This is a genomic window from Bradyrhizobium erythrophlei (assembly GCF_900129505.1).
GTDB lineage: Bacteria > Pseudomonadota > Alphaproteobacteria > Rhizobiales > Xanthobacteraceae > Bradyrhizobium > Bradyrhizobium erythrophlei_D.
In genome coordinates, this window is the sequence record NZ_LT670818.1 from 8496228 (window position 1) to 8553369 (window position 57142).

A 57142-nucleotide genomic window follows, 5' to 3' on the forward strand; every position below is an offset into this window, starting at 1 on the left:
CCGGTGACCAGCAGAGCCACGGCCGCCGGCACGAACGTCAACGACAGGATGCTGGCCCCGGTGAGCACCATCAGTACTGTCAGCGCCATCGGCGTGAACATCTTTCCTTCAACCCCGGTGAGGGTCAGGATCGGCAGGTACACGACGGCAATGATCAAGGTTCCAAACAGGCTGGGGCGGATAACCTCGCGGGATCCGGCCAGAATTGTTTCGAAGCGTTCGCGGCGGTCGAGCGCTCGGCCGAGCCTGTGCTGCTCTGCCGCCAGCAAGCGCAAGCAATTCTCGACGATGATGACCGCGCCGTCGATGATGATGCCGAAATCGATGGCGCCAAGGCTCATGAGATTGGCGCTGACCCTGTTCTCAACCATGCCGGTGATGGCGAACAGCATGGACAGCGGAATAACGCAGGCGGTTGCAATCGCCGCCCGGAAGTTCCCGAGTGTCAGGAACAGGACAACGATCACCAAGAGAGCGCCTTCGAAGAGATTCTTCTCGACGGTCGCAATCGTCGCCTCGACCAGGCGCGTCCGGTCGTAGACGGTATGCGCGACCACGCCCTCCGGCAGTGAACGACCGATCTCCTTGAGTTTGGCAGAAACACGTTGCGCCACGGTGCGGCTATTTTCGCCAATCAATAGCATCGCGGTGCCCAGCACGACTTCCTTCCCGTCCAACGTCGCCGCGCCGGTACGCAAATCCGTGCCTTCCCTGACGTCGGCGATATCGGACACCCGCACCGGGACGCCGTTTCGCGATCCGATCACGATTTCCCTGATTTCGTCGATGTTTCCGACCTGCCCCGGCGTACGGACGAGGTACTGTTCGCCGTTGTGCTCGACGTAGCCAGCGCCGACGTTCGCGTTATTCGCTGCCAGCGCCGTCATGACGTCGCGGAAGCTGAGTTTGTAGGCCATCAGTTGCGCGGGATCGGGTAGCACATGAAACTGCTTCTCGAATCCGCCGACGGTGTTGACCTCGCTAAGGCCGGGAACAGTCCTCAACTGCGGCCTGATGATCCAGTCCTGAATGGTACGCAAGTCACTCGGGGTGTAGCGATCCCCGCTCGTCTTGCGCGCTTCAGGTCTGGCTTCGACCGTAAACATATAGATTTCGCCCAGTCCGGTGGAGACCGGCCCCATCGCGGTTTCGATCCCGGCCGGTAATTGATCCCTGACCTGCTGAATCCGCTCGTTGACCAATTGTCTGGCGAAATAGATGTCCGTGCCGTCCTTGAAGATGGCCGTGACCTGGCTGAGGCCGTAACGCGATTGCGACCGCGTGTTCTCCAGGTGCGGCAGCCCTCCCATGACGGTCTCGATCGGAAACGTGATGCGCTGCTCGACTTCCAGCGGCGAATATCCTGGTGCACGGCTGTTGATCTGGACCTGGACGTTGGTGATGTCGGGTACGGCGTCGATCGGCAGGCGCGCGAAATTCCATGCGCCGAAAGCGGCCATGGCGAGAATGCCGATCATCACCAGCCATCGCTGGCGGATGGCAAAGGAAAGGATGCCGTCAATCATCGCACTCCTCCGGACGTCCGTTTATGAAAGATGGTGACCAGCGTTGGGGCGACATCAATCATTATCCGGCGCGCCCTTCGCCAGTTCCGCCTTTACGACGAAGCTGTTCCTTGCCGCGTAAAGGTCGCCCTCCAACACACCAAATGTGATTTCCACAAGCTCCGGATCGCGCTCGCCGACCTCGACGTCGCGGGCTTCGAACTTCTCGCCGTTACGGACGAAGACGACGGTACGGTTCTCGACGGTCTGCAACGCCGAGGACTTCACCGCGACTGCCACCTGTTTCGCCGACAGGATCAGCCGGCCGGTGATGAACAGGCCGGGCCGAAGCCGCTGCTCGGAGTTCGGCACGACCGCTCTGGCAAGCGCGCTCTGGGTGTCGCTGCTGCCGACCGGCGACAGATACGAGACCTTGGCCTCGATCGTCGACCCGCCGTCGGCGGGGTCGATGAGAACTTGATCGCCGATGTTGACCCGCGTCAGATCGCGCCGGTAGACGGAGAAATCGACCCAAACCGTCGATAGATCCGCGATGACGAATGCCGGTTTCTGCTCGGAGACGAATTCGCCCAGCGTCGTCTGACGGTCGATGACCGTGCCTGCGAGCGCGGCCTTCAGCTCATATGGTGTCAGGCTCTGATTGCTTTCGACGATGGCGAGGACGTCGCCTTTTTGGACGCGGTCGCCGATCCGTTTGCGCACATCGCGCACGATGCCCGGAAAGCGCGGCGTGACCTGAACCAGCGATTCCTGGTTCGGCTGGACCACTCCATTCAGCAACAGGCTATCGCGCAGCACGCCGGGTGACGCCTTCGCAAGTTCGATTCCAGCAGCCGCCACCTTGGCATCGCTCAGCACGACGCTGTCCGAACGTTCCTCCTTTTCGGCCTTCTCCTTTGCCGTCGTTTTGGTGGTCACCGGCATTAACATCCGGTAGCCGCCATAGACCAGCGCCGCGGCAACCAGAACGAAGACAAAATATCGGATCAATCCTTGGATCATCTCGAACTCTCGCGGGTGAGCGAAAACGGGCTACCGACGAGGCCTTCGATCGTCGCGACGGCGATGTGGAAATTCCGCAAGGCTTCCTGCTCGCGCAGCAGCGCCTGCAAGACCGAACCTCGAACGTCAAGCAGGTCGAGTAGCGTGAACCGGCCCTGCAGGTAGCCGCTCTGGATGGTCTCCAAGGCGCTGCGCGCGCTGGGGATGACGGACGTCCGCAGCAGCTTAAGTTCGGCCAGCGATCCATTCACGGCATCGTAGGCGCGGCCCGCAACGCTAATCAGAACAAGCTTGTTGATCGCACGCTCGGCGCCGGTCTTCGCCAAGGCGTCCTCAGCGGCAATAATGTTGCCGGTGTTTTGATCGAAGATCGGTAGCGGCACCGAGACGCCCAACCGAACCGCGTTGTCATTGGTAAACTGGCGGGGCTGCCCTCCTGAAAACTCGACAGTTTCCTGAAAATGCCGCCATCCCGCGGAGATTTGAACATCGGGAATCCGCTTGAGACGCGCCAGAATGAGGTCGGCGTTGCGCTGCGCGGTGACGGCCGTCCAGCGCATGAGTTGCGGGTTGGCCTCGATAGCCTGAACCACGGACCAGAAGGGCGGCGGCTGGCCAATGCCGGTGAGACGCCCCACCGCGGCGCCAAAACGCGGCGTGCTGTCGCCCATCAGGATCGCAAGATCGCGCCGCGCCGTCGCCAGTTCTGTCTTCGCGCGTTCGCGATCGACGCGGAACAAGTCGGCCGCCACCTGCGCCCGCAATGTCTCCGCCGGAGAGGAAGCGCCCTCCTGAACGCGCTTCTGCAGCAGCGGAATGAGCTGTTCGAGACTAGAAATCTGCTCGTCGAAGATCTCGATACGCCTCTGGACGCTCACCACCGTGATGAACGCGACTGCCGTCTCCGACATTACCTCGAGGCGGGTCGCGCGCCGCTGCCAAACCGCCGCTCCGACACCTGCCTCTCCGGCCGCCAGACGCGCTTCTCGCTTGCCGCCGAGTTCGACCAGTTGACTGAGCTGGAGGGTGGTCTCAGCCGCCTGCAGGCCTTTGAAGGGACCGGACCCGAGGGCGTTGTCGAGTTCAAAGGCAAGATCGGGATTCGGAAGGGCTCCGGCCTGGACCTTAAGACCGGTCGCAATGCCGATATCGCGCTCCGCCGCCGTGAGGCGTGGATTCGCGGCCAAGGCGCGCTGCAGGGCCTGAGGCAACGAAATCGATCGTGGCACCCCCTCGGCGGCTTCGACTGGAATTGTGACGACAAGCCATGCGCATGTCAGGCGCAAAGCCACTCCAAGCAAATTCATCAGCTCAACCAGAAAAGCGGAAAGACAGCGACGCGGCCCGGCCGCTCGCAGCTACGAATCTCAGGTCAGATGTTTGGGGGGTGGGGTATCAAGCCCGGGATGATCTTCTAGCAGGAACGTCGGGGCCTCGAATGATAGTTTAACCGATTCGGCTTTAGGCTCGGCGACGAGTACGGGCGCAGGCATTACAAGTGGGATGCAGGTGTAACAATGCTCGACTAACCCAGGCTTTTCTTTCGAGCCCTCGTCGGATTTCTTCGTCACCGCACTTCCTTCAAGCGAACTCGCTTCAAGTGAACTCGCCCCCGCCAACGTTTCTTCCGCGCAGGAAATTTCTCCGCCAAAGCCAACAATCGCATATGCCGCGACAAGCAAAACCGTCAGCATCCGGCGAAAAGCCGATGCACGGGAAGCCCCTCCGAGACTGGCTGTTTTCCTCACCAGACTAGGACTATCAAATTTCCGGACGCAACACTATTGCGATTCAGGCTGTGGGACGTTGGGACGAGCCTCCTCTCCGATGCACGGCAACGCCCGTCGAACTGTACCCTTCGGCGATCAGCATCGTCGGTCGATCTGACCCGACGGGCAAATCACCTGGACTGTTTATCGACCCCTCTGTCCAGCCCTCTTTGCAAAAATATTCTGATTTTCCGAAGACCCAAATCACCTGTATAACCCTCCCCGTCCTGTCCCACAGAGGGGCGGCTCGAGATCGTCACGGACGCGGGACAGGATGCGGTGGACGCGGACGGTGCTTGAGACGAGGGCGCCCGAGGCGGACGGCGAAGTCGTGTGGTTCTGACGTCTCGACGCTGGCGTCAAGCTCGTGAGAAGCAAGCTTCTCAGGGGTGACGGTGACAAAAAAGCCCGATCGCCGGGAAGAGCACGAAGTAAGCCGTAAAACCATTGCGCGGGGAATGCCGGGTGTTTGCCGGTGTGACCTGACTAACGCGTGTGCGCTCTACCCCACTCATTGCACACGCGGCTATCGGGCGCATCGGACGCCCGGCATTCCCTGCGCCCTCTGCTGAGGAGGGCGGAACGAACATAGCAAGGCTCGCGCGAAACACGCGGCGAGATCGCGGAGGTGTGCCCTTGGACAGAGCTGCTGTTCGAAATTTGATTCAGTGCCAAAACCCACGATGTCGTCATCCGCGAAAGCGGATGATCCAGTATTCCAGAGATGCCAGCGATGGATTCGATAAGCCGCGGCGTACTGGGTACCCCGCTTTCGCGGGGTACGACGACCGTGAGTGATCTCGCCCCCCAATCAGCGAACGCAAATTCCCGGGCGTCCCCGAGCACCTTACGGCCGCTTCCTGTCGTTCGCCGCCGCCGCCGCGGGAGTCGGGCCCGGCCTTGGCGGCGGTGGCGGCACTGCCGCCTGCGAGTTGCCGCTGTTTCCGGCGCCGAACAACAGACGCGTCGGGTTGCGGTCGAGATTGTTCACCGCGCGGCTGATGTCGGCGAGCGTGCGGCGGCCGTCGGTCATCAGGACGCCTGAGCGCTTGTCGAAATCCTCCGCCAGTTCGCGGATCGATTTCACGGTCAGCAGCAATTCGCCGCCGTCCTTGCCGCCCGCCAGCGTGTTGAGGCCGAGCATCAGATTGTCGGCCTTGCCCATCACGCCGTCGACCTTGGCCATGACGTCGTCGATCTTCTGGGAATTGCGCGCCAGTGAGTTGGTGAAGGTCTCGAGATTCTTGAGGGAGTTTTTCACCGATTCCTGGTTGTCGGCGACCACCCGGTTGATGTTCTGCAGAGTGCCGCGGATCGCCTCGGTGACGTCCTGCAGCGCATTGGGGTCGGCCGTCAGCGTGGGTACCCCGTCCTCGTCCAGCGGCACCGGGGGTGCCGCCTCCGCGCCGCCCTTCAGCGAGATCGCGGCGACGCCGGTAAGTCCCTGGAATTCGAGCCCGACCAGGGTGTCCCTGCGGATCGGGGCGCTGTTCTCGACCATGGCGAGTGCGACGACACGACGCGGGTTGTCCAGTTTCACGGACGTCACCTCGCCTACCCGAATACCATTGAAATTGACGCTGCCGCCGTTGCGCAGACCCGCGGCCGGCCCCTCGAATACGATCCGCAGCGGGCTGCGGGCCTTGGTGGTGTGCAGCGACTGGAACCAGAGCACAAAGCCGAACGCCGCGGCAATCACTGCCAGCGTGAACGATCCGATCAGGACGAAGTTCGCCCGCGTTTCCATTTGCTCTGTTAACTCCGGTGCTAACCCATGACCGCGCGGGCGCGCTTGCCGTGGAAATAGGCCCTCAACCAGGGATGCTGCGAGGCCTGCATGTCGGCCATCGATCCTGCGGCAATGACCTTACCGTTCCCTAAAACGGCAATACGGTCACATGCGGTATAAAGGCTGTCGAGATCGTGGGTTACCATGAAAACGGTCAGCCCCAAAGTACGCTGCAGGGTGCGGACCAGTTCGTCGAAGTCGCCGGCGCCGATCGGATCGAGCCCCGAGGTCGGCTCATCGAGGAAGACCAGTTCGGGATCGAGCGCCAGCGCGCGCGCCAGCGCCACACGCTTGATCATGCCGCCGGACAGTTCCGAGGGAAAACGGTCGACCACTTCAGGCCGCAATCCGACCATGCCGAGTTTTGCGATCGTGATCTCGTCGAGCAATTGCTGCGAGACCTTGAGATATTCGCGCACCGGGAACTGGATGTTCTGCCGCACCGTCAGCGAGGAAAACAGCGCCCCCTGCTGGAACAGGATGCCCCAGCGCCGCTCGACGCCCCGCCGCTCCGTGGCGCTGGCGGCATCGAGATCAATCCCGAACACCTCGATACGCCCGGAGATCTTCGGCACGAGGCCGATGATGGTGCGCGTCAGCACCGACTTGCCGGCGCCGGAGGGTCCGACGAATCCCAAAATCTCGCCGCGCTTCACGTCGAGATTGAGCCCGTCGAGAACCTTGGTGGAGCCGAACTGCACCGAGATATCGCGGACCCGGATGATGGCGTCTTGCATTTCAGGCGCCATGCTCACATTCCGATCGAGGCAAAGAAGATCGCGAACACGCCGTCCATCACGATGACGAAGAAAATCCCCTTCACCACCGAGGAGGTGGTGTGCTGACCGAGCGACTCGGCGCTGCCCTCGACCGCGAGCCCCTCGACGCAGGCCACGATCCCGATCACCGCCGCCATCACCGGCGCCTTGATGATGCCGACGGTGAAGTGGTCGATCGAGATGGCGTCGCGCAGCCGGAGCAGGAACGCCTCGGGATCGACACCGCCGTAGAGCCACGCCACCAGCCCGCCACCATAGAGTGCTGCGATGGCGCCGAGAAAGGCCAGGATCGGCAGCGCGATCACCAGCGCCAGCATCCGCGGCAGGATCAGCACTTCGATCGGGTCGAACCCCATGGTGCGCAGCGCGTCGATTTCCTCGCGCATCTTCATCGAGCCGAGTTCGGCGGTGTAGGCGCTCCCGGAACGGCCCGCCACCATGATCGCCACCAGCAGCACGCCGATCTCGCGCAGCACCAGGACGCCCAGCATGTCGACCACGAAGATGTCGGCGCCGAATTTGCGGAAATGGAAGATGCCCTGCTGGGAGATGATGCAGCCGATCAGGAAGGTGATCAGCACCACGATCGGCACCGCGCGCCAGCACACCTGCTCCAGATGGTGCACGGTCGAGGTCAGGCGGAAGGAGCGCGGGTGAATCAGGACCCTGCCGGTCGCGGCCAGCACCGCGCCCAGCATGTCGATCAGGCCGGTGATGGTGCTGCCGATGCCGACCATGGTGCGGCCGACCTGGTCCAGCATCCCCGTGATCGTCACCGAGGTGGTATCGATCGCCGGGCCAGCCTTCACCCGGCGCACCTCGTCGACCAGGCTGGAATAATTGGCCGAAAGGCCGGCGATCTGCGCCTCCACGCCGCCATGGGCCAGACTTCGGCGCAGCCGCTCGATCAGCCAAGCGCCGAAGGTGTCGAGCTTCGCGACCTGCGAGACGTCGATGAAGATATTGGGCCGGGTTCCCCCGAGCTTTTCGGCGTCGGCGACGATCTGCTCCAGATCGGGAGCAAAGTGGGCAGTCCAGGAGCCTGCGGCACACAGCGCAAGCCCGTTGCCCCGCGTAATCCGCTCCAATGTCGGCCCGCCGTTCAAATGGCCGCCTCCCGCGCCGATTTTCCGCACTTCATGGAGAATGGAAATGACCAATACCCCGTCGCCGCCTTGTAGAGCACGCCCCTTACCAGCCATACTTGATTGCGCCGGGCTAGCATACGGTTCAGAAATTGCCAGATATTAAAATGACTTCCAGCCAACCCTCAATACTTTCGGCGAGAATCGAACGCTGGCCGATCGCGGGTTCCTTTACGATCAGCCGCGGCGCCAAGACGGAGGCCGTGACGGTCGTGGCGGAGGTCAGCCGTGGCGGCCACGCCGGGCGCGGCGAATGCGTGCCCTATCCGCGCTATGGCGAGACGGCGGAAGCGACGCTGGCCGCGCTCCAGGCGATGCGGGAACCGGTTTCACGCGGGCTCGACCGCCAGGCCCTGCAGGCGGCAATGCCTCCGGGTGCGGCCCGGAATGCGCTGGATTGCGCGCTTGCGGATTTCGAGGCCAAGTCGAACGGCAAGCGCGTCTGGGACCTGCTGGCGCGCCCCGCGCCCACGGCCTGCATCACCGCCTACACGATTTCGCTCGGAACCGCCGAGGTCATGGCTGCCGCAACTGCCAAGGCAGCGCACCGGCCGTTACTCAAGATCAAACTCGGCGGCGACGGGGATGGGGCGCGGATCGCCGCGGTGCGCAAGGCTGCACCCCAATCCGAACTCATCGTCGACGCCAACGAGGCCTGGACGGCGGACAATCTCGAGCAAAACTTACGGGATTGCGCGCAAGCCGGCGTCACTCTGGTGGAACAGCCGCTGCCGGCCGGCCAGGATGAGGCCCTGGCGCGCATCAGCCGGCCGATTGCGGTCTGCGCGGACGAAAGCGTGCATGACCGCGCCTCGCTCTGCGGACTGCGGGATCGCTACGACGCCGTCAACATCAAGCTCGACAAGACCGGCGGGCTGACGGAGGCCTTGGCCATGGCGGACACGGCGCAGGGGATGGGATTTCAGATCATGATCGGCTGCATGGTCGCGACGTCGCTTTCGATGGCGCCGGCGATGCTGCTGACGCCGCAGGCCCGCTTCGTCGATCTCGACGGCCCGCTATTGCTGGCACACGACCGTGACGGCGGGCTGCGCTACGACGGCAGTCTGGTCTATCCGCCGGAAGCAGCACTGTGGGGATGATGATCCGCAAGTCTCCGGCGCGCCAGCCACATCACCAGCGTCCCCGACAGCGCCATCGCCGCCATGACGTAGTACACGCCCTGCCCGTGCCGGGCATAGACCGCGCCGGACAGGATGGAGGCGCTCGACGTGACGATGCCGCCGCAGGCGGCGTAATAGCCCTGCCCGCGCGCCATAACGTGGACCGGGACATGGCGCACCATCAGTCCCATGGTGCCGACCTGGGTGATCCCATAGGTCAGCCCATGCGCGAGCTGAACCACGGCCAGCACCGCGACCGAAGGCTCCTGGGCCGTGATCAGCCAGCGCACCACCCCGCTGAGCCCGCCGATCACCACCAGGACCGCCGGGGAGAGCGTAAACCGTGGCGACAGCGCGAACACCACGATCTCGGCAAGCACCCCCAGCGCCCACAGCGCGGAAATGGTTAGGCCGCTCAAGCCTGCCGCCTGCCAAGTGATCGAGGAAAAAGTGTAATAGGCGGCGTGGCTGCCCTGGATCAACGCCGCCGCGAGGATGATGGCGAGAAAGCCGCGATCGCGTAGCAATGCGCCGGCGCGATGTGGCGTAGCAAGTGCAGTCCGCGGGTTGTCGAGCCGCTGCAATCCGAGGCTGACCAGCGCGCCAAGCGCGGCCATGGCGGCGATAACCCAGATCAATTGCCGCGGCGCGATCAAATCGACCAGCAGCCCACAGATCAGCGCCCCGACCACGAAGGCGGCCGAGCCCCACAGCCGCAGTGGTCCGTAATTGAGGCCGTAGCGCGCCACTCCGCGCAGCGCGTAGGCGTCGGTCAGCGGAACCATCGGCGTCCACAGGCAGGCGGTGGCCGCGTAGACCAGGAATATCAACACGGGCTGCTGCTGGGTACCGACGGCGGAAAGCCCGATGGCGGTCGCAAACGCGGTGACGATCAACGCAGCCCGCAGCGAATAGCGCCTTTCGGCGAGGCCGGTGACGAACGGCAGGGCGGTAAATCGCGTCAACGACGGCACTGCGGTAATGACACCGATCCAAGACGCGTCGACCCCGACGGCCTTCAGCCACACCGGGAAAAACGGCAGTTGGGTGCCCCCCAATCCAAACAACGCGCCGTAAAATAACGCGAGCCTCACCGCGAATCGCTTTGAAGTACCGTGGGATACGGTGGGGATTTGTGATTCGAGTTGCATCAAACCAATTGCGATTCGGTCGATATCATGATGATCGTTAGCCTAACGCGCGGCGGTTTGCGCGATGAGTCTCACATGGCCGACGAAGCATTCGCCCTATCGCCGATTTCCGCCCGCGCAAGCCTGCCGGGCGAGGAAGACTATGAGGCGATCAGCCACGCATTCATGGAGACCTCGCGCGGCCGCTGGTTTCTCGGCGAATACGCCAAGCGCAACCGCAACGCCGACACCCGGATGGTGCTCGACGCGGTGGCCCGGATCGAGCAAACCGTCACCGCGCAGAAGCAGGCGGCCGAGCAGGCGGCCGCCGAAACCCGGCTGACCGAGGCGCTGGCCGCCATCCGCCGTGCGGTCTATGAGGCCCAGGCCGCCGCCGCAGCGGCCGTCCAGAACCTCGGGCTCGATGACAATCTGGCACCGGTGCGCAAGGGCTCCCGGATCATCAAGGAGATCAGCTGGCGCTGGCGGGAAATCGGCGCCGATAGCCGGATCTGCGATCTCCTGGATTCGCAGGTCGCGGCCATCGACGAGGCCTGCGAAAAAATCGGGTCCGCCAGCCCTGCCGCCGCCTTGATCGCCGCGTTCGACCTGATCAAGGCGCGGATCGCTGGCTTGGACGACGGCGACCGGGGCGCGCCGCCGGCTCCCGAGGGGGCTGCGCCGTCCTCCGCCGCCGCACCGGATGCGATCGATTTCAAGGCCGTCGAGGCGGTGCAGGAGACATCGGCGGCAGACGACGTCGCAGCCGCGTCGCACATGCCGGCGGAAGCCGTGGTCGAAGCGGCTGAAACCGTGGCTCCGGCCGCGGTTATCGAGACGCGCGAACAAGCTGCCGATGCGACCGCTGAGGTTGCTGATATCACGGCTGAGATTGCTGATGTGGCGCCTGAAGCGGCACACGAAAGTCCAGAAGCGGCCGATGCTTACGACGAAGCCTTGCTGGATATGGTCGCGCTCGAAATGGCCGCGCCGGAGCCTGACGATTTCGACGATGCCCCTAGTGCCATCGGCGGTGAGATCGAGGAGATGGTGTCGCCGCCGCCCGCGCCGATCCTCGCCGTCGCGAAGCCGGAGCCAGTGGCCGCGCCCAAGCCCTTGGCCGCACTGGAGCCGCCAGCGGCTCAAGCGTTACTTCAGCCTTCGCCCGAGCCCGCTCCTAAACCTGTTGTTGAACCTTCACTGGGCTCGTCCCTTCTCGCCAGCGGCATCCTGCACAAGCCGAAGCACGCGGTTTCCGATCCGCTGGCGCCGATCCGGCGCATGAGCCAGGCCGAGAAGGTCGCGTTGTTCTCCTGATCCAATTCCGAAGATCAGTTGATCAATCGTGCATAAAGGTCCGCATCGACATTGCCGCCGGACAGGACGATGACGACGATCTTGCCGCGCGCATCGAAGTGGCCGGCCAGCAGCGCCGCAAGGCCGACCGCCCCGCCCGGCTCGACCACGAGTTTCAGCTCCCGGAACGCAAATCCGACCGCGGTGCCGACTTCCTCATCGGACGCCGTGACGCCTTTCGCGAGCAGCCGGCTGTTGATCGAAAAAGTGAGCTCGCCGGGGATCGAGGCCATCAGCGCGTCGCAGATGGTGCGGCCCTTGGAGGCGTGGGCTTCGCGCTTTCCTGATCGCAATGAGCGCGCATGATCGTCGAACGCTTCCGGTTCGGCCGACATCAGCAGGGCCTGCGGATAGCGCGCCTTGACCGCGGTAGCGACGCCCGCGACCAGGCCGCCGCCCGACGCCGGCGCCACCACGATGTCGGGTGCGAGCCCCAGCGCCGCCATATCCTCGCAGATCTCCCGCCCCACCGTGCCCTGGCCGGCGATCACGAAGGGATCGTCATAGGGCCGCACCAAGGTGGCGCCGCGCCTGCCGGCGATGTCGCGGGCAATGGCTTCGCGATCCTCGCGGTCGCGGTCGTACAGCACCACTTCGGCGCCATAGGCCTTGGTGCGCTCGCGCTTGGATAGCGGCGCATCGGCCGGCATCACGATGGTCGCGGGCATGTTGAGGATTTTCGCCGCCGCGGCCACGCCCTGGGCGTGATTGCCGGATGAAAACGCGACCACGCCGCCGCCCCGCGCGCTTTGCGGGATCGACGACATCTTGTTGAAGGCGCCGCGGAACTTGAACGATCCGGTCCGCTGCAGCATTTCCGGTTTCAGGAACACCCTGGTTCCCACGCGCTCATCGAGCGCGGGTGAGGACAATAGCGGGGTCCGCATCGCGAACGGGGCGAGCACCCGCGCGGCGGCATCAACGTCGGCCGGCGCGACCGGTAGATCCAAAGCTGTCTCTGTCATCGGTGGGTTGTATCGCGGACCGCGGCGGGCGGGCAAGCCGCCGGACCGTCAACATCAGGTGACGAGGCCCGGCTGTTCCACCGCGAACGGCATGGTGTCGGTTTCCGCATCGGCGGTGCGCAGGCCAGCCATGTTCTCGATGAAGGAACGGGCCGAAGCTTCCCAGGTATGACCGGCGGCAAATTCAAGGCAGGCCGGCGGCGAGACCCGCAACGCGGCCAGGCATGCCAGCCTCAGATCCTCGTTCAAGGCGCCGACCGGCGCGGTGCCGATCACGTCGCGGGGCCCGGTGACGGGAAACGCGGCCACCGGCACGCCGCTGGCCAATGCCTCCAGCAGCACCAGGCCGAAGGTGTCGGTCTTGCTCGGGAACACGAACACGTCGGCCCCCGCATAGGCCTGCGCCAGCGCCTCGCCCTGGCGAGCGCCCAGAAAGACGGCTTGCGGGTATTTCCGGACCAGGGAGGCGCGGGCCGGCCCGTCGCCGACGATCACCTTGCTGCCGGGCAGATCGAGCTCCAGAAACGCCTCCAGGTTCTTTTCCACCGCGACACGGCCGACGCACAGGAACACCGGGCGCGGCAACCCGAGGTCGACGGCGCGCGGATGGAACAGGCCGGCGTCGACGCCGCGCGGCCAAAGCACCACGTTGCGAAAGCCGCGGTTGCGCAATTCGGTCGCCAGCGCCGGTGTCGCCGCCATCACCGCCTGGCTGGGGGCGTGGAACCAGCGCAGCACCGCCCAGATCCAGGATTCGGGGATCGGCAGGCGGGCCGAGATATATTCGGGAAAGCGGGTGTGAAAGCTCGTGGTGAACGTCAATCCGTGCTTGCGGCAGTAACGCCGCACCAACAATCCGATCGGCCCTTCGGTGGCGATATGGATGCTGTCCGGCCGCGCCTCGGCGATCAGCCGGGATATCTTCGCGCTATAGGGCAGCGCCAGACGCAGATCCCGGTAGCTCGGCAAGGCAAAGGTGCGGAACGATTCCGGGGTGAGGAAGCTGATCTCGGCGCCAAGCGTGCTCGCGGCTTCCGCCATCATGGCCAGCGTGCGGACCACCCCGTTGACCTGGGGATGCCACGCATCGGTCGCGACCAGGATGCGCATCAGGCGGCACGCGCCGCGACCGGCGCGACGGGAACGGTTCGGCGCAGCGGGTCGGTCCAGGTGATGATCTCGAAGCGCCCGTCTTCGTGCTCGACCAGCGCGGTGCAGCTTTCCACCCAGTCGCCGCAATTCATGTAGCGGACGCCGTGTTCGTCGCGAATGGTAGCGTAGTGGATATGGCCGCAGATCACGCCGTCGGCGCCGTGACGCCGCGCTTCGGCGGCGAGCGTCTGCTCGAAGGCGCCGATGTAGTTCACGGCGTTCTTGACCTTCAGCTTGGCCCATTGCGACAGCGACCAATAGGGCACGCCGAACATGCGGCGGAAGAAGTTCACCAGCCGGTTCATCTGGATCGCGAAATCATAGGCCTTGTCGCCGAGATGGGCGAGCCAGCGCGCGTTCTGCACCACGAGATCAAAGATATCGCCGTGGATCACCAGATAGCGCCGGCCGTCGACGCCTGTATGAACGGTGTTTTCGACGACGTCGATGCCGCCGAAATGGGTGCCGTAATAGTTCCGCAGGAACTCGTCGTGATTGCCGGGAACGTAGATGACCTTGGCGCCCTTGCGCGCCTTGCGCAGCATCTTCTGCACGAAATCGTTGTGCGATTGCGGCCAGTACCAGCCGGATCGCAGCGCCCAGCCATCGACGATATCGCCGACCAGATAGATCGTGTCGGCATCGTGGGTCCGGAGAAAATCCAGCAACCGATCGGCTTGCGAGCCGCGGGCTCCGAGATGGACATCGGAGATAAACAAAGTGCGAAAGCGCCGTTCCGGCAACTCGTCACTCATAGCGTCATTCCCATGCGCGAGCAGCTATCCGATTCCCGTGACAGCCTGATGACCGGACTCTTTGTTAAGCATGATCTTCGTTAAGCATGATCTTCATGCATCATTCCGCCGGCAGATGCGCGCGAATCAAGAATTGGCCATTGCTGAATTGCGAAATAGCAGCGCTGTACGACAACAGAGCGACAGGGGAGCGGGCGATCACTCTCGGCGTCGTCCCTGCGAAAGCAGGAACCCATAACCATCGCCGGCTATTGTTGCAGAAATTATCTGACACCAACGTCTCGTCGATAAGCCGCGGCCGATGGGTCTCCTTTCGCCTGCTTTCGCAGGGACGACGCAAGCGGTTTTCGAACTGCAAACATGGCTTCGCGATCTCGCGGCTGGAAGCGCCCGAGGTTTGCCTTGAATTTCCTCACCCTCTCATTCAGAGGGCGCAGGGAATGCCGGGCGCTCGGCGCGTCCGCAGCCGCGTGCGTAGTGTAGTAACGCACGCGTTAGTCACCATGGTCACGCCGGAAACGTCCGGCATTCCCCGCGCAATGGTTTTAACGGTTTCCTTCGTACTCTCCCCGGTGACCGGGCTTTCTTGCCACCGTCATCCCTGAGAAGCTTGCTTCTCACGGACTTGATGCCAGCGTCGGGGCATCAGGACCATACGACTTCGTCGTCCGCGAGGTCAGCGCTCTCGTCAGCAGCACTGCTCGCGTCCATCGCATCCCGCCCCGCGTCCGTGACGATCGCGAGCCGCCCCTCTGTGGGACGGGACGGCGAGAATATGAAGTGATTTGGTCTTTCGGAAAACCAGAATATTTTTTCCAGGAGGGCTGGACAGACGAATCAGTGATTTGCCCGTCGGGCGGGGGGATTGCAAACGCGCATTGGACCGCAGACTCGCAAACCAGGACGTTGGAACGGGATATCGGCTCGTTAAGGTCCGAGTTATGCCAACAGCGCAAGTGATCGCTGCGACGCGAGATCGCAACCGCACCGCTAGATGAATTATGCCTCGATTAGCCTGTAGCGGCACGTCAACCGAAATAGATCACTTCGGTTCGACCCGAACTACCTATCTCCACTCCGCCGTCCAATGCGCGGCCTGGGCGGTTTGGCTTGGCACGCTCTTGAGACAACGCCGCGCCGCCTCGATCTCGGCCTCCGTGGCTCCGTGGCTTCTCGCCCACATTTCAGCCGCAGATTCCGAAAACCTGGCGACATAAAACCGGACAACGGAACAGGATGCGCGGTGAAAAAGTCCAGATGATCCCGCAGCTTCCGCCCGCGACGCCAGCAGGCAAATGATAACAACGCACCCCCAACGGAACGACATCCTTTAAATCCCCCATCCCAAGCAAATCGCCGGATCGAATAAGTTCCCAAGAAGGAACTCCATTCGCTCGCCACACATACCCCAGTCGGAATTAACTCCGACTCAGCGATCAATCCAAGTTACGGTTTTTCCGAGAACACGGTTCTCCACTGCTTGCTGTTGTGACGAGAACGAGGTGTGCAATTCCAGTCGCGCGGTAGGAGGTGATGCGCGCCTACGGGACGATGAGGAGAAATGATTCAGGGCATGCTGGCGGACCTTCACAACGATGCATTGGTCAAACGCCCTGCGGCGACCTAACGAATTCGTTTGCCTTGACGATGACCGATGGTCCAGCAAGCGGGGTATCGGTCAGTTTATTTTGCCGTGGGCGCAAAATTTCAGGCCCCCGTGGATGCTGCTGCGAGTGCGTCGGCGGCTACCGGCGCCTGACGCCGGTTGGGTTCCGACCCGCTATTTCAAAGGCGTAGTGCGGCTGTTTCGAACTGGACGTGCTCAGGCATCGCACGGCAAAGCGAGCTAACCGCTTCGCTTACCAAAACCTGTGCTCGGTCAGGAGCGCGTGATGAAATGGCGAGGCCCGGAATGAGGGTGGTCCGGGCCTCTCACAAACACCGGAACAGCACCCCTCCGTGCCGCTCGGCAAATGCTGCGCGAAGGATTACCGGCGGGATCGTTGATCGCATTGATCTGCGGCAATATGTCGGATAGCGCACCGACAACTCGTTGCCGGCCCCGCCATAGTGCACGGGCAACACGGTACGCGTCTCATGGTTCAACCAAAAAAATCTGCATGTGCCGTTCACTCGGCCTCGGAGAATGCGTGGTGTCCGAGGTGTCATGCCAGAATGAAGCTGACGCTCATCACGCCGGGGAGCCCCGGCTTCGAGATCAGATCGCTGGAATGCCCCGAATGTGAGCACGCCATCGCCCAGCGCATTGCCGTTGATTCCATCACGGGTTCGAGCCGCACAAGAAACTAATTGGGACGCTATCAGCTGACGTAGACGGCGCGGACTGGCTCCCGCCTGTCAGTTTCCGCTTCGCTGCGTATCAGGAATTCGAGTCGGACAACGGGACCGGCTCAATGCTTCAAACGATCAGGCAATACCGATGCGAGCGGCACCGATTCAAGCTCGCGGCCTTCGCTGTCAGCCAGGACGAATGCATCAGGTATATTTTCGTTACCGGACCTTATGGCGTCCGCCAGAATATGACGGGCTGCGGCCAACGCTTCCAGCCGAGCCGCCGCAAGATCACAAAAGTCCGATCCCTCCAGATCCGTGATTAGCTGTTCGCGCAAACGAATGTGAAAGTAGTACCGCCCCATCGCTACCTCCCAGTTTGTCCAGGAGATGCTTAAGTGATTCACATCAATTCTGTCTGCGCGCTGGCCGACAAAACGGCAATCCTGGCGCGGCTATGCACTGTAACGGGCACAGCTGTCCATCGATTTGCCGCCAGCACCACAAGAGCGGACGTCGTCAGCAGCCAAGGCCCTCCAGGCGGCGCGATGGCGAGCTCAGTAAAACCGGTGGAAATGATGGATCGGTCCGTGGCCGTGGCCGACGCTGAAGCGATCGGCGGCGGCGATCGCGGCGCTGACCCAGGCCTTGGCGTTGCGCACAGCAGTCTCCAGGTCTTCGCTTTTCGCGAGGCCCGCCGCGATGGCAGAGGACAGCGAGCATCCGGTGCCGTGGGTATTTTGAGTGGCGATACGCGGCGCGGCGAGCGCGATGACGCCGCTCGCCGTGACGAGATAGTCGGTGCTGTCGGCGCCCTGCCCGTGGCCGCCCTTGATCAGCACAGCGGCACAACCCATCGCGAGCAGCCGCTTGCCCTGGCGCTCGATCGCGGCCTCGGTCGCGGCGACCGGCTCGTCCAATAGTGCGGCGGCCTCGGGCAGGTTCGGCGTGATCAACGCGGCGCGCGGGATGAGTTTTGTCCGCAAGGCTGCGACGGCATCCGCCGCCAGCAGCCGGTCCCCCGAGGTCGCCACCATCACGGGATCGAGCACAACATGTCTGGGCGACCAGCGTTCAAGGCCAGCCGCGATGGCGTCGATGGTCGCAAGCTGCGCCAACATGCCGATCTTGACGGCGCCGATGGCAAGGTCGCCGAAAACCGCGTCGATCTGCGCGGCGACGAAATCGCCGGGCACCTGATGAATGCCGGTGACGCCGCTTGTGTTCTGCGCGGTCAGGGCCGTGATCACGGAAGCGCCGTAGACCCCGAGCGCGGCAAAGGTCTTGAGGTCGGCCTGGATGCCGGCGCCGCCGGACGAATCCGAGCCGGCGATGGTGAGCGCGATCGGCGTCGTCATCGCCGTGCCCGCATGGATTTGAGCTGTCGCGTAAGGGCCATGTTTTGTCCTAGCGCGGCTTGGTAATCGCAGCAAGTTTGCTTGCCACGGCGCCCGGTTTTTTGCTCTATTGAACCCCGAAAAGACGCCTTTGCGGAGACGACAGCGATGGTTCCCTTCTTTGTCCAGATCAAGTGCAAGCTCGGCCAGTCCTACACCGTCGCCAATGCGCTTGCGGAAGCCGAAATCGCCTCTGAGATCTATTCCACCGCCGGGGATTACGACCTCTTGGTCAAGTTCTATGTGGACAAGGACACTGACATCGGTCACTTCGTCAACGAGAAGGTGCAGGTCCTTCCGGGCATCCAGGATACCCGCACCATCATCACGTTCAAGGCGTTCGGCACCGGCTAGTAGCGGGTTCGCGAGCCGTTCGAACCGGAGTGCCGATCCTGCCGCAGGAATTGACCGTCACCTTTGACCGGCTGAAGGCGTTCATCCAGGAAGCGATGATTGGGCTGGGCCTGCCAGCGGCCGACGCCATGACGGTGGCCGCCTTGATGGCGGAAGCCGACCTGCAGGGGTCGGACGGGCATGGCGTAAGCCGGCTGCCGCAATATGCCCGCCGCATCAAGGCCGGCGGTTTTAACGTCAGGCCCAACATCCAGTTGGTGCGCGAGCAGGCCTCTGTTGCGCTGTTGAACGGCGACAACGGCATGGGCCACCTCGTCATGAAGCGCGCGGCCGAGATCGCGATCGAAAAAGCGCGCACAACCGGCATCGCCTGGGTCAACTCGCAATACAGCAACCACGCCGGCCCGGCCTCGCTCTACGCGACGATGCCGCTGGCGCACGACATGATCGGGCTCTATTTTGCGGTCGGCAACGCCAACCATCTGCCGCCCTGGGGCGGCCTCGACATGCTGCTGTCGACCAATCCGATCGCCGCCGCAATTCCGGCCGGCGACGAGAAGCCGATCGTGCTCGATATGGCGACGACCGTTGCCGCCTACGGCAAGGTCAAGACAAAAGCGCTGCGCGGCGAGACCATGCCTGAGGGCTGGATGATCGATCGCGAGGGCAAGCCTTTGACCGATCCGAAGCGCGCCGACGAGGGCATGCTGCTGCCGCTCGGGGGCATGGAGGCCGGCTACAAGGGCTATGGCCTTGCCATGATCATCGGCCTGCTCGCGGGCACGCTCGGGGGTGCGGCGATGGGCCGGGACGTGATCGACTTCAATCATGATGACGACAGCGTCACCAACACCGGGCAGGCGATCGCGGCCATCAACATCGCAGCCTTCGGCGATGTCGCCACCTTCAAGGCGAGCGTCGACGCGCTGGTGCGCGATTTTCGCAACAGCGAGCGGATCAAGGGCATTGACCGGATTTATGTGCCAGGCGAGCGCAGCCATGCCACGCGGGCCGCGCGAACGCGCGACGGCATCCCGATCGCGCCCGCGCTGATGCGCGGACTGGACCAGGTCGCGAGCGACCTCGGAATCGCAAAGCTCGTCTAAAAAGCGTTTTCAAGCGAAGTGGAGGCCGGTTCGCGTCAAGAAAACGCGAGAACCCTTCGCAGGATCACGACTTGCCGCCGCTCTTCGGCGCCTGCTTCGGCCGCGGCGGTCCGTCGACCGGTGGCAGCGACTTCAGGTATTCCGCCATCGCCGCCCGATCTTCCGGGCTCAGCTGCGAAGTGTTCTTGATTACGCGCGCCATCGAGCCGCCGGCGGCGTCGCCCTCGGGTAGCTCGCCGGTTTGCAGGAAATAGGCGATGTCCTTCTCGCTCCAGTCGCCAATTCCTTTTTGCGTGATGTTCGGCACCCAGCCTTCGCCTTCCGGATTGGGGCCGCCGGCGAAACGCTGCTTGGCGATGGCGCCGCCGAGGAAATTCCGCGGGCTGTGGCATTCGGCACAATGGCCGAGACTGTTCACGAGATAGGCGCCGCGATTCCAGCCCGCCGAGCGCGCCGTATCCGGCACGAAGGGCTTGCCGTCCATGAACAACCATTTCCAGATTCCGATATTGCGCCGGATATCGAATGGAAACGGCACGGCGTGATCGCGCACCCTGCCCGGCACGGGGTTGAGCGTTTTCAAATAGGCAAAGAGGTCTCGGATATCCTCGACCTTCGCATGGGCGTAGGAGGTGTAGGGAAACGCCGGAAAATAATGATAGCCGGCCGGCGAAACCCCTTGCGTCACCGCGCGCACGAATTCGGCCTCGCTCCACCGCCCGATGCCGTCGGCCGGATCGGGCGAGATGTTCGGGGCGTAGAACGTTCCGAACGGCGACGGGATCGCAAGGCCGCCACCGAGTCTTGTGCGATCGGGCTGCCCGGGCACGGCATGGCAGGAGGAACATCCTCCGGCGTTGAAGGTTGCCTGCCCGTTCGCAAGGTTGGGCGTAGAGGCCGCCACGGTAACCGCCAGCGCCAGCGGTGTGGCCGTCAGCCACCAGTAAACACCGAACGCGGCGGCGCCCGCCAGAACCAGGCCTAGGGATATTCTTCGCATTCACCGATCCGTCACTGGGCATCGTAAACTAACGGCGAGTATGGCGATTATTCGAGCCACGCGCTGCCCCGAAATTTCAGTCGTTTGAGGCGTTACGGGAATAAAATCAGGCGATCAATGTTTTGAGGATGGGGCAACATCTGAGGCCAACAGGGAGAGGACCATGTCGAAGACCACGACCATGCTTGCCATGCTTGCGCTGGGAGCGAGTGTTGCGTTCGCCGGACCCGCCTTCGCCGAGAAGATGAAGGCGACGCTGGACGGAAAATCCGAGGTGCCCCCCAACGCCAGCACCGGCACCGGCACCGCCGATATCGACTACGACGCCGCCACCAAGAAGCTGAGCTGGAAGCTGACCTATTCCGGGCTTTCCGGCCCCGCCACCGCCGCCCACTTCCACGGGCCGGCCGAACCCGGCAAGAACGCCGGCGTCGCGGTTGCCATCCCGAATGCGATCGAAGACCCCGCCGAAGGCAGCGCGATCCTGACCGACGCCCAGGCCGCCGACCTGATGGCCGGCAAATATTACGTCAATGTCCACACCGCGGCCAATCCGGGCGGCGAAATCCGCGGACAGGTGACGAAGTAAGTTTGAACATCCGCGCTTTCAGGTTGGTCGCGGCGGCGCTTTGGACGGGCAAGATCATGCAGGATCAAGACAAAGGGTGGATCGCTCCTCCGCGTCCACCCTTTTTGCTATTCAATGCTATTTAAGCCGCGCGGGCGCCGAATTATTTCAGCTTCAGCCGGTAGGCCTCATGGCAATCGGTGCACTTGGCCTGGATCTGATCGAAAGCAACCTTCAAACTGGCGACATCCTTGATGCTGCCCTTGACGTCGGCGATCGCCTTGGAAACCGGAGGTACCTTGGCGTCGAAATCGGCCTTGTTCTGCCAGATCTTCGGCGACGACCCGAAATTCGCGTTCACCACGTCTTCCTTGGGATTTGTCGTAAACACCTTTGGGATCGTGGGCACGCTTTCCTGCAGCGCCGCAAGCGCGCCGTCGACCGCCTTCTGATCGTAGGGAATATCCCCCTTCACGGTCTTGGCGAGCACCCCGTACATGCTCTTGCCCTGCGTTCGCATCAGGTTGTCCTGCCTGACGGCGACATCCTGCTGCGCCATCACGGCGCCGACACCGAGCAACAAAACTCCCGCAACAACAACCGTTCGTATCATCGGCCAATTCTCCGTTTCGAGACGCATTTCCAAACGATGCCGCGGAACCGCTTGCGCGGGCCGCGGCTCGTCAATCGGTAAAACTCCCCGCGCCGCTTTTCATTCCCGCGCGCGGAAAAATATCAGAGACTGTGCTGGCGCTGATGCTCGCGGATCGCAACCCAGACCCGCTCGGGGGTAGCCGGCATATCGATGTGATCGATCTTGTATTCGCGCCACAGCCCCTCGATGATCGCGTTGACGACCGCCGGACAGGAGCCGATCGCGCCGGCCTCGCCCGCACCCTTGACCCCCAGCGGATTGGTCTTGCAGGGCACGTTGTGGGTCTCGAACACGAAGGACGGACCGTCGGCCGCGCGCGGCATCGCATAGTCCATGAAGGTGCCGGTGACGAGCTGGCCGTCGTTGGCGCTGTACACCGCCTGCTCCATCAGGGCCTGGCCGATCCCCTGCATCGCGCCGCCATGAACCTGGCCGGCGAGCAGCAGCGGATTCAGCGTCACGCCGAAATCGTCGACGATGACGTAGTTGACGATCCTGATGATGCCGGTGGCCGGATCGATCTCGACTTCGGCCAGATGGGTGCCGTTCGGAAAAGTGCCGTCGGCCTGCGTGAAGGTCGCGCTGGCATCCAGCTTCGACGGATCGACGCCCGGCCGCTTCGCCAGATCGGCAAAGCTGACGGAGCGGTCGGTACCGGCGATGCGAATGGTGCCATCGCTGATCTCGAGATCGCCTGAGCTGGTCTCCAGCGCTTCGGCGGCGATCTCGCGCAGATTCTTGCCGAGCTCGCGGGTGGCGCGCTCGACGCTGACGCCGCCGGTCGGAATCGAGGCCGAGCCGCCGGTGCCGAGGCCGGTGGCGATCTTGTCGGTGTCGCCCTGCAGGATGTGGACGCGCTCGGGCGGCAGCCCGAACTGCTCGGCGACCAGTTGCGCGTAGGCGGTCTGGTGGCCCTGCCCGCTCGACTGGGTGCCGATCAGGATGGTGACGTCGCCATTGGGATCGAGCTGCACCTTGGCGGTTTCCTCGCCCATGGTGCCGCAGACTTCGACATAGGTCGCAAGCCCGATGCCGCGGACCAGACCCTGCTTCTTCGCGGCCTTGGCGCGCTTTGGAAATTCCTTCCAGTTGGCGACTTCCATGGCGCGCTTCATATGCGCGGTGAAGTCGCCGGAATCGTAGACCTTGCCGGTGGCGGTCTTGTAGGGCATCGCGCGCGGCGCGATGAAATTCTTGCGCCGGATCGCATCCGGCGACATGTCGAGCTTGCGCGCCGCCGCGTCGACCAGCCGCTCGACCACATAGGCTGCCTCCGGGCGCCCGGCGCCACGATAGGCGTCGACCGGCACGGTGTGGGTGAAGACGGTACGGACACGGCAATGGAACGTCTGGATGTCGTAAAGCCCGGGCAGCATGCCGGCGCCGCCATAGGGGATATAGGGCCCAAAGGTCGACAGATACGCGCCCATGTCGCCCATCAGATCGACGTCCATGGCCAGGAACTTGCCGTCCTCGGCCAGAGCCATCCGCGCCGTGGTGACATTGTCGCGGCCCTGCGCGTCGCCCATGAAGTGATCGGAGCGGTCGGCAGCCCACTTGACCGTCTTGCGCAGTTTTCGCGCGGCGACCGCGATCAATGCGTATTCCCGATAGGGAAACAGTTTGGTGCCGAACCCGCCGCCGACATCGGGGCAGATCACCCGCATTTTTTCCTGCGGAATCTTCAGGACCATCCCGCACAGGATTTCGCGCAGGCGGTGGCTGCCCTGGCTGCCGACCGTCAGCGTCAGATGATCGTGCTTGGCGTCGTATTCGCAGACCGCGGCGCGGGTCTCCATGAAGTTGGTGACGACGCGCGGATTGACGATGGAGATTTCGGCAACCGCATGTGCCTTGGCGAAGGCGGCGTCGGTGGCTTTCTTGTCGCCGATCGGCTCGTCGAACAGCAAATTGCCAGGATGTTCGGGCCAGACCTGCGGCGCACCCGGCTTGACCGCTTGCGCGACGCCAACCGCCGCCGGCAGCGGCGTCCAGTTTACCTCGATCGCCTCGATCGCATCGCGCGCCTGATCGATCGTGTCCGCGACCACGAAGGCTATGGCATCGCCGACATGGCGCACTTCGCCCTGCGCGAGGATCGGATAGGGTGGGCCGGTGAACGGATTGACTTCGAGATTGAACAGGCAGGGCAGCGAGCCGAGATCCCTGACATCCTCGCCGGTCAGGATCAGGCCGACCCCGGGAAGGCCGCGGGCGCGGGCGGCGTTGATGGTGAATTTCGCATGCGCATGCGGCGAGCGCAGCACCAATGCGTGCAGCGCCGGCTGCGGCGCGTGGTCATCGGTGTAGCGGCCCTTGCCGCGAATGAGCGCATCGTCTTCCTTGCGAAGGACGCTTTGACCGACGCCGAATTTGATGGGAGCCATCGTATCTCCGTTTACCCGCTAGTGATTTCCGGCCCATATTGCAGCGGATCGCGGGGCAGCGCAAAGGGTTTAGCTGCGAACCAGCGACCCCAGCCAGCGCCTGCCGAACAACAGCAGGATCGATCCGGCATAGACGATGGCGCCGACAACGATCAGCAGCAGGAGCGCGGCCTCGTCGCGGAAGGCGCTGAGCTGCGCCAGCTGCGCTGCAGCGAACCTTGCGGTCAGCCATAGCGCCCCACCCAGCACGACGCCGGAGCCCGCGAACTTCGCCAGCGACCGCGTCAGCGCGTGATCGAGATCGAGGTGGCCCGCGCGTGCCGCAAACCCGATCACCAGCAACAGATTGACCCAGGCGCCGGCCGCGGTCGCAAAGGCAAGACCGACCTGGGCCAGCGAGCCCACCAGCGCAATCTTCAGCGCGACATTGACGGCGACGCCGGTCAGCGCCGCCTTCACCGGCGTCGCGGTATCCTTGCGGGCGTAGAAGGTCGCAACCGCGCTGCGGATCAGCACGAATGGAATGAGGCCGATCGCGTAGGCCGCAAGCGTCGCGCCCGCGGCGGCGGCATCGGCCTTCGAGAACGCGCCGCGCGCGAACATCGCCCGCGTGATGACGTCGGGGACCGTCAGGAATGCGGCCACGAAGGGCACCGAGAACAACAGCGTAAAATCGAAGGCGCGCCGCTGCGACGCCATGGCGCCCGCGTGATCCTCCGCCGTCAATTGCCGCGACATTTCCGGCAGCAGCACCGTGCCGATCGCGATCCCGATCACGCCGATCGGCAGCTGGTTGAGGCGATCGGCATAATACAGCGCCGACAGCGCGCCCGCCGGCAGGAAGGTCGCGATGATGGTGTCGGCGAACAGCGCGACCTGCGTCCCCATCGAGCCGACGGTCGCGGGTCCCAGCGCGCGAAAGAAGGCGCGGACGTCCTCGTCGAGCTTGAGCGGCGCAAACCGCGGCAGGCCGCCATGGCGCGCGAGATCTCCCGCCAGCAGGAAATATTGGAGGAAGCCCGATATCAGCACGCCCCAAGCGGCGGCGTGGCCGGCGGTTGGGAAAAACGCCGCCAGCGCCAGCGTCATCATCATGGCGAGGTTCAGAAAGATCGACGCCGCCGCGGCGCTGGCGAAACGATGCATGACGTTGAGCATGCCGCCATAGAGCGTCACCAGCGTGATCAGCAACAGATAGGGAAAGGTGATGCGCGTCAGATCGATCGCGAGCCGGCGCTGCTCGGCGTCGTCGGTGAAGCCGGGCGCGAGCAGGCTCATCGCCTGCGGCATGAACAGCCACGCGAGAGCCAGCAGAATCAGTTGCGACACGAACAAAAGCGTAAAGATGCGGTTGGCGAACAGCCCCGCCGCCTGCTCGCCGCGCTCGCCGTAGACATGGGCGTAGGCGGGCACGAAGGCCGCATTGAACGCGCCCTCGGCGAAGATCGCGCGGAAATGATTGGGCAGGCGAAACGCCACGAAAAACGCGTCGGCCACGGGGCCGGCGCCGAGGATCGCCGCGAGCATGATGTCGCGCGCAAAGCCGGTCAGCCGCGAAAGGAGCGTATAACCGCCGACGGTGAAGATACGACCGAGCATTCGCCGCTTCTAGCGCATCAGGCGGCGCTTCAAAACGGCGAAATCAGGTTGAAAGCGCGCCGCGCACAGCCTTGATGACGCGCGCCTGCGTCGGCTCGTCGAGATAGGCATGCATCGGCAGGCTGATGACGTCGTTCGACAGGCGTTCGCAAGCCGGAAGGCCGCCGTCCGCGACCGGGAAGTCCCGATAGGCGGTCTGCTGATGCATCGATTTCACATAATAGATCGCGGTGGGAATGCCCTGCGCCTTCAGCGCCGCCGCAAAGCCGTCGCGATCGCAGCCTTTTGGCAGACGAATGGTGTATTGCGCCCAAACCGAGGTGCAGCCGCTGGCGAGGCGCGGTACGCTCACGACATTGCCGAGGCCTTGCGCGTAGCGATCGGCGACCTTGTTGCGCGCGGCGATCTCGTCCTCGAAGATCTTCAGTTTCTCGATCAGGATCGCCGCCTGCATGGTGTCCAGCCGGCCGGTCAGGCCGAGCCGCACATTGTCGTATTTATCCGAACCCTGGCCGTGAACCCGGACGCTGCGCAGCTTCTCGGCGAGTTCGGCATCGTCGGTGAAAATCGCTCCGCCATCGCCGAAGCAGCCGAGCGGCTTGGCCGGAAAAAAGCTGGTCGCGGTGGCAAGGCCCAGGCTGCCGAGGCGGTGGCCCTTGTGGCTGGCGCCAAAACCCTGCGCGGCGTCATCAAGAACAAAGAGACCGGCTTCCGCCGCGATCGCGCCGATGGCGTCGTGGTCGGCGCTTTGCCCGAACAGGTCGACCGGAATCACCGCCACGGGCTTGAGGCCGAGCTTCTTCGCGGTGGCGATGCCGCGCTTCAGCGAAGCCGCGTCGATGTTGAAGGTCGCTTCGTCGACATCGACGAACACCGGCGTAGCCCCGGTCAGTGCCACCGCCTCGCCGGTCGCGCAGAAGGTAAAGGACGGACAAAACACCGCATCACCGCGGCCGACGCCCTTAGCCATCAGCACCATCAGCAGCGCGTCGGTGCCGCTGGCGCAGCTCACCACGTGTCTGGCGCCGCTGAAGGCCGCGAGTTCGGCCTCGAGTTGCGTCACTTCGGGACCGTTGATGAACTGGCAATGGCCGAGCACGCGGGCAACGGCCTCATCGATGGATTTACCGAGCCGGCGGCGCTGCGCGGCAATGTCGATGAAGGGAACGGGATCGGGACGCAGGTGCTGGTTCATGGGGCCTTGCAAGGATCGTGTGCGGGACATCGACGCGCGGTCACTTTTTGTTTGAGCATGGCCGGTTCGGAAAACCGGTTCGCACTTTTCCGGACCATGCTCCAGCTAGCCAACGACGACTCGCCGCGGCCCCTTGCGGGCGGGAGAGATCGCGGCAGGCTTGGCCGGCGTTTCCAGGCAGCGGGTCGCGATTGCAAGGCTGGCGACGCCCTCGTCGCCGGTCACCGCCGGCACGCCGCCGGTGCGCACGGCATGCAGGAAGGCGATCAATTCGGCGCGCAGCGGCTCGTCATGGCCGACCGGCAGATGACGCATCGAATAGCTGCCGTCCGGCTTGAAGCCGAAGCATTCAGTGACCTGACGGGTGAGCAGATCGCCCATCACATATTTGCCGCGGGTGGCGACAGTGACGTTGCGCGCCTTGAACGGCGTCAGCCAGTTGGTGTTGATATGGGCAAGCACGCCGGAGGCGGTGCGGAACTGCAGGAGCGCAATGTCCTCGCGCTCGGCGACGGCGCTGGAGAGCTGCGGCTGCACCTCCACGATGTCGGACTCGGTAAACCAGCGGATCAGGTCGATGTCGTGCACGGCGAGGTCGATGACCACGCCGACATTCGACATGCGCGGCGGAAACGGCCCGACGCGCGTGATCGCGATCGAAAGAATGTCTTCGCCCGAGATCGCCTGCTTGATGGCCTGCACGGCCGGATTGAAGCGCTCGACATGGCCCACCATCAAGGTGACGCCGGCGCGGTGGGCGGCGGCGACAATGTCGCGCCCTTCCTCCACCGTGGTGGCGATCGGCTTCTCGACCAGGATGTGAACGCCTCGGGCGATGCAGGCGAGCGCGATCTCGTGATGGAGATGCGTCGGCGCGGCGATGGTCAAGGCATCGATGCCCTCCGCGATCAACTCGTCGAGGGTGGCGAAGGTGCGGCAGCCCGCCAGCTCCGTCGCCCGTGTCCGGTGCGCCGGCAGGGGATCGACGACTCCGACCAGAGCGATATCGGGCAGACCGGCCAGCACCCGGGCATGGTTGCTGCCCATCACGCCGGCGCCGATCACGCCCACGCGGAGCGTGCGCTTCGCCTCGCCTTTCATATCCGCCTCCGGCGCCCTGGAACCCATATCAACCACCCCGATCATCTTGCGTGCGAGCACCCCGCAGATCCCCTAACACGCGGCCTCAGATGTGGCCATTAATTGGGGCCGTGGATCCAAACACGTTTTGATTCAAAGAATTACACCGCAAACCTACCGTAGTTGGTTTGATCCGCCCGCTCATTTATTGGGTTCGTTCTGCCAAATCCGCCGATATGCGACCGTGACGGTGGGTTTGTTCTGCCGAAGGGTATCTCAGCAGCGGCGGCCGGTGCGGCTTCTCGGTCCATCTCCCAGCCGTACACCGGCGATTGCATCTGCCAATTCCCCCAGCGCCCGCTCTCGCAAGGACAGAGTTCTACGTTCATAGCGGGCTAATTTGTCCAGATGCGTCGCTAGATCAGTGATTGTAAGCGGCGGCGCCGTCAGAGGCTGCAGCTCTCTGATAAAGCCCGATGCAATTTTTGCAAGCCCGGTTAATTCCGCGGACGGTGGTGGGCGACTCCGTCAGCGTTGGTGAACTGCCGAGGCGAGCCTTTGGCGTAGCGTAGCGCCAGATCCCGGCGCGGACGGAGGGTGAAGGTGAACTCGGATGGTGTCTTCTATCCGAGCTGAGAATGCAGCGTGAGCCGTTATAGTCGGCCCGCCAGCATCCGAGAGCAGCGCGAGCATGTGCCAGCGAGGTGAACAGCGTTTCGTTCAACAATTCGTCGCGTAGCGGCCGTTAAAGCTCCCGATGAAAGCGTTCTGCATGGGTTTGCCCGGCGCGATGTAATGCCATTCGACGCCGGCTTGGTCCGCCCATGTCAGGATGGCGTCACCGGTAAGCTCGCTGCCATTGTCGCTGACGATCATCTTCGGCTTGCCGCGCTCGACCATCAGCCGGTCCAGTTCCCGCGCCACGCGGGGGCGCCGGAGAGCGAGGTGTCGGCCACCAGCGCCAGGCTTTCTCGGGTGCAGTCATCGACGATGGACAGGATGCGGAAGCGGCGGCAGTCAGTGAGCTGATCCGACACGAAATCGACCGACCACCGGTCGTTGGGAGCCGTCGGAACCAGCATCGGCGCCCTGGTTCCGATGGCCCGCTTGCGGCCGCCACGGCGGCGTACCGCGAGCTTTTCCTCCCGATAGAGCACGAACACTTCGTGTGGTTGGCCTCCTTGGCGTCCTCCGGCATCAGCCCCTTGAGTTCGCTCTTGGCTCGCTCGTGGTCGGCGCGTGCCTGCCGTCTCTCGCAAAACAGGGCTGCAAACTCGGCCCAGGAGTTCGAGGCATTCATGTCCACTACTCGGACCGCCGCGATCCGGGGCTTCGGAGGTTCGCAATCGAACAACGCAGGCGTTTCACCGGTCTTGGCGGCCATCCAGAAGGCTTTTTCAACGGCGATAAGGATTGTCTGGTAAATCGGGTCGGTTTCGACCGTCCGCTCGATCCACTTGCCACCGCCGTTGATGATGAAGAGCACCGATTTCCTGGTGCCGGCGACCAGCATGTTGTGCTGGAGCTGGGCCATGTGCTTCTTGACGGCCCCCTCTTCCGAGAAGGACCACGGCAGCATGACTTTGGCTCCGAACACTGCGCTGATTTCCCTGACCAGCCCATCCAGGGTTGCGGCCATCCAGGGGATGGTCCGGTGGATCGCATGGCGTTGGACATCGGCGACTCAGTGGCCTAAATCATCAAAACACGCTACGAGGCTGTCGATCAGAAAATCGTCGGCAGCTGTGTCATTCTTCCGAACGTGAAAGATCTTCGAAGACTTTGACCCTGAGCAGGTTCCTGCTGCGGTTTCATCGAGGCGACGCAAATCAACCAGATAGTTGGAGCGGCTTGACGAGTTTCGCACCTCAGGAACGCTTGTAATCGTCCTCGATCCGGATGATATCGTCCTCGCCGAGATAGCTGCCGGTCTGGACCTCGATCAGTTCCAGCGGGATCTTGCCGGGGTTTTCCAGCCTGTGCACTGAGCCGATCGGGATATAGATCGACTCGTTCTCGTGCACGGTCTTGACCAGCTCGTTAACGGTCACGCGCGCGGCGCCCCGCACCACGATCCAGTGCTCGGAGCGGTGGTGATGCTTCTGCAGGGATAGCCGCCCGCCGGACTTGACAATAATGCGCTTGACCTGGTGCCGATCGCCATTATCGACCGATTGATAGGATCCCCAGGGGCGGTGGACCTTGATATGTTCCTCAGTCACCTGCGGCGCCACGGTCTTCAGCTTGGCGACCAGTCGCTTCAGGCCGTTGGCGTCCTTCTGGCGTGATACCAGCACGGCGTCCTGGGTCGCCACCACCACCAGATCGTCGACGCCCTCCAGCGCGACCAGCGCCCTGTCGGTCGCAACATTGCAGTTGCGGGAGTCCTCGAATACGGCCGCACCTTGCGCCGCATTGCCTTCGCTGTCCTTGTCCGACAGTTCCCATACCGCGCGCCAGGAGCCGACGTCGGACCAGCCGCACCTGACCGGCACCACGGCGGCGTGCGTGGTCTTTTCCATCACCGCATAGTCGATGGAGATCGCCTTCGCCGAACCGAAGGCGGCCTCGTCCAGCGTGACGAAGCCGAGATCGCGCCCGGCCTTGACGACGGCATCGGTGACGGCCGCAACGCTTGCGGCATCGACATTGCGATATTCATCCAGCAGCACCGAGGCGCGGAACATGAAGTTGCCGCTGTTCCAGAGATAGCCGGACTTGATGTATTCCGCCGCCGTCACCGGATCCGGCTTCTCGACGAATTCCGCGACGCTCCGGACCTCGCCCGAAATGACCTCGCCCGGGCTGATATAGCCGTATTCGGTGGCAGCTCGCTCCGGCTCGACGCCGAAGGTCACGATCCGGCCGTCCTGCGCCGCCACCAGCCCCTGGCGGCAGGCGGCGACGAAAGCGGGCGTATCGCCCACGACGTGATCGGCGGCGAGCGCCAGCACCACGGCATCCACGTCGCGCGTTTGTGCGAAGGCTGCACCGGCTGCAACGGCCGGACCAGAATCCCGCCGCATCGGTTCCAGCAGCACATCCGCCTCTAGCCCGATCTCGGCGAGCTGCTCCAACACCATGAAGCGATAGGCCTTGTTGGTGATCACGATCGGGCGCTCGAACAGCCCCGCATCGGACACCCGCAGCAGGGTATTCTGGAACGTCGAACGTACCCCGAACAAGGGCAGAAATTGCTTGGGATGAACTTCGCGCGACGCCGGCCACAGCCGGGTGCCGGCGCCGCCGCACATGACCAGTGGAATGATTTTTCCGTCCATCTGCGCCTCAAACCTTGTAGTAGTCGCGATACCACGCGACGAAATCGCGAATGCCGTTCTCGATCGACGTCTGCGGCTTGAAGCCGACATCGCGCATCAGATCGCCCACATCGGCGAAGGTTTCCATAACGTCGCCGGGCTGCATCGGCAGCATTTCCTTGACCGCCGCGCGGCCCAACTCCTGCTCCAGAAGCTCTACCACATGCATGAGCTGTTCGGGGCGGTGATTGCCGACATTGTAAATCCGCGCCGGAGCAATCCCGGCCTCGCCGTCGCCCCGGGGAACGTGATCGATCAGGCGCTGTATAACACGGGTGACGTCATCGATATGGGTAAAGTCGCGGCGCATTTTGCCATGGTTAAAGAGCCGAATCGGCTTGGCTTCGACGATCGACCTGGCAAACAGGAAGATGGCCATGTCCGGACGGCCCCACGGTCCATATACAGTAAAGAATCTCAACCCGGTGGTCGGCAGGCGGTAAAGATGGCTGTAGGAATGCGCCATCAGCTCGTTGGCCTTTTTGGTCGCGGCATAGAGACTGATGGGACGATCGGTCACGTCCTTGACCGAAAACGGAAGTTTTGTGTTAGCGCCGTAGACCGATGAGGATGACGCATAAACCAGATGCCGGCAGTCATGCCGCCGGCATCCCTCGAGAACATTGAGAAAGCCCTCGATATTGGCATCGGCATAGGCATGCGGATGATCGATCGAATAGCGCACGCCAGCCTGGGCTGCCAAATGGACGACCGTCGGAAACCGGTGCTTCGCAAACAGCTCGCCGATCGACCGACGGTCCGCCAGATCCATCTTCACGAAACCGAACTGCGGATGCTCGAGCAGCACATCCAGCCGCGCCCCTTTCAGGGCGGGGTCATAGTAATTGTTTAGATTGTCCAGACCGAGAACATGGCGGCCTTCGGCCAGCAGCCGGCGCGCGACGTGAAAGCCGATAAATCCCGCCGCACCCGTGATCAAAATTGTCTGATCCGACATTGCATCTCCTGGCATCGGTTCGGCTCCGCCGCCCCGGTCGGGAGCCTGTTTACCCGTCGTATCGAGGGTGTCGCAATACCCAGTTGCGCAACTATTGCCAGATCGGCTTTAAAACCATACCAAGGCGGCGAAGTCAGGCGCCCGACATCGGTTGGGCAGTTTTTGACCATCCTGAAACCTGAAAAAGCGCGGGCGAGATGCGCCGGATCCTATTTTCGACGATAAAAATACTGGTCTCCCTGGCGCTGCTCTACCTTGCGCTTCGCAAGGTCAATCTCACCGAGCTTGCCTCCCGCATTAACAATCTTGCGAGTCTGGGCTGGATCGTGGTGGCAATCACCGTGACCTTCCTGCAGATCTTTGTCGGCGTGTTGCGCTGGCGCGAGATCAGCGCGGAGTGCGGGGCGCCGCTGGGGTTGGGCCAGGCGATGCGGTTCAATCTGATCGGAACTTTCTTTAACCAGACGCTGCCGTCTTCGATCGGCGGCGACGCCGTGCGGCTCTGGCTGGTCGCGCGCGGCGGCGCCGGATGGCGCGCGGCGACCTATTCGATTTTCGTCGACCGCGCTATTGGACTGATAGCGCTGGCGATCATCATCGTTGCAAGCTTGCCATGGAGCTACAATCTGATCAGCGATCCCCATGGCCGCACGGCGCTATTATTAGTCGATTTCGCCGCACTCAGCGGCGGCTTGGGATTTCTCGTGTTTGGCGCGCTGCCGTGGCTCTGGCTGAGACGCTTGTGGGGAATGCATCATCTTCACGCCTGCGCCGTGATTGCCAACCGCGTGATCTTCAGCCAGAAGCACGGACCCGCGATTGCGGTGCTGTCGTTGCTTGTTCACGTCCTGGCCGTCGTCATCGCCTGGTGCGTGGTGCAGTCGATTGCGGCGCCCGTGGTGTTTAGCCAGATATTCCAACTGGTTCCGCCGGTCATGCTGATCACGATGCTGCCGATCTCGATCGCAGGCTGGGGCGTGCGCGAAGCCAGCATGGCGCTTGCGTTTGGATATGCCGGGTTGTTGCCGAATGAAGGCGTGAACATCTCGCTTCTGTACGGCGCCGTCACCTTTCTCGTCGGCGCGTTCGGCGGCCTGGTCTGGATTTTCAGCGCGGAAAAGGCCGCCCAGGCCGCGGCGCCGATCGAGGTTCCAGAGTAGTCGCCGGCATCGGATAAAAATGACGATTTCCCAATTGCTCCCTTCGATTATTGCTGTCGGCGTCGCAGCCCTGCTTTCGGCCGGCATCATTTGGGCGATCCGGCCTTGGCTCTTGCAGTATGCACTCGCGAGGCCGAATGCCCGATCGTCGCATCGCGTTCCGACCGCTCAAGGCGCCGGCGTCGCCGTGATCGCGGCCACGCTTCTGGTCGCCGGCACCATCGCGGGTTACGCCGCGGTTCCAGACCTGAGCATCCCGCCCGCGATTTTCGCGGCAGCACTGTTCATCGCCGTGGTTGGATTTGCCGACGACATAAGATCCATCCCGGTGGTCCCGCGGCTATTGCTGCAGGGCGCGGCCGTCGCGGCCGTCCTCTTTACGGCCTCGGACGATGTCAGGATCAGCGCGGTCTGTCCTCTCTGGATCGAACGCGGATTACTTTTGCTGGCCGGCCTCTGGTTTGTGAATCTTGTCAACTTCATGGACGGGCTGGACTGGATGACGGTCGCGGAGGCCGTGCCGGTCACCGGCGCGATGGTCCTTTTGGGCTGGTTCGGTGATTTTCCCATGGCGGCGACCATCGTCGCGGCCGCGCTCTGCGGCGCGATGCTCGGGTTTGCGCCCTTCAATCGTCCGGTGGCAAAAGTCTTTCTCGGAGACGTCGGCAGCCTGCCGATCGGCCTGCTGCTCGGCTGGTGCCTGCTGCAATTGGCCTACAGCCAGCTGTTCGCTGCCGCCCTGCTGTTGCCGCTCTATTATCTCGCGGACGCGACGGTGACCCTGCTGCGCCGGATGATCCGGCGAGAACCTTTCTGGGCGGCGCATCGTTCGCATTTCTATCAACGCGCGACCGACAACGGCTTTTCAGTGTTGCGCGTGGTGAGCGAGGTGTTCGCACTCAATGTCGGCCTGGCGGTGCTGGCGATCGCATCGACCAGGGCACAATCGGCTGTCATCGATGTCATCTCAACGACCGTCGGAGGCCTTGGCGTGGCGCTGGTAATGTACCGCTTTTCGCGGCGCCGTCCGGCAACTTCCTAGTCGCTATATGGCCCTGTTGCGCTGCGCAGCCATTCGTCGAGGCCGAATGGCGGCTGTGCCGGCCCCTGACAGCGGCTTGGAAACGTTCAAGGGGCTCCGCGATTGACGCGGTCGGGCTGAAAGTTTTAGCTAACGACCACAATTCTACTTTTTTCGGCGCTGCAATCCTTAACGGCGATCAATCGTGTGTGCAGCCGTGAAACGACAAACGCGCTACCCTCCAGCCAATCCAAATTCAGGTATAGCGTCCTTCAAAACAGCTCTTATTGTGGCGCGATCGTCATGTTCGACGGCAGGCGTGAGAGCAGCAATCCACTTGTGCAGAGACTGCATCGGCGGTTCGTTGGGCTTTGCCGCCATGATGCCGGCAATTCCGATTTCTACCGCGGGCTCCTCAGTGGCAAATAGGATTTCGTTCAACCGTTCTCCCGGCCGCATGCCGGTAAAGACGATATCGATGTCGTGACCCGGCTCCAGGCCAGAAAGCCGAATCATACGTTCGGCAAGGTCGACGATCTTGACAGGCTGTCCCATGTTGAGCACGTAAACCGAGACGTCCGGACGCACCGGGGCCAGGGCGTGCGTGACGGCCGTAATCACGAGATCACAGGCCTCTCGGATCGTCATGAAGTACCGGACCATATCCGGATGCGTGACCGTCACCGGGCCACCCGCATCGATCTGCGCCTTGAATTTAGGCACCACCGAACCGTTCGAGGCCAGCACGTTGCCGAATCTCACGGAAATCAGGCGCATCTGCGGACGTGCGCCCGGGCCTGTCTGAGACGCAAGGTCGTGATCAAGCGCCTGGCAGTACATCTCGGCAAACCGCTTGGTTAAACCCAGCATCGAGACCGGCTCGATCGCCTTGTCAGTCGAGATCATCACCATCGCCTCGGCGCCCGCCGCCAGCGCTGCATCCGCGACATTGATCGATCCGAAAATGTTGGTCTTGACCCCTTCGCTCCAGTCACGTTCGAGAATCGGCACGTGCTTGAGGGCGGCGGCGTGAAACACTATATCTGGCTTGAACTCCTTCACCAGCCGCATGATACGCTCGCGATCGCGAATATCCGCAATCCGGCCCTCGATGACGGCACCGGTCTGGTGCTCCGCTAGCGCTTCCGTGATGGCATAAAGCGCCGGCTCGGAATTCTCGATCACCAGCAGGCGCGCGGCCCCGAATGTCGCGACCCGGTCGCAAATCTCCGAACCGATCGAGCCGCCGCCGCCGGTGACAATGACCGCCTTGTTTTTCACCAGTGCTTCGAGGCGAGCGTAGTCGATATTTTCGCTGGCACGCAGCAACAGGTCCTCGACGGCAACGTTCGTCAGCCGCGGCATCTCCCCGCTCTCGAGCGACGGCAGGCGGCTGACGATCAACCCTAGCCTGCGCCCCCGCATCAGAACGGATTCTGGCCGTGCCTCGGGCTCGAACGCCGACGGTGTCATTATCAGGCGCGCGATCTGCTTGTTGCGCCGCGCAAAATCAGCGACCACGTCCTCGATATCGTCGACCCCGCCCAGCACCGGAATGTTCCGGATCAACTGGCCGCGGTCGGCCCGCGATGGGGACAATATCCCGACCGGCCACAAATGCTTGACGGCGCCGCTTTCAATGCCACGCAGAAGAATTTCGGCATCCGCCGCCCGGCCGATCAAGAGCGCCGGCGAGGCTCCGTCGGTACGGGCATGATATCGCATACGTGAATAGCGGAAATAACGATAGGCGAAGCGCAAGCCGCTCAGGAAGAACACCTCGAGAAACCAGTAAAGGATGATGGTGATCTTGCCGAGAAAGAACGTCGTTTGAAGATTTGGCCCTGCCAACTTGCCATGAACGTCGGGCGCGACAAAGATGTAGTCCAGCGCCAACAGCGCGACCGTCAGAACGGTCGCAACGCGAAGAATATTCAGCGCGTCCGGTAACGAAATGAATCGCCACTTCGTGGTGGTCAGATTGAAGACGTAACAGACGACCACGCTGAAGGTGATGAAATACGGCAGAATGCGCAGCAGCAGCGGCAGACGATCGAAAAAGGCGTCGCCCTCGAAACGCAGGTAGAAAGTCGCAAGCACCGCCAGGGTAGTTGCCAGCGCGTCGTGCAGCGCAATCAATAGGTTGCGCAAGGTCAGATTTGAGAGACGCGTCATTTCGCTGACCGGTAGCAGACGATCCTGGGGCTGGGCGGCTGTGAGGCCGCTGATATCTCATCTCGCACGTACATGCCAGCCATCACGGTGCTGAGGATTCTCGCGTTGCCGCTTCGTGCGAATTCCTCAGCACCATGCTGCCGGCGATGCCTACGCCGAGGACGTATATCCATCCCTCGTTGAAATCGAATAAGTGAGAGTTGAACAGCGAGGTGAAAATATTCTGCACCACGACCATCAATCCGATCCAGGCTGCCAGACCCTCGCCGCGGAACAGCATCAGATGCACCAGCCAGATCGCATATAGCACGACAATGCCGATCGCGCCCCACTGGATGGCGACGTTCAGCGTCTGATTGTGCGGATTTGAAATCACCTCGGCGGCGGCGCCGCGCTGGTCGACGGCGGCTTCCTCGAAAAGTCCGCGTATCGAGCCGGTTCCGTGGCCGAACAGCGGCGCCTCCGAAATAAACCGCAGCGATTTCCGGTAGAACTCCAGCCGCAAGCCCGCCGACGTCGGAAGGTTTTGTTCCTTGTAGAGTTGATAATCCCGTCCAAAGGTTTCGGCGGTCCAGCGCAATTTGGGAGATGTCATCCACGCCACGCCGCCGAGTATGGCCGTCACGCAGACGGCGATGACGACGCTGCGCCAATTCAAATGAAGCAGCGCGAATACCGCCAGCATGATCGGCATCGTGACCAGGGCCGTCCGGGATACGACCACGAACAGCATGTTGACCACGAAGCATAGGGAAACCGCGATCAGCAACACCGCCAGTCCGGTTCTTTGCGTTCGCCAGAGCCCGATGATGGGATAGGCCAGCACCACGGCGCAAAGCGCAAATTCCTGGCTCTGGTCGATGTAGTTCTTGACCGGGACGCCGTATTCGGCTCCGGATTTGAGCGCGAGCCTTGGATCGAACGCGACGATCCAGGACATCACCATCAGCAGGAAACAGGATGCCAGAAAGGCGATCAACACCTGCAGGCCGCGCGCGGAGCGCTCAAAATGATAGAGCAGCACCGGCAGCATCAGAAGCTTCGCGGACGGACCGACGGCGTAGAGCCGCACGCCCCACGGCACGTTCGACCACAGCGTTCCGACCGCAGCCAGCGCGAACAGCGCAACCGGAAGCGCACAAATTGGGCGCTTCAGCGACTGCAGGAAGCCCTTGGCGTCAAGGAACGGTCCCATCGAGACCAGCAAGGCGGTAGCGAAGATCGCCACCAGCGAGGTCGACCACGGCAGCGAAACGGCGATCAGGATCGCGAAAACGTCTGATGTGGTCGACCACGCGGCCGGATCCCGCCACTGCCGCAACAACAGCGCCGGCACGGATTCTTTCGCCGTCACGGTCACGCTTTGCCTCGACGCGCGCGATTGACCAGCGATGTCGTACTGAACCCGGGCAGGACGTCGACCAGCAGGACTTCGCCACCGCCGGCTTCGACGATCTCGTGGCCGACGACCTTCTCGCGGGTATAGTCGCCGCCCTTCACCAGGACGCTAGGCCTGATCTGCGCAATCAGCCCGAGTGGGGTGTCTTCTTCGAAAATCGCCACCAGATCGACCGCCTCCAGCGCCGCCAGCACTTCGGAGCGCGCACGCTCGTCCTGGACCGGGCGCCCCTCGCCCTTCAACCGCCTCACCGATGCGTCGCTGTTCAAGCCGACGATCAGGCGATCGCAGGCGGCACGCGCCGCGGTCAGAACCTTGACGTGGCCGGGGTGCAGGATGTCGAAGCAACCGTTGGTGAACCCGACCCTCAAACCCTGCTTGCGCCAATCCAGAAGATGCGTGTCGAGGTCTCCGCCCGCCGCGACAATCTTCTCTTCCGCAGCCAGAGACGCGTGCGGCAGGATTTTCCGCCGCAATTCCCTTGATGTGACGCTGGCAGTGCCCTTCTTGCCGACCGCGACCGCCGCCGCCGCGTTCGCCATCCGCAGCGACGTCACCCAATCGGCCCCTGCCGCGAGAGTCACCGCCAGCACGGCGGCGACCGTATCGCCCGCCCCCGAGACGTCGCGGACTTTCACCGGATGAGCCGGCACATGGACGGCCTCGCCATTGCGCGGCACCAGCGTCATGCCGAGTTCGCTTTGCGTCACCAGGACAGCTTCGCAATCGGCAAGCTGCATCACGTCCTGCGCGGCCGCGGCAATGCCTGCTTGCGTATCGCCGCTGCTGCGGGTCGCTTCCGCGAATTCCTTGCGATTGGGCGTGAGCAGGGTCGCGCCGCGGTAAATGGCAAAGTTGGCGCTCTTGGGATCGACGATGACGCGCTTGCCGAGTTTTCGCGCGGCGTCGATGGTGTTGCGGATCACGCGTGCAGTGAGCACGCCCTTGGCATAGTCGGACAGCAACACGATATCGGCGCGCGGCAACAGCGGCACAATGGCGTCGATCAGCTTCTGCTCGATGGCGGCCGAGGCGGGCTGCGCCTGTTCCCAGTCCGCGCGCAGCATGTGAGTGGAGAAATGATCGGAGACGAAGCGCACTTTTCGCGTCGTCGGCCGCTCGGAATCGCAAATCAGCACGCTTTCGATGCCGCTTTCCCGGGCAAGCTGGGCCTTCAGTTGCACGCCCGCGGCGTCCTCGCCGATCAGTCCGACGAACATGCAGCGCGCGCCGAGCGAGGCGACGTTGCGCGCGACATTGCCGGCGCCGCCGATGTTGCTTTCAGTGCGCTGCACGGCAATGACCGGCGCCGGCGCTTCCGGTGAAATCCGGGACACCTCGCCATAGACGAATTCGTCGAGCATGAGGTCGCCGACGCACAGCACCGTCCGGCTCGAAATCGCATGCGACAGGGCTTCAAAATCGAACATCAAGAACTCGCACTCTGTTGCAACGTCAGCGGAAGCGGTCGGCGCGGTCGAGGAAACCCTTTACGTACATTCCGACGGCCTCTTCCAGCGCGGTGAAGCCGCCATTGTAGCCGGCGCGCTGCAGCCGATCGACCTCACTCTGGGTGAAATACTGGTAGCTGCCGCGAATCGCCTCCGGCATGTCGATATATTGGATATTGGGAGCCGCGCCGAGCGCGGCGTAGGCGGAAGCCATCATATCCTTGAAGCTGCGCGCGGTGCCGGTGCCAACATTGAAGAGACCACTGACCGACGGGACCGAAAGCAGCCACATCATCACCCGCGCCACGTCGTCGACATAGATGAAATCGCGGCGCTGATCGCCGTCTGCGATGCCTTCGCGATGCGACTTGAACAGCTGCACGGGCCGGCCGGCCTTGATATCGTCGAAGCGCCGCGCCAGCACGCTCATCATCGTGCCCTTGTGATATTCATTAGGACCGAACACGTTGAAGAACTTCAAGCCGGCCCATTGCGGCGGCAGCTTGTCGCCCCTGGCCACGCGCTCGGCCACCGCCATATCGAACAGATGCTTGCTCCAGCCATACAGATTCATCGGCCGCAGCGCCCTCAGCGCCGGTATCGATGGATCGTCGCGAAACCCCTGCCCGCCGTCGCCATAGGTTGCGGCCGAGGAGGCATAGATGAACGGCGTCCCGTTGGCCGTGCACCAGTCCAGCAGCCGCATCGACAGACGAAAATTGGTTTCGATCACGAGGTCGCCGTCGGTGGCCGTGGTCTCCGAAATCGCCCCGAGATGGATGATGGCCTCGAGCCGGCGGCCACCCAGCCAGTCCGCCAACTGCGCCGGCGGCACGATGTCGGCGAGCTGCCGCTTGGCCAGATTGCGCCATTTGCCGTCGTGGCCGAGCAGGTCGCACACGGCGACATCGGCGCGGCCCGCGTCATTCAACGCGGCCACGACGTTCGATCCGATAAAACCGGCGCCCCCGGTCACCAGCAACATTCCACGCCCGCCCTTGATGTGCAACGCCAGCTTTGCCTCACTCCTGCCCGGCAGGCAACTTGGCTCCCCCCTCAATGAAGCCGGCGAGCGGGCACTTTGATGTCTTTACCCCGCTGCAGCGAGCAGATACCGACAGGTTTGGATGAACAGCCGCCAGCTTTAAAATATGAATAAAGATTCAGATCATCTTGTGGCGATGGAGGACGCGGCGGATACCCGTCCGATCCTGATTGTTCCCTATATGTGGATTGGCGACTTCGTGCGCGGCCATAGCGTGGTGCGGGTGTTGAAGCAGCGCTGGCCCAATCGGCCGATCGATCTTCTGGTGACGACCCTGTGCGCGCCACTGGTCGATTATATGCCCGGTGTACGCTCCGGCATCGTCTGGGACCTGCCGCGCAGCCGGCTGGCGATTGCCAAGCAATGGGGGCTGGCGGCCCGGCTCCGTGCTGGGAACTACGACACCGCACTGGTCCTGCCCCGCACCTGGAAATCGGCCATCGCGCCGGCACTCGCCGGTATCCCGGAGCGGGTGGGTTTCGTGGGCGAGGCGAGATTCGGACTTATCAACAGATGGCGCTGGGGCGAGAAGGCCCTGCCCCGTTTCATCGACAAGAACGCCGCACTGGCGCTGCCGGATAAGGCTCCACTGCCGCCGGAATGGCCGGTGCCGCAGCTCAATGTCCCGGCCGAGGAAGTGAGCCGCTGGCGGCAGGCGTGCGGGCTGGGCAGCGGTGCCGCGGTGGCGCTGGCGCCCGGTTCGGTCGGGGCGTCGAAACGCTGGACTTATTACCCGGAGGCCGCGCGGCTGTTGGCCGACCATGGGCTGGAGGTGTGGGTGGTCGGCGGCCCCGGCGAAAAGGCGCTTGCCGCGGAAATCGTGGCTGCGGGCGGTCCACGGGTACGCGATCTGACCGGGACCGATCTGCGCAACGGCATTCTGGCGATGGCGGCAGCCAGGATGGCCATATCAAACGATTCCGGCCTGATGCACATCGCCGCCGCGCTGGGGACCCCGACCATGGGCATTTTCGGGCCCACCAGCCCCTATCACTGGGCGCCGCTGAACGGGCTCGCGGCGACAGTGCGGACCAAAACCATGGTTCCCTGCCAGCCCTGCCACCGTCCGGTCTGCACCATGAACGAGCATCGCTGCATGCGGGATATTCCCGCATCCGACGTGGTCGAGATCGCCGAGCGCGTGCTGGCCGAGGCTGGCGGCCGCGTGGCGCCATAACCGCGCTTGCGCTGCCGCGGCGCGTTCATTACCAGAAGACACCAACCCGAAAACCCCTGACGGCACGCCTTGAGCCAGGATTCCATAGACCCGATCGCCGCCCATCTGGCGCAATCGCTCGCCGGCCTTGAGCGCGCCACGCAAGACTCCGCGTTGCTCGCCGCCGCGCGGAAGATCGCGGCCGTTTTCGTCACGGCGCTGCGGGCGGGCAACAAGCTCCTGATCATCGGCAACGGCGGCAGCGCCGCCGACGCCCAGCATATCGCCGCGGAAATCATCGGCCGCTACAAGCAGGACCGGCCTGCCTATGCGGCAATCGCGCTGACCACCGACACCTCGGCATTGACGGCGATCGCCAATGACTACGGCTTCGAGCAGGTGTTCACGCGCCAGGTCGCTGGTCTCGGAAACCGTGGCGACGTGTTGCTGGCCTTGTCCACCTCGGGACGTTCGGCGAATATCCTGGCGGCGCTGCGCACGGCGCGCGAGCACGGACTGCTCACCATAGGCTTCACCGGAGCCAGGGGCGAGGCGCTCGGCGCGCTGTGCGATCATCTCCTGGTCGCGCCCAGCGACGACACCCCGGTGATCCAGCAAATTCACCTCGCCGTGGCGCACGGGATCTGCGACGAGATCGAGCAGTCGCTGATGCGCGAGGGCGCGCGAAAATGATCGGCGTCGACGCCGCGCGCGCGACGCCACGGCCCGCCGCCTTCCTCGATCGCGACGGCGTCATCAATCACGACGATGGCTTTATGGGCACGCGTGAGCGGATTCGCTGGATGCCGAACGCCGCCAAGGCGGTCCGCCGGCTCAATGAAGCCGGATATTTTGTGTTCTTCTTCACCAATCAATCCGGCGTGGCACGCGGTTTCTTCACCGAAGACGAGCTCAACGCCCTGCACGACTGGATGCTTGCCGAACTCGCCGCTCAAGGCGCCGTGATCGACGATATCAGGTATTGCCCGCATCATCCCGATGGATCGGTCGAGGGCTATCTCAGCGATCATCACTGGCGGAAGCCGAGCCCCGGCATGATCCACGATCTGATGCAACACTGGCCGGTGCGGCGCGAGGGCAGTTTTGTCATCGGCGACCGCCCGACCGATATCGAGGCGGCGCAAGCGGCGGGATTGCCGGGCTTTCTGTTCGCCGGCGGCGATCTCGACGCCTTCGTGGCGCAAGCGATCGCTCAGACCAGCCGCCGGTAAACTTCCGCGATCTGGTTTGCCTCCGCCTCCAGGCTGAACTTCTCAACGACCCGCGCGCGCCCTCGCTTACCCATGTCGGTTGCCGATGCCGGATCGCGCATCAGCGGCTCCAGCGCCGCCACAAGCGCGCCGACATCGCCCGGCGGCGTCAGCACGCCGGTGACGCCATCCTCGACCACGAGTTCGGCCGCACCCGCGCGCGACGCCACCAGCGCCGCACCCGCCGACATCGCCTCGATCAGGGTCAGTCCAAAACCCTCGTTGCGCGAAGTGAAGGCGTAGATCGTCAGCCGCCGATACCAGCGCTGCACCTCCTCGATCGCAAGCTCGCCCGTAACGACGATGCGCGATTGCAGGCCTGCCGCCTCGATGCGCTTTTTCAGATCATTGGCAAAGCCTTGTTGTTCGGGCGTGACCGCGCCGACGATCACCGCCGTGAAATCGGGATATCGCGGCAGCAGCCGGCACATCGCGTCCACGAACACATCGCTGCCTTTTTGCGCGCGCACCCGGCCGAAGCAGCCGATGGCGTAGCGGCCCGTCAATCCGGATTCCGCGAACGCCGCCGCGCGATCGGGCGGTGGCGCGTAAGTATCGGTATCGACGCCGTGCGAAATCACGGTTGCCTTGCGCTTGAGAAACGACGCCGAGAGGTCGCTGGTGGCGATGATCGCGTCCATCCGCCGGATCAGCCAGCGCGTGATCCAGCTGTGATGGCGCTGCGCCGCCGAGGTGAACACCAGCTTCAAGGGCCAACCGAGCGATCGCAGCACCACGCCCGCGATCATCTCGTTGTTGCGCCGCGCGTGCCAGATCAGCGGCGCGCCACGCCGCCATAACTTCAGGAGATCGGCGACGCCCATCCGGGCAATACCCTCGGGTGCATCGGGACCGAACCACGCGGTGCGGAACATTTTCGCAAGCTTCGGGGCCACCATGCGATTGGTCGCAGTCACGCCGGAATAGCGCCTGTGCAGATTCGGCACGATCAGCTGCAGATCGGCAGCGGAAATGTTCTCGATTGCCACGTCAGGCTCCGTTTCAGGCATTTTCTATACGCAACATTAAGCATAGTGGCCAGTTCACCGGCTGCGAAACCCACTCTTCACCGCGCCGCGGATAGCATCGCCGCCATATCGGGGAGTGGGTGAGTTCATGACTGTGCTTGTTACCGGCGGTGCCGGCTACATCGGAAGTCACATGGTTCAGGCGCTGGCGGAAGCCGGCGAAAGCGTCGTCGTGATCGACAACCTGTCCACCGGCTTCTCCCAATTCCTGCCCCAGGGCGTTCCGCTGTTCATCGGCGACGCCGGCGACGAGAATCTCGTCGAGGGCGTGATATCAGCGCACGGCGTGGAAAGCGTCATTCATTTCGCGGGCTCGGTGGTGGTGCCGGAGTCGATGCGCGATCCGCTGGCCTATTACCGCAACAACACCATGACGACGCGCAGTCTGCTCAACGCGACCGTAAAGTCGGGCGTCAGCCGCTTCATCTTTTCGTCCACCGCCGCGGTGTACGGCAATCCGGATCAGGTGCCCGTGCCCGAGAGCGCGCCGACGCGGCCGCTGTCGCCCTACGGCTCCTCCAAGCTGATGGCCGAGATCATGCTGCATGACACCGCCTCGGCGCATGGCATGAATTACGTCGCGCTGCGTTACTTCAACGTCGCGGGCGCCGACCCGCAGGCGCGCATGGGGCTGGCGACCGTCGGCGCGACGCATCTCTTGAAGATCGCGGTCGAAGCGGCCACCGGGCAGCGCGCCAAGATCGACGTGTTCGGAACCGACTATTCGACGCCGGATGGCAGCTGCATCCGGGATTTCATCCATGTCAGCGATCTCGCCCAGGCCCATCGCGCGGCGTTGTCCTACCTGCGCACTGGGGGGGCCTCGATGACGCTGAATTGCGGCTACGGCCGCGGCTATTCGGTGCTGGAGACCATCGAGGCGGTGCGCAACGTCTCCGGGCGCAACTTCGCGGTCCAGTATGGCCCGCGCCGGCCCGGCGACATCATGACCATGATTGCCGATACCAGCTTGATCCGCGCTACGCTGGACTGGACGCCGCAATATGACGATCTCGAAACCGTCGCCAGGCACGCGCTGGCGTGGGAAGAGAAACTGTCCCGCGAGCAACAGGGTGAGCACCAGCACGCGGCCTCGGCCTAAATTCTCATCCGGCGCAAGTCCTCATTTTGGCTTGAAAAACCCCGATATAGCGGGCAAGGAGGCATCTCGCTTAGCCTGACGCTGGGGCGAGTCCGCCCCGGTGTCACGATGGAACGCGGATGGCCGAACTTCCGAAGAAAATCACCGACGATCCCTATGGTGCGGCAATCCTGATCCGCCGCCTGATCACGGAACAGGGCGCCGCCTACTGGCGCCGCTATCTGCTCGCCTTCGTGCTGATGGGGATCTCGGCAGCGACGACCGCCGGATCGGCCTATTTGCTCGGCGAGGTCATCAACCAGGCCTATGTCGACAAGAACGTGCGCGGCATCGCGCTGCTGTCGGGGGTCACCGTCCTGATCTTCATCCTCAAGGGGGCCGCGACCTACGGTCATCAGGTCATCCTGTCGCAGATCTCGAACGCGATCCTCGCCAACAACCAGCGCCGGCTGTTCGCCAAGCTGATGAGCGAAAGCGTCGCCTTTTTCTCGGAACGGCATTCGTCGGAATTCCTGGCGCGGCTGACATCGGGTGCGTTCTCCGTCACGCAGGTGCTCAGCCTGCTGATCAACGCGGTGGGACGCGATCTGCTGTCGCTGATCGCGCTTGTCATCGTGATGCTGATGCAGGATCCCTATATGGCGCTGCTCGGTTTCGCCGTGGCGCCGCCGGCGATGCTGATGCTGCGCAAGCTGGTGAAGCGGATCAAGGGGCTGGCGCACAACCAGTTCACCGGCACGGCCGATATTCTCGAAACCATGCAGGAGTCCTTGCAGGGCATCCGCACCGTCAAGGCGTTCACGCTGGAGGCGACCATGCGCGAGCGCATCGACACCAGCATCACCGAGGTCGAGAAGAACGCCAACAAGATGGCGCGGGTCTCCAACCGTTCCAGCCCGCTGATGGAGACGCTCGGTGGCTTCGCGATCGCGGGCGGACTGATGTATGGCGGCTACCGCGTGGTCGCGATGGGTGCCACGCCGGGCCAGTTCTTTTCGTTCCTCACCGCGTTTCTGCTCGCCTACGAGCCGGCCAAGCGACTGGCGCGGCTCAATATCGAGTTGAACAGCAGCCTGATCGGCGCCCGCAAGCTGCTGGAGATCGTCGACAGCCCCTCCAGCGAGCCCGCCGACGACGACAAGCCGGCGCTGAAGCTGACGGACGCGCGGGTGGAACTGCGCGACGTCACCTTTGCCTACCGTCCGAACGAGCCGGTGATCAGCCGCATGAGCTTTGTCGCCGAGCCCGGCAAGGTCACCGCGCTGGTCGGCCCCTCCGGCGGCGGCAAATCGACGGTGCTGGCGCTGCTGCTGCGGTTCTACGACGTCAGCGAGGGCGACATCCTGATCGACGGACAGTCGATCGCCACGGTGTCGCGGAAATCGCTGCGTCAGCAGACCGCCTATGTCGGCCAGGATGTTTATCTGTTCCGCGACACCATTCGCGAAAACATCGCGTTCGGCAAGATCGGCGCCACCGAAGCCGAGATCGTGGCTGCCGCGAAAGCGGCCTGCGCGCACGAATTCATCATGGGCTTTCCACTCGGCTACGATACGCCGGTCGGCGAGCACGGCACGCAATTGTCCGGCGGGCAGCGCCAGCGCATCGCGGTCGCGCGCGCGCTGGTGAAGAACGCGCCGATCATCCTGCTCGACGAGGCGACCGCGGCGCTGGATTCGGAATCCGAGCAACAGGTGCAGGAAGCCATCGAGCATCTCTGCCAGAACCGCACCACCATCGTCATCGCCCATCGCCTGCATACCATCATGCACGCCGACGCCATCCTGGTGGTCGAAGGCGGTGAGATCGTCGAGCGCGGCCGGCACGACGATCTGCTGCGCCGCGGCGGGCGCTATGCCTCGTTCTTCCGCATACAACATCGTGATGCCGGCCCGCTCACTCTGGCGCCGATCAGCGCAACTGCGTAAAGCTTGGATCACCCTTTCAGCCCTCACCCACACCGAGAACCCGTCTCATGAGCGCCACATCCTACGTCATTCCAGCGCCCCCGCAGCCTTCGCTTCCCGTCGTCGGCGAAACCAAATCCTATCCGGTTCGCCGCATCTGGTGTGTCGGGCGCAATTATCTCGAGCATATCCGCGAGATGGGAAATGACGAGCGGGCGCCGCCGTTCTTCTTCGCCAAACACGCCGACATGCTGGTGCCCGACGGCGCGACGATTCCCTACCCGCCGCTGACCAAGGACCTGCATCACGAGGTCGAGCTGGTTGTCGCCATGAAGAGTGGCGGCCTCAACATCCCCGCCGACAAGGCGCTCGACCATGTCTACGGCTATGCGGTGGGCATCGACCTCACCCGCCGCGACCTGCAGATCGCCTCGCGCAAGAAGGAACGACCCTGGGAAGTCGGCAAGTCCTTCGACTATTCCGCTCCCTGCTCCGCCATTCAGCCTGCCTCGAAGATCGGCCATCCCGCGAAAGGCAAGATCTGGCTCACGGTCAACGGCGCCGAACAGCAGAAGGGCGATCTCACCGAACTGATCTGGAGCGTGCCGGAGATCATCTGGCAGCTCTCGCAGCAGGTCGCGCTGGCCGCCGGCGACATCATCATGACGGGAACGCCTGCCGGGGTCTCCCAGCTAAATCCGGGCGACAAAATCGAATGCGGGGTTGATGGCGTCGGCACCCTGAAGGTTTCGGTCGGCAAGCCGGAATAGCGGTGCGCGGCATCCAGAAATCGAAAGGCCCCGGGCTCGTCCGGGGCCTTTTTGTAACCAGGTCGCCGCGGAGCCTTACGGTGTTACCCATACGCATTTTGCAATTGTATCCGGCAGCGCGCTTGCATTAAGTCCCAACCAGGCTGGGAGCCGAAATTCCGCCTCGCAGTCAGGAGCGTTTGGAGTTCGGTTGTTGACAGTGAAATCGTCTGCAAGTGCTTTGGATCTGGGTGTGCGCGTAGAGAGAGCAGATTTAAGCAAATGTTAAAGCCACCGTTCCGCGCTGCAGGGGGTCGCCCGCGGTGACGCGTCCCGGCGGAATTGGTAACCGCCTTCTGGCAACGCTGCCGCCAGGGGACTTCAATCTGCTGGCGCCCGAGCTAGAGACGGTCGCGCTCGACCAGGACGCGGTTCTCTCGCGAGCGGGTGACCAGATCGAGCACGTCTTCTTCCCTCATAGCGGTGCCATCTCGCTGATGATCGACATGGCGAACGGGCAGACGGTTGCCACCGCCGCAGTCGGACACGAGGGGGCAGTAGGTATTCTTTCCGTACTAGGACCGTCACCTTCTGCCGCTACCGCCATCGTCCGTGCGGCGGGCACTGTCTCACGGATCCCTGCACCGCGATTTAACGCCGCGTTCAACCGGAGCCCCGCGATCCGGCACGCGGTCCAAATTCACATCAGGGCGATGCTGATGCAGTTTCAGCTTGGCGCGGCCTGCAATGCGCTGCATCCGGTCAAAGCCCGCATGGCACGCTGGCTGCTTCATTTTCGCGACCGCATCGACCACGACCTCCTCCCGCTCACCCAGGAGGCGCTGTCGCAAATACTCGGTGTGCGGCGAACGACAGTGACGCTCCTCATGCGCAATCTGCGCGCGTCCGGAGCGATCAGATCTGATCGACGAGGCCAGATCGAGATCGACCGATCGCGGCTCGCGGCGGCGGCGTGCGAATGCCACGGCATCATGAGTCTCGAAATCGAGGAGATCTTCTCGATGAACACCGCCCGAGGTCGCGTTCTCGCTGTGCCGGATGGTGACGGCATCTTAGTGAGTGAATCGGGCGATCCTGTGTGAGCCGGTCCGAGCGGTAGCGACTACATTTGTTGGGGCGGGAAGGCGCAGCGGGCTCGCTCCGCGGTCTGGCGGAGTCTTCGGACTCGATCAGGCTCCCTCCGGCCGATCAAAGTCCGGTGCGGATTTGGATTGCGCCTCGAACTCCGCAATTTCGCGCAGCACCTTCGCCACCTGGCGCAACTCGTCGCGCGCAGGGCCGGGCTTCAGCCGTCGTGCCTCGAAAAGAAAATCCTTGGCCTGCAGCAGCCAGGTAGATGTCTCCGGAGAGATTTGCGTGTGCGCCATGGTGTCCCTCCATCGCGATTATCGATGCCTGCGTGGCCGGTCATGCCAGGGAATCGGCACTGCGAGGCGCCCAGGCGCTCGGTTCGTCAACCCAGGCCTCCCGTGCGAACCAAGCGTGATTGGTCTGGCAGATCGGGCAGCGGGTGTTCGCATAAAACACCGGGCTGCGCCGAAAGCTCTCGCGATCGGTCTTGATGCCAGTAGCGATCGCGTGTCCAGTCTGTGGGCATTTGACCATGACCATACCCATGTGAGCCTCCCTTGGATTTGATTTTCTTGGATTTGATTTCTTATTTTGATTTTTTGAAAACAAACCGGCCGATTGGATTGCGCCTCTTGTTGGTGCGGGGGCTTGGGGGCATCGCGCACCCGACCGTTATTCGATCGAGCATGGGGTCGGCACGCTTGTGGCGGAGCTTGTTCCAACCGGCCGGTTCTCCCTCTTGAACGAACCTGGATGTAAGTTGAGCGCTGCCTTCTTAGTTGTCTCGGTGAAGAACCTTGGCGACGTGCTTCCTGAGCGGCTCGCCGGTTGCAGTCGCAAGCTTCTGGGCAAGCTCCCACAAGTCCTTGTTCTGGGCGGATGCGGTGTCGAAGGCTTTGCGCGCTTGCTCCGCAGACGCGGTGACGACATCCGTCGCCGATTTACTGCCCAAGAGATGGACGAAGAAATCGATCGCGGAGGCGGTATTGGCGTTCGAGATCTCGATGACCTTGAGCCCGTAGTCGCTCGCGCTCCTCGCATTGCTCGAATAGGTCTCGCGCAGCGTTTCTGCCATCTCCTGCGACGCGGCCTTGATCTTCTCGCAGCCTTCCCGTGCGCGGGCGACGCCCTGCTCGGAAAGTTCATCGAGCACTCCGGACAACGCGAACTTCGGGAATCCGAACGACGGCATGGCGAAACCGTTCGTTCCGTTCAGATCAGCTTTCACTTCACTTTCACTCACGGCTATCCCCTATTCTCAAGCGAAATCATTTCCCGAGACGCTGGTTTGCGTCACAAGAGTTTGTAGAGGCGGAAAGTTGTTCCGCTTCCGTGTCCGATCGGTTTTTGATGAGCTTCGATCCAGCCCAGATGCCACTATGTCCAACGAAAAGGGTCCTGTCCGTTCGGTATGAGACTCTCCGAGTAAAATTCTTTCGAAGATGTCAATACACACAGTCGTCATATCTACTGGAATAGTGGTGCTGTGCATAACGGGGACATCGCGAGGGGCATCGACCTCACCCGCCGCGACCGGCAGATCGCCTCGCGCAAGAAAGAGCGTCCCTGGGAAGTCGGCAAGTCCTTCGACTATTCCGCTCCCTGCTCCGCCATTCAGCCGGCGTCGAAGATCGGCCATCCGGCGAAGGGCAAGATCTGGCTCACGGTCAACGGCACCGAACAGCAAAAGGGCGATCTCACCGAACTGATCTGGAGCGTGCCGGAGATCATCTGGCAGCTCTCGCAGCAGGTCGCGCTGGCCGCCGGCGACATCATCATGACGGGAACGCCTGCCGGGGTCTCCCAACTCAATCCGGGCGACAAAATCGAATGCGGGGTCGACGGCGTCGGCACCCTGAAGGTTTCGATCGGCAAGCCTGCGGCCTGAGCGGCGCGCAACACCAAAACACGGAAATTGAGGCCCCCACCCCCCGGTTTGGGGCCTTTTTCGCGTCCGGATTTGCGTCTTTCTCCGTAGAACTACTCAGAAATTCATAAATCATTAACCACGCGCAAATTAAATCGGCGGCGCGCAACGACAACCTGGGCTGGAGCCGCCGATGAGCCCCGACTGGAACGCCATCCGCCTCGATCTGCTCGGCGTCGACGAGGCGATGCGGGCCACGTTGCGGGAGATGCGGCCGTTCTTTGCCAGAGTGCTGCCGGATATCCTGGCGCGGTTCTACGACAAGGTCCGCCAGTACGATCCCTCCTGCGGCATCCCTGGGGAAGACGCGATGCAGGACGCCATTCGCATGCAGCTGCAACACTGGAACCTGATCGGTGGCGGAGAATTCGGTCTCGCCTACATCAGTTCGATCGCGCGGTTTTGCGAGTTGAACCAGCGGGCCGGCGTCGCGCCGCAATGGTATATCGGCTGCCGCCTGATGTTCGTCGCCGATCAATTGATCAGGGCGGTCGAGACCGAAGTCCAGGTACCTGATGGCGTGACGGCAGCGCAGGCCGCACGCGACAAAAAAGCCGAAATGGTGAAGGCGATCGCCAAGGCCAACATGCTGGATACCGAGTACATGGTGGCACATTGCCTCGGCGCCAACCGTGAGGCCCGCAACGATTCCGTCACGGATGCCGGCGACCGCTTCCGCGCCAGCATCACGTTGCTCATGAACGCTTCCAGTGAGCCGGAACGCAGCGGGCGCGCGGTTGCTTGATTGTCGGGAGGCGCAGTTCGCCCGTCAGGCCCGCGCCATCGCCTGCAGGCCCTTGAACGTCAAACGCTTGGGATCCTTGACGCCGGCCAGATAAAGCCTGCGGATGAAGGCGGTGACCACATCGCGGTCGCAATCGGTCAGTGCGACCACGGCGTCGACAGCAATCCTTTGGGCGTCCATAGGCTTCCTCGTGCGGTCTCGAGCCCAGCCGCAATAGCTTAGGGTTCGCCGATTAATACGGCGTTAACCTCGCCGCAAAATGGCCGATTCACGGCAGACCGCGAATACGCGAAACAACGCATAGCGGCGTTTCGACGCGGTCGCCATATGCCGGTTTCCCGAACGCACGGCGATCCGCAGGCGGCGAAAGCAAAAAGCCAAGTAATTCAGTGCGCCGCCGCTGCCCCGCCGGCCTGCACCTTGCGGGTGAACAGGATGGCGACCGCCGCGAACGCGAGCACGAAGCCGATCACTGCGAAGGTATCGCTAAAGCCCATGATGAGCGCTTGCTGCCGGACCGAGTTGCCGAGCGCGACGATGGCCTGATGGCTGGCGGTTGCCGGGTCCGGCACGCCGTGCAGCATGAAGTAATGCGTGCTCTGCGCCAGGCGGTCGCGCACCTCCTGCCGGCCGAGCGTCACGGACTGGCCGATGATGTTGGAATGAAACTGCTCGCGCTTGGTGATGACGGTGGCCAAAACGGCGGTCCCGACGGCGCCGCCGAGATTGCGGAGCATGTTGGAAATGCCTGAAGCGGCCGCGGCGTCCTTCGGATCGACGCCACCAAGCGTCACCGACGTCAGCGGCGTCAGCACCAACGCCTGGCCGATCGCGCGCACGATATTGGGAATCCAGAGCTGGTCGCCGGCGTAATCCGGCGACATGTCGATGTTCATGAAGCAGCTCGCGGCAAAAATGCTGATGCCGACAAAGGCGATGTAGCGCGCCTCGAACTTCTGCATCAATTTGGGAACGAGCGGAATCAGCAGCAATTGCGGCAGCCCCGTCCAGGCCAGCACCGCGCCGATCTGCTCGGCATTGTAGTGCTGGGCCTGCCCGAGATAGGCCGGCAGGATATAGACCGATCCGAACAACGCGAAGCCGACCAGGACCGTGGCGATGGTTCCGAAGCCGAAGTTTCGCTGGGTCAAGAGCCGCAATTTAAGCAGCGGCTGTTCGACCCGGAGCTCGACCCAGATGAACAGCGACAGGCTGACGGCGGCGACCACCGCCAAGCGGACAATGAAGGGCGAGGCAAACCAGTCATCCTTGTTGCCCTCTTCCAGCACCGCCTGCAACGCGGACAGGCCGACCGCCATCGTCGCGATGCCGACCCAGTCGCCTTGCCGCAGCAGACCGAGATTCATCGGCTGCCGCTCCAGGGTGAAATAAAGCGCAACTACCATCACCGCGCTCGGCAGCGCGTTGACGAAGAAGATCGCCTGCCAACCGTAATTCTCGGTGAGATAGCCGCCGATGGTCGGACCGATCGCCGGCGCGAAGGTCACGGCAAGCGCGAAGATCGCGAGCCCGATCGATTGCTGCGCCTTCGGCAATTTTGTCAGTACCATGGTGAAGGCCATCGGGATCAGCACGCCGCCCGCAAAACCCTGCAGGCCCCGCATCGCGATCATGGAGCCGAGGTCGTGGGTGAAGGCGCAGGCGATCGAGAACAGCGGAAACAGGATGCCGTTGGCAAGCATGTAGAGCCGGAACGAGAACACGCGGCTGAAATAGGCTGTCAGGGGAATCACGACGATCTCGCCGATCAGATAGGACGTCGAGATCCAGGAGCCGTTGTCGACGCCGGTGCCGATGCCGCCCTCGATGTTGAGCAGCGACGCATTGGTGATCTGGATGTTGAGGATCGCCATGAACGCGCCGATCATGGCCGCGAGCACCGCGATCCATGTCGCCGTACTTGCGTGGTCGACGTCGCGCCACGCCGGATTGAGCGGGGCTGGCGAAGTTAGCGGCATTGCGATGACGTTGGACATTGTCGCGCCCTCCGGGGCCGGCCGTCTCAGTTGATGTGACTTGATGCGGCGGCGACACGCGTTCTGCTGAGACGCGTATCGATGGTTGGTGTCACCGACATGCCCGGCCGCAGCTCGCCCGACAGCGCGCCGTCGGGATCGAGCACGATCTTGACCGGGATACGCTGGACGATCTTGGTGAAATTGCCGGTCGCGTTGTCCGGCGGCAGCAGCGCGAACTGCTGCCCGCTGGCGGGTGCGATGCTGTCGACATGTCCATGCGCGACCTTGCCCGGGAAGGTGTCGACCTCGACGTCGACCGGCTGGCCCGGCTGGACATGGGTCAGCTGCGTCTCCTTGTAGTTGGCGACAATGTAGGTGTTCGCTGTCGGCACCACGGACATCAGCTGCGTACCGGCCTGAACGAACTGCCCGACCCTAAGCGTGCGGTTGCCGACCACCCCATCCACCGGCGACACGATCGTGGCATAACCGAGATTCAATTCAGCCTGGCGCTGAAGTGCAAGATTGTGCGCCGCAGTGGCTTCGGCCTGCGCCAGCTCCGCCTTCAGCAGGCCGACTTGCTTGGTGGCGGAGGCAAGTGCCGCGGTATCCCGCTGCACGCTGGCGCTCGCCGCGGCGATTCGCGACGCGGCCTGCTGGGCATTCTGCGTGGTGCCGAAGCCGGTCGACGCCAGGTCCGAGTAACGCTTGTCTTCCTGCTGGGCGAATTTTTCATTGGCGCGGTCGACCGCCAGCGTCGCGTTCGCGCCTTCGATGATGGATTGCTGGATGTCGAGCGAAGCCTGCTTGGCCGCGACCGCCGCGCGCGAGGCCGCGACGTCGGCTTTCGCCTGGTCCAGCGCGACCGTGAAGTCGCGCTGATCGATGCGGGCCAGAACCTGTCCGGCCTTGACGTGCTCGTTGTCGCCGACCAGCACTTGGTCGAGATAGCCGGAGACGCGCGGGGCGATCGTGGTGTTGTCGGCCTGCACATAGGCGTCGTCCGTCGAGACCTCGAAGCGGCCGACGGTCCAGTACTGCGTGCCGTAATAGGCGCCGAGTGCCAGCACGGCCGCGCTCGCGGCACCCAGCAGCCAGCCCCGCCGCCGGTTGGAGCGGACCGGCGAAGCGGCATCCTGATGTGTACCGCTGTTGTCAGCCGCCTCCCGCAAGATGGGCGCGGCTTCCACTGCCGAAACCGGCCGCTCGATCTCAACTGCACCCATATGCCGCGTCATTGACGTCACTCCCGTTTCCCTCGTTTCCGATGTCTCGGCGTGAGCCGTCTCGTACGCGCGCCCCGCCGAATTAGGAAACTTGATATTTTCCTAAATACATCCTACATTGCGGCGATCAATGGGATGCCGAGATGGAACTGCGTAACAAGATCGTGAAGCGAGGCCGGGGCCGGCCGCAGGCGCGCCCCGACGAGGAAACGCGCCACCTCATCCATGAGGCCGCGCGCCACGAGTTCCTGGAAAGCGGATACGGCGCCGCCTGCATGGAGGCTGTGGCCGCCCGTGCCGGGGTTTCGACCAAAACGCTTTATCGCCTGATCCCGACCAAGGCGGCGCTGTTCGAGGAGATGGTCAGCGCGCGGCTCGACCAGTTTTTCGCGAGCGTCGTAGCTGATGTCGTGGACAGCGCCGACCTCGCCTCGGCGCTGGAAACCATGCTGATCGACTGTGCGGGCTTAACCCTCGACCCGGAAGTCGTTGGACTGCACCGGCTGGTGATCGCGGAATCCGATCGCCTGCCCGAGCTTGCGCGGGCCTTCTACAAGAACGGCGTCCAGCGCGTTCCGGTCGCGCTGGCGGAATGGCTCGACGCGCAGTGCAAGCGGGGCAAGATCAAATTAGAGGATCCGAAGGCCGCCGCCGGCATGCTCCTGGGAATGATGATCTCCGAACCCCAGCGTGCGGCGATGCTGCAGCAAGGCAGGCCGCTGTCGGCGAAGGCCGTGCGTGAGCGGGCTCACACCTGCGCGCAACTGTTCCTGAGGGGATGCGTCCGGTAAACGATGCTTCATCTGCGACCAAGCCCGTCCGCCCGACGGCGCAAGGAGCGGCCTTCCTATACCTAGGTTTGATCCACATCGCTATTTCCGGCGTGCTATCGCGCATGTCGTTGCTGGCGATGTGATCGCCGCATCATTTCGATTGCCGGACCAGGTCAAAAGAGGAGTTGCCCGATGCAATACCCAACTTCTTATCGTACGGCGCAGATCGAAGGTCTCTCCATCTTCTACCGGGAGGCCGGCCCGCAAGATGCGCCGACGCTTCTGCTCCTGCACGGACTTCCCTCTTCGTCGCGCATGTTCGAGCCCCTGCTGGCCCGGCTTTCCGATCGCTATCATCTTGTCGCCCCGGATTACCCGGGCTTCGGACATAGCGACTGGCCTGATCCGAAACAATTTGCCTACACCTTCGATCACACCGCCGACATCATGAATCACTTTGCTGAGGCACTCGGGCTCTCCCGCTATGCGCTTTACATGCAGGACTATGGCGGCCCCGTCGGTTTCCGGATGGCCCTGGCCCATCCGGAACGGGTCGAAGCCCTCATTGTCCAGAACGCGGTGGCGCACAACGAAGGCTTGGGCGAGCTTTGGAAACCGCGGCGAGCCTTTTGGGCCGACCGGGCTGCCAACGAAACCACGCTCCGCAAGAATCTGCTGTCGCTGCAAGCGACGCGAACGCGGCATGTCGGGAAAGATCCCATCGTGGAACGCTATGATCCTGACCTCTGGACCGATGAGTTTGGCTTTCTCAACCAGCCCGGCCAGGCCGACATTCAAACCGACCTGTTCTACGACTACCGCACCAACGTCGAGGCTTACCCCAAATGGCAGGAGTGGATGCGTGCGAAACAGCCGCGCCTGCTGGTGATCTGGGGCAAGCACGATCTCTCGTTCGACCTCTCGGAGCCGGAAGCCTATCGCCGCGATGTGCCGGACGCCCAGGTCCACGTGCTCGACGCCGGCCATTTCGCGCTGGACACGGCAGCGGACGAGATCGCCGCATTAATCGAGGGCTCTGTCGGCTCTTCGCGTTAAGGGCGCACGGTGCCGCCGCGCGCCTCAGGGAGGGCCACAGGGTCAGTACACGCGCTCCTTCGGGGGTATCGTCGCGACATCGTTCGAAAGGGTCTGCAGATGGACCGGCCTGTAGTCGAGCCGAACCTGGCCGTCATCGCCGAGCCAGCAGAAGCTGTGCTTGAGCCAGTTCTCATCGTCTCGCTTCGGAAAATCCTTCCGCGCATGCGCGCCGCGGCTTTCCGTCCGTCCGATCGCCGAGCGAAGGCTGACGCTAGCCTGGGCCAGCATATTGTCAAGTTCGAGCGCTTCGGCGAGATCGGTGTTGAACATCATCGAACGGTCGGCGACCTTGAGGTCGGCACGCATCGTTTCGATGACGCCGTCAAGCTTGCTCAGGCCCTCCTCCAGCAACGGGCCATCGCGGAACACGGCACAGTGACGCTGCATCGTCCGCTGCATCGCCAGCCTGATTGCGCCTGCCCCGGTTTTGCCTTT

At 63.2% G+C, this 57142-nt stretch carries 52 protein-coding genes and 2 pseudogenes (2 of these 54 only partly in view); 20 read left to right on the forward strand and 34 right to left on the reverse strand.

Going from position 1 to position 57142, the window contains the following annotated elements:
• From B5525_RS40250 to B5525_RS40275, 7 genes are all read right to left on the reverse strand, one after another.
• Window positions 1–1526: the beginning of an efflux RND transporter permease subunit gene (locus tag B5525_RS40250; protein ID WP_079571807.1), read on the reverse strand. The gene continues 1684 nt to the left of window position 1, outside the view; the window shows 1526 of its 3210 coding nt (coding positions 1–1526); its start codon is at window positions 1524–1526; its stop codon lies off the left edge, out of view.
• A 54-nt stretch (window positions 1527–1580) separates the two neighbouring features.
• Window positions 1581–2528 (reverse strand): divalent metal ion exporter adaptor subunit IhpB, encoded by a 948-nt coding sequence (gene ihpB, locus B5525_RS40255; protein ID WP_172900071.1) that lies wholly within the window; start codon window positions 2526–2528, stop codon window positions 1581–1583.
• Window positions 2525–3835, reverse strand: coding sequence for a divalent metal ion exporter subunit IhpA (gene ihpA, locus B5525_RS40260; RefSeq protein ID WP_079571809.1), 1311 nt, complete (start codon window positions 3833–3835; stop codon window positions 2525–2527). Before ihpA ends, ihpB begins: the two co-directional genes overlap by 4 nt.
• Before the next feature lie 60 nt (window positions 3836–3895).
• On the reverse strand, window positions 3896–4222 hold the full coding sequence (locus B5525_RS45120) for a hypothetical protein (RefSeq protein WP_154073730.1): 327 nt from the start codon (window positions 4220–4222) through the stop codon (window positions 3896–3898).
• A 922-nt stretch (window positions 4223–5144) separates the two neighbouring features.
• Window positions 5145–6044: an MlaD family protein gene (locus tag B5525_RS40265; RefSeq protein ID WP_079571810.1), complete on the reverse strand. Its 900-nt coding sequence runs from the start codon at window positions 6042–6044 to the stop codon at window positions 5145–5147.
• 20 nt (window positions 6045–6064) lie between these two features.
• On the reverse strand, window positions 6065–6835 hold the full coding sequence (locus B5525_RS40270) for an ABC transporter ATP-binding protein (RefSeq protein WP_079571812.1): 771 nt from the start codon (window positions 6833–6835) through the stop codon (window positions 6065–6067).
• A 2-nt stretch (window positions 6836–6837) separates the two neighbouring features.
• On the reverse strand, window positions 6838–7971 hold the full coding sequence (locus B5525_RS40275) for an MlaE family ABC transporter permease (RefSeq protein WP_079574424.1): 1134 nt from the start codon (window positions 7969–7971) through the stop codon (window positions 6838–6840).
• 146 nt (window positions 7972–8117) lie between these two features.
• Here B5525_RS40275 and dgcA point away from each other — a divergent pair, with 146 nt between their 5' ends.
• Window positions 8118–9113, forward strand: coding sequence for an N-acetyl-D-Glu racemase DgcA (gene dgcA / locus B5525_RS40280; protein WP_079571813.1), 996 nt, complete (start codon window positions 8118–8120; stop codon window positions 9111–9113).
• On the opposite strand, the gene B5525_RS40285 is transcribed toward dgcA, so the two are convergent.
• The gene (locus B5525_RS40285; protein WP_079571815.1) at window positions 9083–10285 is read right to left on the reverse strand and encodes an MFS transporter; all 1203 of its coding nucleotides are present in this window, start codon (window positions 10283–10285) and stop codon (window positions 9083–9085) included. The genes dgcA and B5525_RS40285 overlap by 31 nt on opposite strands.
• A 165-nt stretch (window positions 10286–10450) precedes the next feature.
• Here B5525_RS40285 and B5525_RS40290 point away from each other — a divergent pair, with 165 nt between their 5' ends.
• Window positions 10451–11581, forward strand: a complete 1131-nt coding sequence (locus B5525_RS40290; protein ID WP_338075252.1) for a hypothetical protein — start codon at window positions 10451–10453, stop codon at window positions 11579–11581.
• Between the two features lie 14 nt (window positions 11582–11595).
• Here the strand turns inward: B5525_RS40290 and B5525_RS40295 are convergent, their stop codons facing one another.
• From B5525_RS40295 to B5525_RS40305, 3 genes are read right to left on the reverse strand one after another with little or no spacing between them, the layout of a single operon-like run.
• The gene (locus B5525_RS40295) at window positions 11596–12585 is read right to left on the reverse strand and encodes a threonine/serine dehydratase (protein WP_079571817.1); all 990 of its coding nucleotides are present in this window, start codon (window positions 12583–12585) and stop codon (window positions 11596–11598) included.
• 54 nt (window positions 12586–12639) lie between these two features.
• Complete coding sequence (locus B5525_RS40300) at window positions 12640–13695, reverse strand: glycosyltransferase family 4 protein (RefSeq protein WP_079571818.1); 1056 nt, start codon at window positions 13693–13695, stop codon at window positions 12640–12642.
• Window positions 13695–14492, reverse strand: a complete 798-nt coding sequence (locus tag B5525_RS40305) for a UDP-2,3-diacylglucosamine diphosphatase (RefSeq protein WP_079571820.1) — start codon at window positions 14490–14492, stop codon at window positions 13695–13697. Before B5525_RS40305 ends, B5525_RS40300 begins: the two co-directional genes overlap by 1 nt.
• A 2175-nt stretch (window positions 14493–16667) precedes the next feature.
• On the opposite strand from B5525_RS40305, the gene B5525_RS47410 reads away from it, so the two are divergent.
• A complete protein-coding gene (locus tag B5525_RS47410) occupies window positions 16668–16802 on the forward strand; it encodes a hypothetical protein (RefSeq protein WP_276328823.1) in 135 nt (44 codons plus the stop codon).
• 101 nt (window positions 16803–16903) lie between these two features.
• Here B5525_RS47410 and B5525_RS45125 read toward each other — a convergent pair whose 3' ends face one another.
• Both B5525_RS45125 and thiD read right to left on the reverse strand, forming a co-directional pair.
• Window positions 16904–17149: a DUF6894 family protein gene (locus B5525_RS45125; protein ID WP_154073732.1), complete on the reverse strand. Its 246-nt coding sequence runs from the start codon at window positions 17147–17149 to the stop codon at window positions 16904–16906.
• Window positions 17150–17341: 192 nt separating this feature from the next.
• Window positions 17342–18142: a bifunctional hydroxymethylpyrimidine kinase/phosphomethylpyrimidine kinase gene (gene thiD / locus B5525_RS40320; protein WP_079571824.1), complete on the reverse strand. Its 801-nt coding sequence runs from the start codon at window positions 18140–18142 to the stop codon at window positions 17342–17344.
• Window positions 18143–18289: 147 nt separating this feature from the next.
• Between thiD and B5525_RS40325 the strand changes: the two genes are divergently transcribed.
• The gene (locus B5525_RS40325) at window positions 18290–18535 is read left to right on the forward strand and encodes an Lrp/AsnC ligand binding domain-containing protein (protein ID WP_079571826.1); all 246 of its coding nucleotides are present in this window, start codon (window positions 18290–18292) and stop codon (window positions 18533–18535) included.
• Between the two features lie 29 nt (window positions 18536–18564).
• Window positions 18565–19641 carry an Ldh family oxidoreductase gene (locus B5525_RS40330; RefSeq protein ID WP_197687887.1) on the forward strand — a complete coding sequence of 359 codons (1077 nt, stop codon included), beginning with the start codon at window positions 18565–18567 and terminating at the stop codon, window positions 19639–19641.
• Window positions 19642–19705: 64 nt separating this feature from the next.
• On the opposite strand, the gene B5525_RS40335 is transcribed toward B5525_RS40330, so the two are convergent.
• Window positions 19706–20641: a c-type cytochrome gene (locus B5525_RS40335; RefSeq protein WP_079571828.1), complete on the reverse strand. Its 936-nt coding sequence runs from the start codon at window positions 20639–20641 to the stop codon at window positions 19706–19708.
• Between the two features lie 163 nt (window positions 20642–20804).
• Between B5525_RS40335 and B5525_RS40340 the strand changes: the two genes are divergently transcribed.
• A complete protein-coding gene (locus tag B5525_RS40340) occupies window positions 20805–21230 on the forward strand; it encodes a CHRD domain-containing protein (protein ID WP_079571829.1) in 426 nt (141 codons plus the stop codon).
• 142 nt (window positions 21231–21372) lie between these two features.
• Here B5525_RS40340 and B5525_RS40345 read toward each other — a convergent pair whose 3' ends face one another.
• The 6 genes and pseudogenes from B5525_RS40345 to B5525_RS40370 all read right to left on the reverse strand — a co-directional run.
• Window positions 21373–21822, reverse strand: coding sequence for a c-type cytochrome (locus B5525_RS40345; RefSeq protein ID WP_079574430.1), 450 nt, complete (start codon window positions 21820–21822; stop codon window positions 21373–21375).
• A gap of 122 nt (window positions 21823–21944) precedes the next feature.
• Window positions 21945–24251, reverse strand: coding sequence for a xanthine dehydrogenase family protein molybdopterin-binding subunit (locus tag B5525_RS40350; protein WP_079571831.1), 2307 nt, complete (start codon window positions 24249–24251; stop codon window positions 21945–21947).
• Between the two features lie 69 nt (window positions 24252–24320).
• Window positions 24321–25850, reverse strand: coding sequence for a murein biosynthesis integral membrane protein MurJ (gene murJ / locus B5525_RS40355; RefSeq protein WP_079571832.1), 1530 nt, complete (start codon window positions 25848–25850; stop codon window positions 24321–24323).
• A 43-nt stretch (window positions 25851–25893) separates the two neighbouring features.
• On the reverse strand, window positions 25894–27045 hold the full coding sequence (locus B5525_RS40360) for a DegT/DnrJ/EryC1/StrS family aminotransferase (protein ID WP_079571834.1): 1152 nt from the start codon (window positions 27043–27045) through the stop codon (window positions 25894–25896).
• A gap of 105 nt (window positions 27046–27150) precedes the next feature.
• Window positions 27151–28146, reverse strand: a complete 996-nt coding sequence (locus tag B5525_RS40365) for a Gfo/Idh/MocA family protein (RefSeq protein WP_154073935.1) — start codon at window positions 28144–28146, stop codon at window positions 27151–27153.
• Window positions 28147–28622: 476 nt separating this feature from the next.
• Window positions 28623–29288: pseudogene (locus B5525_RS40370) on the reverse strand (integrase core domain-containing protein); the annotation flags it as partial.
• 5 nt (window positions 29289–29293) lie between these two features.
• On the opposite strand from B5525_RS40370, the gene B5525_RS48120 reads away from it, so the two are divergent.
• Window positions 29294–29821: a hypothetical protein gene (locus tag B5525_RS48120; protein ID WP_172899790.1), complete on the forward strand. Its 528-nt coding sequence runs from the start codon at window positions 29294–29296 to the stop codon at window positions 29819–29821.
• Window positions 29822–29993: 172 nt separating this feature from the next.
• Here B5525_RS48120 and B5525_RS40380 read toward each other — a convergent pair whose 3' ends face one another.
• Together B5525_RS40380 and B5525_RS40385 are read right to left on the reverse strand one after the other, a co-directional pair.
• Complete coding sequence (locus tag B5525_RS40380; RefSeq protein ID WP_079571835.1) at window positions 29994–31406, reverse strand: mannose-1-phosphate guanylyltransferase/mannose-6-phosphate isomerase; 1413 nt, start codon at window positions 31404–31406, stop codon at window positions 29994–29996.
• 7 nt (window positions 31407–31413) lie between these two features.
• Window positions 31414–32403, reverse strand: a complete 990-nt coding sequence (locus B5525_RS40385) for an NAD-dependent epimerase (RefSeq protein WP_079571837.1) — start codon at window positions 32401–32403, stop codon at window positions 31414–31416.
• Between the two features lie 197 nt (window positions 32404–32600).
• On the opposite strand from B5525_RS40385, the gene B5525_RS40390 reads away from it, so the two are divergent.
• Together B5525_RS40390 and B5525_RS40395 are read left to right on the forward strand one after the other, a co-directional pair.
• On the forward strand, window positions 32601–33563 hold the full coding sequence (locus B5525_RS40390; protein ID WP_079571839.1) for a lysylphosphatidylglycerol synthase transmembrane domain-containing protein: 963 nt from the start codon (window positions 32601–32603) through the stop codon (window positions 33561–33563).
• A 19-nt stretch (window positions 33564–33582) separates the two neighbouring features.
• Entirely contained in the window at window positions 33583–34605 is a 1023-nt protein-coding gene (locus B5525_RS40395) for an MraY family glycosyltransferase (RefSeq protein ID WP_079571840.1), read from the forward strand.
• A gap of 213 nt (window positions 34606–34818) precedes the next feature.
• Here the strand turns inward: B5525_RS40395 and B5525_RS40400 are convergent, their stop codons facing one another.
• From B5525_RS40400 to rfaD, 4 genes are all read right to left on the reverse strand, one after another.
• On the reverse strand, window positions 34819–36759 hold the full coding sequence (locus B5525_RS40400; RefSeq protein ID WP_079571842.1) for an SDR family NAD(P)-dependent oxidoreductase: 1941 nt from the start codon (window positions 36757–36759) through the stop codon (window positions 34819–34821).
• A gap of 82 nt (window positions 36760–36841) precedes the next feature.
• The gene (locus B5525_RS40405) at window positions 36842–38119 is read right to left on the reverse strand and encodes an O-antigen ligase family protein (RefSeq protein WP_079571844.1); all 1278 of its coding nucleotides are present in this window, start codon (window positions 38117–38119) and stop codon (window positions 36842–36844) included.
• Window positions 38116–39588 (reverse strand): D-glycero-beta-D-manno-heptose-7-phosphate kinase, encoded by a 1473-nt coding sequence (gene rfaE1 / locus B5525_RS40410; protein ID WP_079571845.1) that lies wholly within the window; start codon window positions 39586–39588, stop codon window positions 38116–38118. The genes B5525_RS40405 and rfaE1 overlap by 4 nt, the downstream gene beginning before the upstream one ends.
• Before the next feature lie 25 nt (window positions 39589–39613).
• A complete protein-coding gene (gene rfaD / locus B5525_RS40415; protein ID WP_079571847.1) occupies window positions 39614–40594 on the reverse strand; it encodes an ADP-glyceromanno-heptose 6-epimerase in 981 nt (326 codons plus the stop codon).
• Window positions 40595–40760: 166 nt separating this feature from the next.
• Here rfaD and waaF point away from each other — a divergent pair, with 166 nt between their 5' ends.
• The 3 genes from waaF to B5525_RS40430 all read left to right on the forward strand — a co-directional run bounded on the left by waaF (window position 40761) and on the right by B5525_RS40430 (window position 43042).
• Complete coding sequence (waaF, locus tag B5525_RS40420) at window positions 40761–41831, forward strand: lipopolysaccharide heptosyltransferase II (protein WP_079571849.1); 1071 nt, start codon at window positions 40761–40763, stop codon at window positions 41829–41831.
• A gap of 69 nt (window positions 41832–41900) precedes the next feature.
• Window positions 41901–42503 carry a D-sedoheptulose 7-phosphate isomerase gene (locus B5525_RS40425; protein ID WP_079571851.1) on the forward strand — a complete coding sequence of 201 codons (603 nt, stop codon included), beginning with the start codon at window positions 41901–41903 and terminating at the stop codon, window positions 42501–42503.
• Entirely contained in the window at window positions 42500–43042 is a 543-nt protein-coding gene (locus B5525_RS40430) for a D-glycero-alpha-D-manno-heptose-1,7-bisphosphate 7-phosphatase (RefSeq protein ID WP_079571852.1), read from the forward strand. The genes B5525_RS40425 and B5525_RS40430 overlap by 4 nt, the downstream gene beginning before the upstream one ends.
• On the opposite strand, the gene B5525_RS40435 is transcribed toward B5525_RS40430, so the two are convergent.
• Window positions 43024–44091: a glycosyltransferase family 4 protein gene (locus tag B5525_RS40435; protein WP_154073733.1), complete on the reverse strand. Its 1068-nt coding sequence runs from the start codon at window positions 44089–44091 to the stop codon at window positions 43024–43026. The two genes, B5525_RS40430 and B5525_RS40435, sit on opposite strands and share 19 nt — an antisense overlap.
• A 106-nt stretch (window positions 44092–44197) precedes the next feature.
• On the opposite strand from B5525_RS40435, the gene galE reads away from it, so the two are divergent.
• The 4 genes from galE (at window position 44198) to B5525_RS40455 (ending at window position 48970) form a co-directional block, all read left to right on the forward strand.
• Window positions 44198–45211, forward strand: a complete 1014-nt coding sequence (gene galE / locus B5525_RS40440; protein WP_079571854.1) for a UDP-glucose 4-epimerase GalE — start codon at window positions 44198–44200, stop codon at window positions 45209–45211.
• 119 nt (window positions 45212–45330) lie between these two features.
• The gene (locus tag B5525_RS40445) at window positions 45331–47139 is read left to right on the forward strand and encodes an ABC transporter ATP-binding protein (protein WP_079571856.1); all 1809 of its coding nucleotides are present in this window, start codon (window positions 45331–45333) and stop codon (window positions 47137–47139) included.
• 47 nt (window positions 47140–47186) lie between these two features.
• The gene (locus B5525_RS40450; protein ID WP_079571857.1) at window positions 47187–47888 is read left to right on the forward strand and encodes a fumarylacetoacetate hydrolase family protein; all 702 of its coding nucleotides are present in this window, start codon (window positions 47187–47189) and stop codon (window positions 47886–47888) included.
• 302 nt (window positions 47889–48190) lie between these two features.
• A complete protein-coding gene (locus B5525_RS40455; protein WP_079571859.1) occupies window positions 48191–48970 on the forward strand; it encodes a Crp/Fnr family transcriptional regulator in 780 nt (259 codons plus the stop codon).
• Between the two features lie 87 nt (window positions 48971–49057).
• Here B5525_RS40455 and B5525_RS40460 read toward each other — a convergent pair whose 3' ends face one another.
• The 3 genes from B5525_RS40460 to B5525_RS40470 all read right to left on the reverse strand — a co-directional run bounded on the left by B5525_RS40460 (window position 49058) and on the right by B5525_RS40470 (window position 50202).
• A complete protein-coding gene (locus B5525_RS40460; RefSeq protein WP_079571860.1) occupies window positions 49058–49255 on the reverse strand; it encodes a hypothetical protein in 198 nt (65 codons plus the stop codon).
• A gap of 40 nt (window positions 49256–49295) precedes the next feature.
• The gene (locus B5525_RS47005; protein ID WP_079571862.1) at window positions 49296–49505 is read right to left on the reverse strand and encodes a hypothetical protein; all 210 of its coding nucleotides are present in this window, start codon (window positions 49503–49505) and stop codon (window positions 49296–49298) included.
• A 229-nt stretch (window positions 49506–49734) separates the two neighbouring features.
• Window positions 49735–50202, reverse strand: coding sequence for a phasin family protein (locus B5525_RS40470; RefSeq protein ID WP_244567745.1), 468 nt, complete (start codon window positions 50200–50202; stop codon window positions 49735–49737).
• Window positions 50203–50463: 261 nt separating this feature from the next.
• Between B5525_RS40470 and B5525_RS40475 the strand changes: the two are divergent.
• Together B5525_RS40475 and B5525_RS40480 are read left to right on the forward strand one after the other, a co-directional pair.
• Window positions 50464–50847 (forward strand): annotated as a pseudogene (locus B5525_RS40475) (fumarylacetoacetate hydrolase family protein); the annotation flags it as partial.
• Between the two features lie 172 nt (window positions 50848–51019).
• Window positions 51020–51631: a protoglobin domain-containing protein gene (locus B5525_RS40480; RefSeq protein WP_079571864.1), complete on the forward strand. Its 612-nt coding sequence runs from the start codon at window positions 51020–51022 to the stop codon at window positions 51629–51631.
• A 24-nt stretch (window positions 51632–51655) separates the two neighbouring features.
• On the opposite strand, the gene B5525_RS45735 is transcribed toward B5525_RS40480, so the two are convergent.
• The 3 genes from B5525_RS45735 to B5525_RS40490 form a co-directional block, all read right to left on the reverse strand.
• A complete protein-coding gene (locus B5525_RS45735) occupies window positions 51656–51811 on the reverse strand; it encodes a hypothetical protein (RefSeq protein ID WP_172900072.1) in 156 nt (51 codons plus the stop codon).
• Between the two features lie 206 nt (window positions 51812–52017).
• Window positions 52018–53628 (reverse strand): DHA2 family efflux MFS transporter permease subunit, encoded by a 1611-nt coding sequence (locus tag B5525_RS40485; RefSeq protein ID WP_079571865.1) that lies wholly within the window; start codon window positions 53626–53628, stop codon window positions 52018–52020.
• A gap of 26 nt (window positions 53629–53654) precedes the next feature.
• Window positions 53655–54848 (reverse strand): HlyD family secretion protein, encoded by a 1194-nt coding sequence (locus tag B5525_RS40490; RefSeq protein WP_079571867.1) that lies wholly within the window; start codon window positions 54846–54848, stop codon window positions 53655–53657.
• Between the two features lie 131 nt (window positions 54849–54979).
• Between B5525_RS40490 and B5525_RS40495 the strand changes: the two genes are divergently transcribed.
• Together B5525_RS40495 and B5525_RS40500 are read left to right on the forward strand one after the other, a co-directional pair.
• Window positions 54980–55627, forward strand: a complete 648-nt coding sequence (locus B5525_RS40495; protein WP_079571868.1) for a TetR/AcrR family transcriptional regulator — start codon at window positions 54980–54982, stop codon at window positions 55625–55627.
• A 174-nt stretch (window positions 55628–55801) separates the two neighbouring features.
• Window positions 55802–56665, forward strand: coding sequence for an alpha/beta fold hydrolase (locus B5525_RS40500; protein WP_079571869.1), 864 nt, complete (start codon window positions 55802–55804; stop codon window positions 56663–56665).
• A 42-nt stretch (window positions 56666–56707) separates the two neighbouring features.
• On the opposite strand, the gene sdhA is transcribed toward B5525_RS40500, so the two are convergent.
• Window positions 56708–57142, reverse strand: the end of a protein-coding gene (gene sdhA, locus B5525_RS40505) for a succinate dehydrogenase flavoprotein subunit (RefSeq protein ID WP_079571870.1). Its footprint extends 1362 nt past the window's final position; only the last 435 of its 1797 coding nucleotides appear in the window; its start codon lies off the right edge, out of view — the gene reads right to left on this strand; its stop codon occupies window positions 56708–56710.

Coding starts and splice junctions, on each gene's coding strand:
- B5525_RS40390 (WP_079571839.1), top strand. CDS start 32,601: ATGCGCCGGATCCTATTTTCGACGATAAAAATACTGGTCTCCCTGGCG.
- B5525_RS40495 (WP_079571868.1), top strand. CDS start 54,980: ATGGAACTGCGTAACAAGATCGTGAAGCGAGGCCGGGGCCGGCCGCAG.
- galE (WP_079571854.1), top strand. CDS start 44,198: ATGACTGTGCTTGTTACCGGCGGTGCCGGCTACATCGGAAGTCACATG.
- B5525_RS47410 (WP_276328823.1), top strand. CDS start 16,668: ATGAAGCTGACGCTCATCACGCCGGGGAGCCCCGGCTTCGAGATCAGA.
- B5525_RS40450 (WP_079571857.1), top strand. CDS start 47,187: ATGAGCGCCACATCCTACGTCATTCCAGCGCCCCCGCAGCCTTCGCTT.
- B5525_RS40350 (WP_079571831.1), bottom strand. CDS start 24,251: ATGGCTCCCATCAAATTCGGCGTCGGTCAAAGCGTCCTTCGCAAGGAA.
- B5525_RS40290 (WP_338075252.1), top strand. CDS start 10,451: ATGGAGACCTCGCGCGGCCGCTGGTTTCTCGGCGAATACGCCAAGCGC.
- B5525_RS40305 (WP_079571820.1), bottom strand. CDS start 14,492: ATGAGTGACGAGTTGCCGGAACGGCGCTTTCGCACTTTGTTTATCTCC.
- B5525_RS40265 (WP_079571810.1), bottom strand. CDS start 6,044: ATGGAAACGCGGGCGAACTTCGTCCTGATCGGATCGTTCACGCTGGCA.
- waaF (WP_079571849.1), top strand. CDS start 40,761: ATGAATAAAGATTCAGATCATCTTGTGGCGATGGAGGACGCGGCGGAT.
- B5525_RS40270 (WP_079571812.1), bottom strand. CDS start 6,835: ATGGCGCCTGAAATGCAAGACGCCATCATCCGGGTCCGCGATATCTCG.
- B5525_RS45125 (WP_154073732.1), bottom strand. CDS start 17,149: ATGGGGCGGTACTACTTTCACATTCGTTTGCGCGAACAGCTAATCACG.
- B5525_RS40325 (WP_079571826.1), top strand. CDS start 18,290: ATGGTTCCCTTCTTTGTCCAGATCAAGTGCAAGCTCGGCCAGTCCTAC.
- B5525_RS40285 (WP_079571815.1), bottom strand. CDS start 10,285: ATGCAACTCGAATCACAAATCCCCACCGTATCCCACGGTACTTCAAAG.
- B5525_RS40460 (WP_079571860.1), bottom strand. CDS start 49,255: ATGGCGCACACGCAAATCTCTCCGGAGACATCTACCTGGCTGCTGCAG.
- B5525_RS40380 (WP_079571835.1), bottom strand. CDS start 31,406: ATGGACGGAAAAATCATTCCACTGGTCATGTGCGGCGGCGCCGGCACC.
- B5525_RS47005 (WP_079571862.1), bottom strand. CDS start 49,505: ATGGGTATGGTCATGGTCAAATGCCCACAGACTGGACACGCGATCGCT.
- B5525_RS40430 (WP_079571852.1), top strand. CDS start 42,500: ATGATCGGCGTCGACGCCGCGCGCGCGACGCCACGGCCCGCCGCCTTC.
- B5525_RS40300 (WP_079571818.1), bottom strand. CDS start 13,695: ATGCGCATCCTGGTCGCGACCGATGCGTGGCATCCCCAGGTCAACGGG.
- B5525_RS40400 (WP_079571842.1), bottom strand. CDS start 36,759: ATGACGCGTCTCTCAAATCTGACCTTGCGCAACCTATTGATTGCGCTG.
- B5525_RS40445 (WP_079571856.1), top strand. CDS start 45,331: ATGGCCGAACTTCCGAAGAAAATCACCGACGATCCCTATGGTGCGGCA.
- B5525_RS40340 (WP_079571829.1), top strand. CDS start 20,805: ATGTCGAAGACCACGACCATGCTTGCCATGCTTGCGCTGGGAGCGAGT.
- B5525_RS40490 (WP_079571867.1), bottom strand. CDS start 54,848: ATGACGCGGCATATGGGTGCAGTTGAGATCGAGCGGCCGGTTTCGGCA.
- B5525_RS45735 (WP_172900072.1), bottom strand. CDS start 51,811: ATGGACGCCCAAAGGATTGCTGTCGACGCCGTGGTCGCACTGACCGAT.
- rfaE1 (WP_079571845.1), bottom strand. CDS start 39,588: ATGTTCGATTTTGAAGCCCTGTCGCATGCGATTTCGAGCCGGACGGTG.
- B5525_RS45120 (WP_154073730.1), bottom strand. CDS start 4,222: ATGCTGACGGTTTTGCTTGTCGCGGCATATGCGATTGTTGGCTTTGGC.
- rfaD (WP_079571847.1), bottom strand. CDS start 40,594: ATGTTGCTGGTGACCGGGGGCGCCGGTTTTATCGGATCGAACGTCGTG.
- ihpA (WP_079571809.1), bottom strand. CDS start 3,835: ATGAATTTGCTTGGAGTGGCTTTGCGCCTGACATGCGCATGGCTTGTC.
- thiD (WP_079571824.1), bottom strand. CDS start 18,142: ATGACGACGCCGATCGCGCTCACCATCGCCGGCTCGGATTCGTCCGGC.
- ihpB (WP_172900071.1), bottom strand. CDS start 2,528: ATGATCCAAGGATTGATCCGATATTTTGTCTTCGTTCTGGTTGCCGCG.
- murJ (WP_079571832.1), bottom strand. CDS start 25,850: ATGCTCGGTCGTATCTTCACCGTCGGCGGTTATACGCTCCTTTCGCGG.
- B5525_RS40395 (WP_079571840.1), top strand. CDS start 33,583: ATGACGATTTCCCAATTGCTCCCTTCGATTATTGCTGTCGGCGTCGCA.
- B5525_RS40345 (WP_079574430.1), bottom strand. CDS start 21,822: ATGATACGAACGGTTGTTGTTGCGGGAGTTTTGTTGCTCGGTGTCGGC.
- B5525_RS40435 (WP_154073733.1), bottom strand. CDS start 44,091: ATGCCTGAAACGGAGCCTGACGTGGCAATCGAGAACATTTCCGCTGCC.
- B5525_RS40500 (WP_079571869.1), top strand. CDS start 55,802: ATGCAATACCCAACTTCTTATCGTACGGCGCAGATCGAAGGTCTCTCC.
- B5525_RS40295 (WP_079571817.1), bottom strand. CDS start 12,585: ATGACAGAGACAGCTTTGGATCTACCGGTCGCGCCGGCCGACGTTGAT.
- B5525_RS40365 (WP_154073935.1), bottom strand. CDS start 28,146: ATGAAAGGCGAGGCGAAGCGCACGCTCCGCGTGGGCGTGATCGGCGCC.
- B5525_RS40485 (WP_079571865.1), bottom strand. CDS start 53,628: ATGTCCAACGTCATCGCAATGCCGCTAACTTCGCCAGCCCCGCTCAAT.
- B5525_RS40480 (WP_079571864.1), top strand. CDS start 51,020: ATGAGCCCCGACTGGAACGCCATCCGCCTCGATCTGCTCGGCGTCGAC.
- B5525_RS40385 (WP_079571837.1), bottom strand. CDS start 32,403: ATGTCGGATCAGACAATTTTGATCACGGGTGCGGCGGGATTTATCGGC.
- dgcA (WP_079571813.1), top strand. CDS start 8,118: ATGACTTCCAGCCAACCCTCAATACTTTCGGCGAGAATCGAACGCTGG.
- B5525_RS40335 (WP_079571828.1), bottom strand. CDS start 20,641: ATGCGAAGAATATCCCTAGGCCTGGTTCTGGCGGGCGCCGCCGCGTTC.
- B5525_RS40360 (WP_079571834.1), bottom strand. CDS start 27,045: ATGAACCAGCACCTGCGTCCCGATCCCGTTCCCTTCATCGACATTGCC.